Origin of the sequence: Oceanobacillus sp. MO10714A (assembly GCF_037072045.1) — a bacterium.
GTDB lineage: Bacteria > Bacillota > Bacilli > Bacillales > Amphibacillaceae > Oceanobacillus > Oceanobacillus indicireducens.
In genome coordinates this window covers 1-57671 of record NZ_JAXHDC010000015.1, presented here as the reverse complement: position 1 = coordinate 57671, position 57671 = coordinate 1, and the positions used below count along the sequence as shown (strand labels likewise).

58 protein-coding genes and 2 riboswitches (1 of these 60 running past the window's edge) are annotated in these 57671 nt (G+C 39.0%); of the genes, 12 read left to right on the top strand and 46 right to left on the bottom strand.

The window, feature by feature from the left end; all coding sequences use genetic code 11:
• The 6 genes from purL to SPD53_RS10110 form a co-directional block, all read right to left on the bottom strand.
• Positions 1-1472 carry the 5' portion of a phosphoribosylformylglycinamidine synthase subunit PurL gene (purL, locus tag SPD53_RS10135; RefSeq protein WP_336252470.1) on the bottom strand. 745 nt of this gene lie to the left of the window's left edge, so the window shows 1472 of its 2217 coding nt (coding positions 1-1472); its start codon is at positions 1470-1472; its stop codon lies off the left edge, out of view.
• A 29-nt stretch (positions 1473-1501) separates the two neighbouring features.
• Positions 1502-2629 carry a 5-(carboxyamino)imidazole ribonucleotide synthase gene (gene purK, locus SPD53_RS10130; protein ID WP_336252469.1) on the bottom strand — a complete coding sequence of 376 codons (1128 nt, stop codon included), beginning with the start codon at positions 2627-2629 and terminating at the stop codon, positions 1502-1504.
• Entirely contained in the window at positions 2616-3107 is a 492-nt protein-coding gene (purE, locus tag SPD53_RS10125) for a 5-(carboxyamino)imidazole ribonucleotide mutase (RefSeq protein WP_336252468.1), read from the bottom strand. Before purE ends, purK begins: the two co-directional genes overlap by 14 nt.
• A gap of 103 nt (positions 3108-3210) precedes the next feature.
• Positions 3211-3313: riboswitch (purine riboswitch) on the bottom strand.
• 531 nt (positions 3314-3844) lie between these two features.
• On the bottom strand, positions 3845-4438 hold the full coding sequence (locus SPD53_RS10120; RefSeq protein WP_156856881.1) for a DUF2179 domain-containing protein: 594 nt from the start codon (positions 4436-4438) through the stop codon (positions 3845-3847).
• 36 nt (positions 4439-4474) lie between these two features.
• On the bottom strand, positions 4475-4759 hold the full coding sequence (locus tag SPD53_RS10115) for a DUF3219 family protein (RefSeq protein WP_156856882.1): 285 nt from the start codon (positions 4757-4759) through the stop codon (positions 4475-4477).
• Positions 4760-4777: 18 nt separating this feature from the next.
• Complete coding sequence (locus tag SPD53_RS10110; protein ID WP_156856883.1) at positions 4778-5488, bottom strand: MOSC domain-containing protein; 711 nt, start codon at positions 5486-5488, stop codon at positions 4778-4780.
• 87 nt (positions 5489-5575) lie between these two features.
• Here SPD53_RS10110 and msrA point away from each other — a divergent pair, with 87 nt between their 5' ends.
• Complete coding sequence (gene msrA, locus SPD53_RS10105; protein WP_336252467.1) at positions 5576-6112, top strand: peptide-methionine (S)-S-oxide reductase MsrA; 537 nt, start codon at positions 5576-5578, stop codon at positions 6110-6112.
• Positions 6113-6130: 18 nt separating this feature from the next.
• On the opposite strand, the gene SPD53_RS10100 is transcribed toward msrA, so the two are convergent.
• From SPD53_RS10100 to SPD53_RS10080, 5 genes are all read right to left on the bottom strand, one after another.
• Positions 6131-6865: a gamma-glutamyl-gamma-aminobutyrate hydrolase family protein gene (locus SPD53_RS10100; RefSeq protein ID WP_156856913.1), complete on the bottom strand. Its 735-nt coding sequence runs from the start codon at positions 6863-6865 to the stop codon at positions 6131-6133.
• A gap of 313 nt (positions 6866-7178) precedes the next feature.
• Complete coding sequence (locus tag SPD53_RS10095; protein WP_156856885.1) at positions 7179-8483, bottom strand: NCS2 family permease; 1305 nt, start codon at positions 8481-8483, stop codon at positions 7179-7181.
• 175 nt (positions 8484-8658) lie between these two features.
• A riboswitch (purine riboswitch) is annotated at positions 8659-8759 on the bottom strand.
• 150 nt (positions 8760-8909) lie between these two features.
• A complete protein-coding gene (locus SPD53_RS10090; RefSeq protein WP_156856886.1) occupies positions 8910-9848 on the bottom strand; it encodes a glycine betaine ABC transporter substrate-binding protein in 939 nt (312 codons plus the stop codon).
• Positions 9849-10051: 203 nt separating this feature from the next.
• Positions 10052-10846 (bottom strand): ABC transporter ATP-binding protein, encoded by a 795-nt coding sequence (locus SPD53_RS10085; protein WP_156856887.1) that lies wholly within the window; start codon positions 10844-10846, stop codon positions 10052-10054.
• Between the two features lie 229 nt (positions 10847-11075).
• Positions 11076-11966, bottom strand: coding sequence for a LysR family transcriptional regulator (locus SPD53_RS10080; protein WP_156856888.1), 891 nt, complete (start codon positions 11964-11966; stop codon positions 11076-11078).
• 117 nt (positions 11967-12083) lie between these two features.
• Between SPD53_RS10080 and SPD53_RS10075 the strand changes: the two genes are divergently transcribed.
• The 3 genes from SPD53_RS10075 to SPD53_RS10065 all read left to right on the top strand — a co-directional run bounded on the left by SPD53_RS10075 (position 12084) and on the right by SPD53_RS10065 (position 14597).
• Positions 12084-12806: a dihydrofolate reductase family protein gene (locus SPD53_RS10075; protein ID WP_198042643.1), complete on the top strand. Its 723-nt coding sequence runs from the start codon at positions 12084-12086 to the stop codon at positions 12804-12806.
• Between the two features lie 196 nt (positions 12807-13002).
• A complete protein-coding gene (locus SPD53_RS10070) occupies positions 13003-13887 on the top strand; it encodes a fumarylacetoacetate hydrolase family protein (protein ID WP_156856890.1) in 885 nt (294 codons plus the stop codon).
• 8 nt (positions 13888-13895) lie between these two features.
• Complete coding sequence (locus SPD53_RS10065) at positions 13896-14597, top strand: HAD-IA family hydrolase (RefSeq protein ID WP_156856891.1); 702 nt, start codon at positions 13896-13898, stop codon at positions 14595-14597.
• Positions 14598-14842: 245 nt separating this feature from the next.
• On the opposite strand, the gene SPD53_RS10060 is transcribed toward SPD53_RS10065, so the two are convergent.
• A complete protein-coding gene (locus SPD53_RS10060; protein ID WP_156856892.1) occupies positions 14843-15451 on the bottom strand; it encodes a TetR/AcrR family transcriptional regulator in 609 nt (202 codons plus the stop codon).
• A 159-nt stretch (positions 15452-15610) separates the two neighbouring features.
• Between SPD53_RS10060 and SPD53_RS10055 the strand changes: the two genes are divergently transcribed.
• Positions 15611-16324, top strand: coding sequence for an ABC transporter ATP-binding protein (locus SPD53_RS10055; protein ID WP_156856893.1), 714 nt, complete (start codon positions 15611-15613; stop codon positions 16322-16324).
• Positions 16312-17454 (top strand): ABC transporter permease, encoded by a 1143-nt coding sequence (locus SPD53_RS10050; RefSeq protein ID WP_156856894.1) that lies wholly within the window; start codon positions 16312-16314, stop codon positions 17452-17454. Before SPD53_RS10055 ends, SPD53_RS10050 begins: the two co-directional genes overlap by 13 nt.
• A gap of 428 nt (positions 17455-17882) precedes the next feature.
• Here SPD53_RS10050 and SPD53_RS10045 read toward each other — a convergent pair whose 3' ends face one another.
• The 14 genes from SPD53_RS10045 to SPD53_RS09980 all read right to left on the bottom strand — a co-directional run bounded on the left by SPD53_RS10045 (position 17883) and on the right by SPD53_RS09980 (position 31744).
• A complete protein-coding gene (locus tag SPD53_RS10045) occupies positions 17883-18407 on the bottom strand; it encodes a GNAT family N-acetyltransferase (RefSeq protein ID WP_156856895.1) in 525 nt (174 codons plus the stop codon).
• A 170-nt stretch (positions 18408-18577) separates the two neighbouring features.
• Entirely contained in the window at positions 18578-19765 is a 1188-nt protein-coding gene (locus SPD53_RS10040) for a NupC/NupG family nucleoside CNT transporter (RefSeq protein WP_156856896.1), read from the bottom strand.
• A 182-nt stretch (positions 19766-19947) separates the two neighbouring features.
• Entirely contained in the window at positions 19948-20667 is a 720-nt protein-coding gene (locus SPD53_RS10035; protein WP_156856897.1) for a GntR family transcriptional regulator, read from the bottom strand.
• 120 nt (positions 20668-20787) lie between these two features.
• Complete coding sequence (locus tag SPD53_RS10030; protein ID WP_156856898.1) at positions 20788-22083, bottom strand: NCS2 family permease; 1296 nt, start codon at positions 22081-22083, stop codon at positions 20788-20790.
• A gap of 50 nt (positions 22084-22133) precedes the next feature.
• On the bottom strand, positions 22134-22784 hold the full coding sequence (gene deoC, locus SPD53_RS10025) for a deoxyribose-phosphate aldolase (RefSeq protein ID WP_156856899.1): 651 nt from the start codon (positions 22782-22784) through the stop codon (positions 22134-22136).
• 14 nt (positions 22785-22798) lie between these two features.
• Entirely contained in the window at positions 22799-23629 is an 831-nt protein-coding gene (locus SPD53_RS10020) for a purine-nucleoside phosphorylase (protein ID WP_156856900.1), read from the bottom strand.
• 11 nt (positions 23630-23640) lie between these two features.
• Positions 23641-24822: a phosphopentomutase gene (gene deoB / locus SPD53_RS10015; RefSeq protein WP_156856901.1), complete on the bottom strand. Its 1182-nt coding sequence runs from the start codon at positions 24820-24822 to the stop codon at positions 23641-23643.
• A gap of 31 nt (positions 24823-24853) precedes the next feature.
• Positions 24854-26158 carry a pyrimidine-nucleoside phosphorylase gene (locus tag SPD53_RS10010; RefSeq protein ID WP_156856902.1) on the bottom strand — a complete coding sequence of 435 codons (1305 nt, stop codon included), beginning with the start codon at positions 26156-26158 and terminating at the stop codon, positions 24854-24856.
• Between the two features lie 342 nt (positions 26159-26500).
• Positions 26501-26803, bottom strand: a complete 303-nt coding sequence (locus SPD53_RS10005) for a dihydrodipicolinate synthase family protein (RefSeq protein WP_336252475.1) — start codon at positions 26801-26803, stop codon at positions 26501-26503.
• Positions 26749-27324, bottom strand: a complete 576-nt coding sequence (locus tag SPD53_RS10000) for a dihydrodipicolinate synthase family protein (RefSeq protein WP_336252466.1) — start codon at positions 27322-27324, stop codon at positions 26749-26751. Before SPD53_RS10000 ends, SPD53_RS10005 begins: the two co-directional genes overlap by 55 nt.
• Positions 27325-27341: 17 nt before the next feature.
• Entirely contained in the window at positions 27342-28538 is a 1197-nt protein-coding gene (locus SPD53_RS09995; RefSeq protein WP_336252465.1) for a CynX/NimT family MFS transporter, read from the bottom strand.
• Positions 28539-28578: 40 nt separating this feature from the next.
• Positions 28579-29706: a trans-sulfuration enzyme family protein gene (locus SPD53_RS09990; RefSeq protein ID WP_336252464.1), complete on the bottom strand. Its 1128-nt coding sequence runs from the start codon at positions 29704-29706 to the stop codon at positions 28579-28581.
• 578 nt (positions 29707-30284) lie between these two features.
• Positions 30285-30764, bottom strand: coding sequence for a YbaK/EbsC family protein (locus SPD53_RS09985; RefSeq protein WP_336252463.1), 480 nt, complete (start codon positions 30762-30764; stop codon positions 30285-30287).
• Positions 30765-30832: 68 nt separating this feature from the next.
• The gene (locus tag SPD53_RS09980) at positions 30833-31744 is read right to left on the bottom strand and encodes a LysR family transcriptional regulator (protein WP_336252462.1); all 912 of its coding nucleotides are present in this window, start codon (positions 31742-31744) and stop codon (positions 30833-30835) included.
• Positions 31745-31864: 120 nt separating this feature from the next.
• On the opposite strand from SPD53_RS09980, the gene SPD53_RS09975 reads away from it, so the two are divergent.
• Positions 31865-32866: a YeiH family protein gene (locus tag SPD53_RS09975; RefSeq protein WP_336252461.1), complete on the top strand. Its 1002-nt coding sequence runs from the start codon at positions 31865-31867 to the stop codon at positions 32864-32866.
• A 221-nt stretch (positions 32867-33087) separates the two neighbouring features.
• On the opposite strand, the gene SPD53_RS09970 is transcribed toward SPD53_RS09975, so the two are convergent.
• From SPD53_RS09970 to SPD53_RS09940, 7 genes are all read right to left on the bottom strand, one after another.
• Positions 33088-33702 (bottom strand): TlpA family protein disulfide reductase, encoded by a 615-nt coding sequence (locus SPD53_RS09970; RefSeq protein ID WP_336252460.1) that lies wholly within the window; start codon positions 33700-33702, stop codon positions 33088-33090.
• Positions 33703-33720: 18 nt separating this feature from the next.
• Positions 33721-34479 (bottom strand): cytochrome c biogenesis CcdA family protein, encoded by a 759-nt coding sequence (locus SPD53_RS09965; RefSeq protein ID WP_336252459.1) that lies wholly within the window; start codon positions 34477-34479, stop codon positions 33721-33723.
• Positions 34466-35116 (bottom strand): hypothetical protein, encoded by a 651-nt coding sequence (locus SPD53_RS09960; RefSeq protein ID WP_336252458.1) that lies wholly within the window; start codon positions 35114-35116, stop codon positions 34466-34468. Before SPD53_RS09960 ends, SPD53_RS09965 begins: the two co-directional genes overlap by 14 nt.
• A gap of 367 nt (positions 35117-35483) precedes the next feature.
• On the bottom strand, positions 35484-36005 hold the full coding sequence (locus SPD53_RS09955) for a GNAT family N-acetyltransferase (protein WP_336252457.1): 522 nt from the start codon (positions 36003-36005) through the stop codon (positions 35484-35486).
• Positions 36006-36122: 117 nt separating this feature from the next.
• A complete protein-coding gene (locus SPD53_RS09950) occupies positions 36123-36443 on the bottom strand; it encodes a hypothetical protein (RefSeq protein WP_156857351.1) in 321 nt (106 codons plus the stop codon).
• 917 nt (positions 36444-37360) lie between these two features.
• Positions 37361-37876 (bottom strand): GNAT family N-acetyltransferase, encoded by a 516-nt coding sequence (locus SPD53_RS09945; protein ID WP_156857352.1) that lies wholly within the window; start codon positions 37874-37876, stop codon positions 37361-37363.
• 4 nt (positions 37877-37880) lie between these two features.
• On the bottom strand, positions 37881-38861 hold the full coding sequence (locus tag SPD53_RS09940; RefSeq protein WP_336252456.1) for a 2-hydroxyacid dehydrogenase: 981 nt from the start codon (positions 38859-38861) through the stop codon (positions 37881-37883).
• A 464-nt stretch (positions 38862-39325) separates the two neighbouring features.
• Between SPD53_RS09940 and SPD53_RS09935 the strand changes: the two genes are divergently transcribed.
• The 3 genes from SPD53_RS09935 to SPD53_RS09925 are packed head-to-tail and all read left to right on the top strand — an operon-like array spanning position 39326 to position 42118.
• Positions 39326-40099 (top strand): gluconate 2-dehydrogenase subunit 3 family protein, encoded by a 774-nt coding sequence (locus tag SPD53_RS09935; RefSeq protein ID WP_232334452.1) that lies wholly within the window; start codon positions 39326-39328, stop codon positions 40097-40099.
• Between the two features lie 27 nt (positions 40100-40126).
• A complete protein-coding gene (locus SPD53_RS09930) occupies positions 40127-41875 on the top strand; it encodes a GMC family oxidoreductase (RefSeq protein WP_336252455.1) in 1749 nt (582 codons plus the stop codon).
• Between the two features lie 21 nt (positions 41876-41896).
• Positions 41897-42118, top strand: a complete 222-nt coding sequence (locus tag SPD53_RS09925; RefSeq protein WP_336252454.1) for a twin-arginine translocase TatA/TatE family subunit — start codon at positions 41897-41899, stop codon at positions 42116-42118.
• 85 nt (positions 42119-42203) lie between these two features.
• Here the strand turns inward: SPD53_RS09925 and SPD53_RS09920 are convergent, their stop codons facing one another.
• From SPD53_RS09920 to SPD53_RS09890, 7 genes are all read right to left on the bottom strand, one after another.
• Positions 42204-42770, bottom strand: a complete 567-nt coding sequence (locus SPD53_RS09920) for an SCO family protein (RefSeq protein ID WP_336252453.1) — start codon at positions 42768-42770, stop codon at positions 42204-42206.
• Between the two features lie 227 nt (positions 42771-42997).
• Complete coding sequence (locus SPD53_RS09915) at positions 42998-43528, bottom strand: chromate transporter (RefSeq protein WP_336252452.1); 531 nt, start codon at positions 43526-43528, stop codon at positions 42998-43000.
• Positions 43525-44061 (bottom strand): chromate transporter, encoded by a 537-nt coding sequence (locus SPD53_RS09910; RefSeq protein ID WP_188858432.1) that lies wholly within the window; start codon positions 44059-44061, stop codon positions 43525-43527. Before SPD53_RS09910 ends, SPD53_RS09915 begins: the two co-directional genes overlap by 4 nt.
• Before the next feature lie 346 nt (positions 44062-44407).
• Positions 44408-45109: a DUF998 domain-containing protein gene (locus tag SPD53_RS09905; protein WP_188858434.1), complete on the bottom strand. Its 702-nt coding sequence runs from the start codon at positions 45107-45109 to the stop codon at positions 44408-44410.
• Positions 45110-45590: 481 nt separating this feature from the next.
• Positions 45591-46031 (bottom strand): cell wall hydrolase, encoded by a 441-nt coding sequence (locus tag SPD53_RS09900; protein ID WP_188858436.1) that lies wholly within the window; start codon positions 46029-46031, stop codon positions 45591-45593.
• A gap of 259 nt (positions 46032-46290) precedes the next feature.
• Positions 46291-47538, bottom strand: a complete 1248-nt coding sequence (locus SPD53_RS09895) for a CynX/NimT family MFS transporter (protein WP_336252451.1) — start codon at positions 47536-47538, stop codon at positions 46291-46293.
• 4 nt (positions 47539-47542) lie between these two features.
• Positions 47543-48232 carry a FadR/GntR family transcriptional regulator gene (locus SPD53_RS09890; RefSeq protein WP_188858440.1) on the bottom strand — a complete coding sequence of 230 codons (690 nt, stop codon included), beginning with the start codon at positions 48230-48232 and terminating at the stop codon, positions 47543-47545.
• A 625-nt stretch (positions 48233-48857) separates the two neighbouring features.
• Here SPD53_RS09890 and SPD53_RS09885 point away from each other — a divergent pair.
• Complete coding sequence (locus SPD53_RS09885) at positions 48858-50657, top strand: cation:proton antiporter (protein ID WP_336252450.1); 1800 nt, start codon at positions 48858-48860, stop codon at positions 50655-50657.
• Here SPD53_RS09885 and SPD53_RS09880 read toward each other — a convergent pair.
• Positions 50649-50978, bottom strand: coding sequence for a hypothetical protein (locus SPD53_RS09880; RefSeq protein ID WP_336252449.1), 330 nt, complete (start codon positions 50976-50978; stop codon positions 50649-50651). The two genes, SPD53_RS09885 and SPD53_RS09880, sit on opposite strands and share 9 nt — an antisense overlap.
• A gap of 581 nt (positions 50979-51559) precedes the next feature.
• A complete protein-coding gene (locus tag SPD53_RS09875) occupies positions 51560-52081 on the bottom strand; it encodes a hypothetical protein (protein ID WP_442946243.1) in 522 nt (173 codons plus the stop codon).
• A 188-nt stretch (positions 52082-52269) separates the two neighbouring features.
• Here SPD53_RS09875 and SPD53_RS09870 point away from each other — a divergent pair, with 188 nt between their 5' ends.
• Complete coding sequence (locus SPD53_RS09870; RefSeq protein ID WP_442946244.1) at positions 52270-53166, top strand: phosphatidate cytidylyltransferase; 897 nt, start codon at positions 52270-52272, stop codon at positions 53164-53166.
• Between the two features lie 793 nt (positions 53167-53959).
• Here the strand turns inward: SPD53_RS09870 and SPD53_RS09865 are convergent.
• The 4 genes from SPD53_RS09865 to SPD53_RS09850 all read right to left on the bottom strand — a co-directional run bounded on the left by SPD53_RS09865 (position 53960) and on the right by SPD53_RS09850 (position 57358).
• Positions 53960-54262, bottom strand: coding sequence for a Txe/YoeB family addiction module toxin (locus tag SPD53_RS09865; RefSeq protein WP_336252446.1), 303 nt, complete (start codon positions 54260-54262; stop codon positions 53960-53962).
• 44 nt (positions 54263-54306) lie between these two features.
• Entirely contained in the window at positions 54307-55257 is a 951-nt protein-coding gene (locus tag SPD53_RS09860) for a hypothetical protein (RefSeq protein WP_336252445.1), read from the bottom strand.
• 241 nt (positions 55258-55498) lie between these two features.
• Positions 55499-55642, bottom strand: a complete 144-nt coding sequence (locus SPD53_RS09855; RefSeq protein ID WP_336252444.1) for an aspartyl-phosphate phosphatase Spo0E family protein — start codon at positions 55640-55642, stop codon at positions 55499-55501.
• 1017 nt (positions 55643-56659) lie between these two features.
• Entirely contained in the window at positions 56660-57358 is a 699-nt protein-coding gene (locus SPD53_RS09850) for a DUF2306 domain-containing protein (protein WP_336252443.1), read from the bottom strand.
• Positions 57359-57671 lie beyond the last annotated feature (313 nt).

Here is a 57671-nt window from a genome sequence, read left to right as displayed (position 1 = left end):
GCACCAGTACAAACAATGTTCCTGCTTGCTTCAGCGACCGCAATTTGTCCGCCCACATTCGGATCTAAATAGAGATAACGAGAATTACAATCCGTTGTAATCGCAATTGCTTTATCCGTTCCATCAATCTTTACGACTGCTGCATCATGACCAGGTCCAGCAATGGTGTTTCCTTGCGCTTCTGAATCATATTGTTTATACGCCCATTCCTTACTAGCAATTGTCGGCTGCTGTAATAAGGTCCGGAGCATTTCACTATGGTTCAAGTCAGCAGGGATTGTAACTTCCTGTGCTTGTAATGCGCGATAATTATCCGGTTCTTTAGAAGACATCTCATACACAGGTGCATCATCTGTCAGAGCTGCAACTGGTATTTCCGCATAGATTTCACCTTGATGTTTAATTCGGAAAACTTCTTCTTCAAGTACCTCACCGATTGCTACTGCTTCAACACCATGTTTCTCGAAAATGGCTATGATTTCATGCTCCCGACCTTTTTCTACAACTAGCAGCATGCGCTCTTGGGATTCCGATAACATCATTTCGTATGCGTTCATATTTTCTTCCCGCTGCGGGACATGGTCAAGAACAAGTTCTATCCCAGTTCCCGCCTTACTCGCCATTTCACTTGCTGAAGATGTAAGGCCCGCCGCTCCCATATCTTGGATTCCAACGAGTGCATCCAAATGAATGACTTCAAGACAAGCTTCAATCAGTTTCTTACCCATATGCGGGTCACCAATCGCAACAGCTGACTTATGATCTTCTTCTGCTTCCACAATATCGGAGGAGAATGTAGCACCATGGATTCCGTCTCTTCCAGTCTTCCCACCAGCATAAATGACTGTATTACCGACACCAGATGCTACCCCTTTTTGCACGTCTTTATGATTAACGAGCCCAACGACCATCGCATTGACAAGCGGATTCTCTTCATAGCTTTCATCAAATTGAACTTCCCCGCCAACTGTGGGAACTCCAATCGTATTTCCGTAATTTGCAATACCGCGAACTGCTTCGGTGAATAACCATTTCGTCCGGTCTTGATCCAACTTTCCAAAACGAAGGGAATTGAGAGCAGCGATCGGCTTGGCTCCCATCGAAAATACGTCACGTAATATCCCGCCGACTCCTGTAGCCGAACCCTCGAATGGTTCAATGTAAGACGGGCTGTTATGGCTTTCGATCTTAAAGACAACCGCCTGCTCGTCACCAATATCAACAACACCAGCACCTTCACCAGGCCCTTGGAGAACATGTTCGCCTTTTGTCGGGAATTTTTTTAATAATGGTGTCGATGTTTTGTAACTACAATGCTCTGACCACATAACGGAAAAAATTCCAGTTTCCGTATAATTCGGGAGTCGCTGCATTTTTTCTTTTACGAGTTGGAACTCCTCATCCGTTAATCCCATTTCCCGATAGATTTTTCCCGTTTCAATTTGCTCGTTTGTCATTGAATTATTGCTCATTCCTTTTCCCCTCCGTGTTTGGAAATTTGCTACTTGCCGTTTTCATAAACAGCAACTTGGCGCAATACTGCTTGCTCGTCCTTGTCGACAAAAGTGATATGACCCATCTTCCGCTTTTCTTTCACACTAGCTTTACCATATAAATGGCTGTGCCCCAACGAACTCCCTTGCATATGTTCGAGCAATCCTTCGACATGTTCACCGAGCACGTTCACCATCACTGCCGGCTGTAATAATTCGATTTCCTTTAATGGAAGCCCGCAAATAGCGAGGACATGTTGATCGAACTGTGATATGTTACATGCTTCAATGCTGTAATGACCAGAATTGTGCGGTCGGGGTGCCATTTCATTTAAGTAAATGTCATCTCCACTTACAAATATCTCAATCGCAAAGGTTCCGACAATTCCCATCTTCTCCCCGAGTAATTTCGCCGCATGGTACGCTTTCTCTTGGACTGATTTACTGACAGCAGCCGGGACGGTTGTTTTATATAAAATATGGTCGCGATGCTCATTCTCAGAAATCGGGAAATACTCAATCTCACCTGTTGCAGTCCTTGAAAACACGACAGAAATTTCTTTATCAAAAGGAACCCATTCTTCAATGATGCAGTGCTTCTGTTCTTCCGCAAATCGGATTGCTTCTTCTTTATCCGCTTCTGTCTCGATCTTCAGCTGGCCTTTTCCGTCATAACCACCGCTGCATGTTTTAATAACAACAGGTAGTTTCACTGTTTCTAATGCAGCTTTTGCTTCTGCTCCATTTCTTACAATGGAAAAGTCCGGTACTGGGAGACCCAGGTCTTTGATCGTTGTCTTTTCTTTCTCTCTGTTTTGCGTGACTTCAAGCGCGAGGGAACCTTGGGGTAATTTACCAAGGGATTCAATATACGTCGCCGCTTCCAAATCAACATTTTCAAATTCATACGTAATGACATCACTGATTTTTGTCAGTTCTTTGATGGCATTCATGTCATCGTACGCTGCTGTAATTTGTGTGTCCGCCACTTGGGCTGTCGGACAATCTGGTGTCGGGTCCAAGACAGCGATTTTATACCCCATGTATCTCGCTGCGATTGCCATCATCCGACCAAGTTGTCCGCCGCCAATAATCCCAATCGTTTTCGGTGGTAGAATCACTTTATTTGTCTGCAAGAGCTTCCCTCATTTCTGCTACTTTTTCTTTCATTCCATTTCGATAATCTACTAATCTATTCGCTGTTCCTTCATCATAAGTACCGATAATCTGAGCGGCTAAAATTCCTGCATTCGTCGCTCCGGCTTTTCCAATAGCTACAGTCGCAGTCGGTACGCCACCAGGCATTTGCACAATCGATAGTAAGGAATCAAGTCCGTTCAGCGCTCTCGCCTGGACTGGTACGCCGATAACCGGAAGATTGGTTTGCGAGGCTACCATTCCTGGTAAGTGTGCCGCTCCCCCCGCACCAGCGATAATTACTTTTAGTCCGCGCTTCCGGGCATTTTTCGCATATTCAAACATATCATCCGGTGTACGGTGTGCAGAAATTACTTCTTTTTCATACGGAATTTCTAATTCTTCAAGTGCCTTGCACGTATGTTCCATCGTTTCCCAATCAGAGATACTTCCCATGATTACACCTACTAAAGCCATGAAAATCCCTACTTTCCATTAAGATTAAAAAAGTCTATCTAATTCTCCACATATAAGAGAAGATGATAGACTACGAGTAGATAACATTCATCATTATTTTGCATAATGCCCCATCTTCCCTCATAGTCCTTAGATTTACGGTCAAGGGTAGAAACTTCGGAGCCATATTCTCCATGAAATATATGAGGTGTTTTATTCACTTTTTCTGCGTTAAGCATATCAAAACAAGGAAGGAAAATCAACAAAAATCGAACGATAAAATAACTTCACCTATTAACGTTCGGATTTCACTCTTTTTCTGGGACATGGGGTCAGAGCATTTGTCCCACTTTAGTGGTTTGCTCAAATTTGCTGGACTGAAAATGATGGGGGTGTGTAACTCTTATACATCGAAATTTAAAAGTGAGCGAAGGATATGGTTAAACGGCTAAACACCCAGGCTTTATTGGGAATATAACTGGGCTTTATTTTCCCTTTAGCTCATTCTTCTTGCCTTAATGGGAATATAACCGGACTTTATTTTCCCATTCCCTCATTCTTCTTGCTTTATTGGGAATATAACCGGACTTTACTTTCCCATTCGTCCATTCATCTTGCTTTTTAAGGAAAACAACCGAGTTTTAATCTCGCGTAAGCACATTTATAATATTCTAATGGGAAAGCAACCATAATAAAATAAAAAAACACTTTGATATCTGCGACTCCACACATATCAAAGTGTATATAAACTAAATGCCTCAGCCTTCTTCCTCTTTCTCCTTCTCATGTTCTTCCACGAGCTCTTCATGATGCTTTTGAATCTTACTTTTCTTCACTTGTTTCACCCAGAACCCACCATGGATTTGCTTTGGCTCATAAGAGATGATAAATGCTTTCGGATCAATTTCTTGAATGAGTTCATATAAGGAAAGTTCATACTTTCTCGGTGTCAAGATTTGCATCGCTAAGCGGTCCCCTTCCATCCCATAAGCATACCAACTCGTAACACCGAACCCCTTTTCCCTAATCTGTTGGGTGAACTTAATGTCCGGATTGGAGGAGGTTACATTCACAACGATATATCCGAGCGCGAGCTTTTCTTCAATCATGGAACCGACAATTACGCCAAGTCCAAAACCGAGCGCATAAGCAACCAAGTTCTGGATCTCATTCAAATTGTCAAGCACTAACCCTAACCCGATGACATAGATGACAACTTCAAACATACCTACTAAAGCTGCGATATAACGCTTGCCTTTTAATGTAAAAATCATCCGCACTGTAAACATTGATACATAGACGACATTGATTATAAAAATAATTGCCACCATAATTAACGCATTTTCAAGCATCGCCATTCCCCCTCGGAAAACATCTATTCTTTCTTCTTACTTTTCAATTAGTTCCAACTTAAAATCCCCAACCGCATCTTGCACATATAAATCTGTAACGGAAGTCGAATAGTTATGAATCACTGCTTGGAACTCAAGATTTCTTTCCGGCACACGGACTAAAAAATCATTTTTATATAGTTCCGTCGTCACGTCATGATAGTCGTCACTATGAACTTTAAAGTCAAAAGCGATAAATTTTCGTACCTTTCCTTTATCTTCCCTAATTTCCTCTTTAACATTCTGCGCATCTAGTTTCAATTCATTCAGAACAACTTCCATGACTTATCCGCTCCTAACTTATTCTTTATTCGGACCAAATACACGCCGATCAATTCCCGACTCTTGACCGCGCAATCGCTTCCTCAAACGCTTGACCCAATTCTCAGCCAACAATTCACAGGATGCTAGTTCGTCTGCGAGCCGTAAATCATCTTTATAAAAATGCATCACTTCATTCGCTGCTTGAACAGTCCACTGTGGATAAGGGCGCTCCAACAAGTCAATTGGACTATCCGCTTCGACATTACCTTCTTCAAGTACACGGAAATACCAGCCTGTCCTTCCTGTATTCTGAATCTGGAGAGCGAGATCAAGAATCTGAAAACGGCGTGCCGGTCTCCAGCATGGCTGTCGGGGCTGTGAAACCTGAATCACTGCATCACCGACCTTGTACGTATCACCAATACATACACTGAATTCATCCATTTCAAGCACAGCAAAGTTCTCTCCCATACCTCCCATTACCAGATCTTCATGGTCATATTTCTCCTGCCAGTATGTATAATGCTTGATCGGATAGCAAAAAACAGCCTTCTCCATTCCACCGTGATTCTTCTTATCGCCAACTTCATCGCCTATAAAACCAGTTTTACTAAGCCAGACCGGCCCTTTCGTTTCACCTTTAAAAATCCCTGTTTCCCATTGTCTTTCCAATGGATTTTCCGCATTTTCTTTACCTACCCGCTGCACTTTCCCAATAAACAATTTATGTAGATGTGGCTCCTCCATTGTTTCACCTGCTTTTCCATGATATTATTAATTTTATTCTATATGAAAGAATGTTAGAAAGAAACCGAAAGACTTGGAGGTATAGATATGGCTGTAGAAAAAGCAATATTTGCAGGTGGCTGCTTCTGGTGCATGGTAAAGCCGTTTGATACATGGGAAGGCGTTCATAGCGTAATCTCCGGTTATACGGGTGGCCAGGTGGAAAATCCAACCTACGAACAAGTGAAAACAGGGGAAACCGGCCATTACGAAGCAGTTGAAATCACGTTCAACCCTGAGATAATAAGCTATGATACCATTCTTGATTTATATTGGAAGCAAATCGACCCAACTGATGCTGGTGGTCAATTTCATGATCGCGGCAGCCAATACCGGACAGCAATTTTTCATACGACTCCAGAGCAAAAGGAGAAGGCACAACAATCAAAGGAAAAGTTAGCAGAAAGTGGAACTTTTAAGAAACCGATTGTAACAGAAATCCTTCCGGCAACTCGTTTTTACCCGGCGGAAGAATACCATCAAGACTTCTATAAAAAAGAAAAAGAAGTATATGAGAAAGACCGGGCGAAATCTGGGCGAGATGAATTTATCGAAACCCATTGGAATGTTATGACTGAAAATTAAAATGGAGGCTTGGGAAATTCAATCTTCCCAAGCCTTTTTCTTTTCTCTTTTTCCTTCTTCACACGCAGCAACAAATCCACGAAATATCTTTTTCGACACAGGATCTTTCATATGTTCCGGATGCCACTGGACTCCTAATGCAAAACGGTGAACTGTGCTTTCCACAACTTCAACAACGCCATCACGCGCTTTTCCGCTAATGATAAAATGCTTACCAGGCTTACGATTTGCCTGATGATGATAACTATTCACTCGAATCGTTTTCTCCTCGGCCAACCGATAGATCAAAGAACCCTTCATTAATTCGACTGCATGGATTGGTACATAATTGGCAGCCTTTTGACGATGTTGAATCAGCTCACCCTTTAGTTGCCCGTGAATATCCTGATACATATCACCATCAGCTGCAAGATTCAACATTTGCGCCCCCTTACACACTCCAAATACCGGCTTATCTTTCGCTAAAATTTCCCTTGTTATTTTCATTTCAAACGCATCCCGATCTGGGATAAACGGTCCAAGATTCAAATGGGGTTCTTCATTAAAGTAGATCGGATCAATATCATCTCCACCCGTTAGAAACAGTCCGTCAATCCGATCAATTAGTTCACCTATCATATCTGAATTCGTTAAATAAGGCACCACAAGAGGAATTCCCCCTGCTTGTTCGATTGCGAGCATATTATTTTTCGTTATTTTATAATGCTTCTCATTTAATTCCATTCCCGGTACTACCCCAATTAAAGGTCTCACCATCGATCCCTCCCTACCCTATATTGTATCATCTGATACTTTTAATTATTACTTATACAAAAAAAGCCGAACCTAATAGAGGCCCGACTTTTTGCATTGCATAAAAAACGGTAAAGTGAAACTTCATTCAGCGGGGGGTTCCTCCCCTCCCAACTGAATGTTAGTTGAACAGAATCAGGGATTTACGGACTGTATTATCCCCCACCTTGACATTTTGGTTTTCCCTCTTGTTTAGAGGTGGGGGTATTACAGACGTTAATACGTGGCTAAATTCCGCGATACCTAAAATTGCCAGCACCTTCACCTTTGTTCTTTAGCTTAAGAAAATAAAATACAATATAAAGGTAACGAATAATCCGTACATGATCGGGTGGATTTCTTTCGCTTTCCCCTTTACAATCATCGTAATCGGATAAAATATAAAGCCAATCGCAATTCCTGTTGCGATACTATAAGTAAGAGACATCATCAGCACGATAAAGAAGGAAGGAACGGCAACTTCGAAACGATCCCATTCAATATTCTTAAGCTGTGACGCCATCATGACCCCCACAATCACCAACGCTGGAGCCGTAACTGCACTTGTGACAATTGCAAGGAGTGGGGAAAAGAATAAGGCCAACAGGAAAAGTCCTGCTGTTACAACCGATGTAAAACCAGTTCGTCCACCTGCACCAACACCAGCAGTTGACTCCACATAAGATGTCGTTGTTGACGTACCGACAACCGCACCGACAACTGTTGCTGTTGAGTCTGCAAGTAATGCACGACCAGCCCGTGGAAGTTTATTGTCTTTCACAAGACCAGCTTGAGTTGCAACTGCAACTAATGTACCAGCTGTATCAAAGAAATCAACGAATAAGAACGTTAAAATAACAATAAGCATCTCAACGGTGAATATATCACCAAAATTAATGAATGCTTGACCAAACGTAGGGGCTAAGCTCGGTACAGTACCAACAATATCGCCAATCCCTTGTGGAACAGGAATTAATCCAAAGATCATCCCGATAATCGCCGTCAGAATCATCCCGTAAAAAATTCCCGCTTTAACGCCTCTTAAAAGTAAAACAACGGCCACAATCAGACCAAATACTGTCAGCAGCACATTCGGATCCCGTAAATTTCCAAGCCCTACAAGTGTCGCTTCATTTGCAACGACAATTTCTGCACTCGATAAACCGATAAAAGCAATATATAAGCCAATCCCTGCACCTACTGCAAGCTTCAAATTTCCAGGGATTGCATTAATGATAATTTCTCTTAAACCTGATAAAGATAAGAAGATAAAAATAACTCCGGATACAAGAACTCCTGATAGAGCAGTTTCCCAAGGTATTCCGTATTGTAAAACAACGGTATATGCGAAGAATGCGTTCAAGCCCATTCCCGGTGCAAGTGCGACAGGATATTTCCCGAGTACACCCATTGTTAGTGTACCTACTGCAGCGGCTACTGCTGTTGCTGTAAATACCGCACCCTCAGGCATCCCCGCAGCTGAAAGTGTTGCCGGGTTAACAAAAAGAATGTATGCCATTGCTAGAAAGGTAGTCAGCCCTGCAATGGATTCTGTTTTGTAATTTGTGCCGAGCTCTTCAAACTGAAAATACTTTTTCATTCCACTTTTCCTCCTAAAATTGGAAAATGCGTTGCGAACGGAAAATTTTGCTTTGAATTGTCCCCTTACCCTTTTGAGCTTACCCTATTAAAATTGAATACTATAAAAATAAAAAAACGCTCGGATAAGGAGCGTCTACCAAAGCACAAGAGTTGAATAATGATAGCGGAAAAAAGCTTCATTAATCATCCTGCGTAGTCAAACCGTTTACGGTGGTTTGGTAGAGACTTTGGGCCATATTCCCGAAATTATACGCAATTGCATTTAATTATAAACTCATTCTACTCTTCTCGACAATATTTGTCAATAAAACCCGAATGTTATTTAATATTTCGCAATTAACATTCGTATTTGTTGCAATTTGGAGTGAAATCAAAAAAAAGAACCAAGACATTAAATTGCCTGTCTTGGTTCTTCCACTTCCATTTAATTATTAGGATTCAAGTCCTCGATAGAATCAATGTCCATATATTCTGGTACGACTAAACCGATTTTGGCGCCGACTAAGTTTGGCCCCATGTCTACGATATCATCTTGATAAGTTTCATAGAATTCTCTGTGCGTAATTGGTAACCATGCTGCTAATGTAGCATCTGCATCGCCTGTCGCAAGGGATTCAAACACAATAGCAACATCCACTTCTGTTACACTTACGTCAAATCCTTTCTGCTCCATAGCTGCTTTTAACACTCCTGAGGATGCGCGTTCCGAGTCCCATGGTGTGGACACAAGCTCAACTTCAACACCGTCCACATCCTCGACACCTTCTGACCAAGCAGAAACTCTATCTTCATTATCTTCTACCCATTGGGCAGCGATTTGATTGATATCATCACCGGTTTCTTCCGCTTCATACATAATCTCTTCCATATCTTCCACGTTCCATTCAAACTGTTCAATCATCTTGTAAGCTTCCGGTTGTTCTTCTTCAAACCCGCGTCTGCTCATTGAATGAATACTTTCTTCTCCGCCATAAATCTCAAGCGGATCATCCAAATACTTCATATCTGGATGTGCCGCAAACATCCAATGCGGGTTCCAGCCAGTAATAACAATTGGCTCTTCATTCCGGATTGCATTATCGAGCTCCGTCATCATAGCACCAGTGGAAGATAGTTCAACATTCCATCCTTGTAAACTATCATACTCTTCTATCGCAGCCTCTGTCGTAACAGATATTCCTGCTCCTGGTTCGATACCTATAATCGTGTAATCGACCGCCTCACTATAATCTACTTCCCCATTACTGTCTGTACTACCACTATCTGAATCCGTACCTTCTTCTTTGTCACCACATGCTGCAAGCAGCAATGTAATTAAAAGTCCTAAAATCAAACTTGCATACTTAAACTTCTTGAAATCCAAATTTACACCCCTTATGTTAGTTCCGTTTCTCCTATTTAAATTTGTTTACTTCGAGAAACAACGTATAGGTTAAAAGTTTACCCTTTCTAGCCAACATACTCAAACCGCATATTCTCGCATATACGGATGTTTCACGGGATGGTTTTTCTTAAAGACTGTCTCAGACGGTTTATTCATTAAATACTGCCCTTTTACTAAATTACTCAATGTACTTTGATTTTTGGAATGGTTAACCATGGACGCTCATCGTCCCAGCGAACAGTGACAGGAATTTTAAATGTCTCTGATAATAAATCATCCGTAAGCACTTCTTGTTTTCGTCCAGCCGCAACAATTTCACCATCACGGACGAGCAAGACATGAGAAATTGCTTCTACTATTTCTTCAATATGATGGGTGACATAAAGTAAATGACAATCCCGCTTATTAATATCATTCATCAATCCAAGCACTTCTTCCCGCGACAATACATCAAGCCCGGAACATGGCTCGTCTAAAATCAAAATCTCAGGATCAGCCATGAGGGCTCGAGCGATTAACACCCGTCTCTGTTCCCCTTGCGATAAATCTTGATAATGTTTTCCGCTAACGTAGCGTAAACGTAAAGTCGATAGCAACTCATCCGCTTTTTCCCAGTCCTCCTGCTGCACTTCTTCATATAAACCGATGGAAGCAAACTTTCCGCTTACGATAATATTTTCGACTTTTTCCCGGTTCAAGCTCTGGGAAAATTGTCCAAGTGAATTACTGACATAACCGATTCGCTTCCTTAAATCCGGGATATTCGTTTTACCAAATTCATTTCCAAGAACGGAAACCCCTCCCGCTGTCGGATAATTATATCCTGTCACTATATTTAATATCGAGGTCTTCCCCGATCCATTCAATCCTAAAATGCACCAATGTTCCCCCGATTTCACTTCCCAATTGATATTTTTCAAAATCTCTCGCCTGTTCCTCCTCCAGATTACGTCTTGCAAATGGATAATGCTTTCCATTCCTGATCCCTCCTCTATTCCGATAAATTTAATATAATACTCCACATTGTAGGATATTTCTGAAAACAACTCAATAAATATGATGAGCCTAAGCAAGTGTCTAAAAGTATAAATAAGGGGTTGTCTACCATATTTGATTAGACATCCCCTTTTCTCTTCCTTACTTATTTAAAATCTCGTTAATGAGACCCAATTTCTCTTTTGTTAAACGAACACCGCATACACTTCCTCACTTTCTATAAGTTTCAATATTATATCGCAGCTGATCCAAAAATTTCTTCGCCACATTTGAAAACACTTGATGTTTTTTCCAAATAATATTTAAGTTAACTTCTAATTTCGGCTGAAGCGGTCTAAAACAGAGATTGCTATCCCCCGATGTATTAATAAGTTTATCTAAACATAGTGCGTAACCAATATTTTCTTCCACCATCCGGGCAGCATTGTAAAGAAGATTATACGTCCCGGCAATATTAAAATCTTCAATATTTCTCCCCAACCAGCCAGTCATTTCATTACTGACAGCCGTTTGCCGGGATATGATTAATGGCTTACCAATCAAATCATCCGGTTCAATAAACGACTTCAAAGCTAATGGACTATCTTTCCGCATTAAGACACCCCACACATCGGTAGCTGGTAATTTAATATAATCATATTTTTGTTTGTCGACTGGTTCAATCACGATACCGAAATCTAATATTCCACTATCCAATTTACTCGTAATATCATCCGCATTCCCGCTATAGAGATGGAAATGAATCATTGGATAACGTTCCAGTAGTTCTCTCCAAGTCTTTGCGATAAATTGCATTCCCTCGGTCTCTCCCGCACCAATGTAAATATCTCCACTGATTACTTCTGTGGATTGCTTGAAATTGGCTTCTGTCTTATCAACGAGCTCAACAATTTCTTTTGCTTTTCTTAATAAAAACACCCCTTCCTCAGTCAGCGTGATTTTGCGGTTTCCTCTTGTAAATAATACGGTATCTAATTGTTCCTCCAGGTCATTTAATTGTCTAGACAATGTCGGTTGTGATAAGTGCAATGATTTCGCAGCCGCTGAAATATTTTGTTCATTAGCGACTGCAATAAAATAACGCAACACGCGAATTTCCATAATTCTTCTCCCCCATGCTTTAAACGTATAATAGATTATTTGATATAGGCATTAGATATTAACATCATAACATTTTAAAATGGAATGAGAAAAGATCGTACAAGAGGAGGAAGAGAATTGAACAAACCATATATTATTATCCACACGCACACGGCAATTGACGGAAATATTGATGTCATGGATTTAAAAGAATTTGAAGAAGCAAGTCGACAATATCAAGAACTTTCCTTAGACCCAGAGAAACAGCAATTCAATATCCAAGGCTACCTGAACGGTAAAACGTCCACAGAAGACAATATTACCCTTTATAAAAGGCCCAAGCTGGACAAGAACGCGGAACCTGTACCTGATGGTGACTTTGTAGCTGACGCTGAAGCTCCTATGTATTACTTATCGATCGACCCACGCGGAGAATTAGCCTTTGAAAAAAACAATTACGGTTATGGCGGTGTTCCTGCCCACGTTGTCGAAGTCTTAACCGAGGAAGCTTCAAATGCCTATAAAGATTTTCTTAGAAAAAATGAAATTTCTTACATTATCGCTGGTGAAAATGAAATAGATTATGCTGTCATGCTCGATAAGTTCTATAATCTCTTCCAAATCAAACGGATGATGGTTGGCGGAGGCGGAACGATTAATTGGTCCTTCATCCAAAATGGTCTCGTTGATGAAGTGAGCATGATTCTAGCGCCAATCGCAAATGCTGATCCGGAGGGCAATCGTTTCTTTGTTGCAAAGGAGCCATATTCCAGTATTAAACCAACAGCTTTTGAACTCAAATCCGTTAAAGAGCTGGAGCATGGTACGTTATGGATTAGGTATTCGGTGAAAAATGATTGATAGTCAGTAGGAATCAATCGTATAAAATTTGTAAATGATCATGATAAATGAGTTGAGAGCCTATCATTAAATGGCTCACAACTCATTTTTTATCTGTATCATTCATTATAGCCTCTTAAATCCTTACTAAAAATGATACCATATAATTAAGATTGTTTTACAAATACCAAAATAAAAACAAGGGGGAAATATAACAATGAAACTAGGTCATGTAATTAAAAACAACAAACGATTGCTCAGTCTTAAAACCGAAGATGGGCTTTTTAATTTAAGTGAAGCGGCCACGCAACATAACTTGCCACTCCCACAAACGATCGATGAATTAATTCGTTCCGGCAAAGAAGGAGAAGAGCAACTATCCCATGTCATTGCCGCTCTTGAAGCAAGTAAACAATCCTATTCTTTACATGAAAATGATGTTTCCTTCGCCTCTGTTGTTCTCCACCCCGAAAAAATCTTATGTGTCGGATTAAACTACATCCCTCACGCTGAAGAAGCAGATATGGCGATACCAGAATCTCCTGTGCTCTTCAGTAAATTTAATAATGCATTAACCGGGCACAAGCAAACGATTCCCTTACCTGGGTCCGCTAAAAAATATGACTATGAAGCTGAACTTGTTATTGTGATTGGGAGAGAAGCCAGTAACGTTGCTGAAGATGAAGCCCTATCTTATGTATATGGATATAGTGTTGGAAATGATGTATCTGCACGAGACCTGCAAATGAAGACTGGTCAGTGGCTGCTCGGGAAAACACTTGATGGATTTGCTCCAATCGGACCGTACCTCGTTACAAGTGATGCGATTGATCCAGCAAACCTGAACATTGAGTGTAAGATTAATGGCGAGGTTAGGCAATCCAGCAACACGAAACATATGATTTTCAATTGTGCAACGCTTATTAGTTATATTTCCCAATATATGACATTAAAGCCAGGGGATGTGATCTTCTCCGGTACCCCGGAAGGTGTTATTTTAGGGTATACACCAGAAAATCAAACATGGCTGCAAGCTGGAGATGAAATGGAAGTAACGATTGAAAACATTGGAAGATTAACAAATAAACTTGTCGAGAATTAAAGGAGAGAATTCTAATCTACACACTAGCTTTTGATTTAGACGACACACTCTATGACCGGGCACAACCGCTCAAGAAAGCCTTTCGAGAATTTATCCAAGAAGACCGAATCGATTTTTGGAAGTTCCATGAGATATTTCAGATTAATGGTGAGATAGCTTTCGTTAAGGAGAAGAATCAACTTTGGACGTTAGACCAGTCACATATTTTCCGGATCAAAGAAACACTTAAACAATTAGGGTTAGAGATTAACAATGAACAAGCGATTGTGTTTCAAAAAACTTATGAACAGTACCAACAAGAAATCAAAGTCTATCCACTTATTACCGAAATTTTGGATTTTCTAATGAAGAAAGAAATTTTAAGTATTATCATAACGAATGGACCTAAATTCCATCAGCGCAATAAAATAAGAAATCTTGGTTTAGATAAGTATTTTACACCAGAAAAGATTTTCGTTTCCGGGGAAGATGGCATTGCTAAACCAGACAAAGGAATCTTTGAACTAGCGGAAAAGAGATTCCAACTTAATAAAGCAACAACTTGGTATATTGGAGACAGTTATTCGAATGATATTATTGGTGCCAGGGAAGCAGGCTGGAATTCTATTTGGTTTAACCCAAGAAATGAAAAACGAGAGAAAAATATCGCAACGAGCACGGTCTCTTCTACTTCAGAGCTTTTCGAGTGGATTAAAAGAAAGTTTGACTAAAAGACTTAAAAGTTATAAGCTCAATTGTTGACGGACATAAAAATAATCCCTCATGCACTTTAGCTGATAAGTGAGGGATTATTCACCTAAGCTACCTAGCCCCTCTTGCCGGGGTTCAGTTGATTGTTACCGTAAACGTAACAGCATCTACGGTCTTCTTTATCATATGTCTTTCTATAAAACAGCTTGAATATCAACCGTTTAAAGAATCAAATACTACCTTTAATAACTTTTCCCTTCCACTTTTATTTCTCCGTTTTCAATCCCAACACATAAGCAGGCCCTTTCGTCACAACATCAACAACGATTGCTGCAATTTCTTCGGGACTTTCTCTTTCTTCTGAAACAATCCACCAAGTGATAACTCCTAGAATAGCGGAAACAATTAACTGTATCGTAACGTCTACATGTCTGTTCGATTGAATGTCAGAAAACATCTCCCCCAATTGAGGAAGGAATTTTGTTTGTACTAGTCCAATAAAATAATCTTTAATCAATCCTTCACAGTTTGATTGGATCATAACTCGGAAAAAACGTTCGTTGTTCTCCACACTTTTTAAAATATCCATCACAATAGGACGAAATGCCTCTGTATAAACAACACCTTTTCTAATATGCCTGACTGGTGAAAGGTGCTTGAGCATAATCTCATCCAAATTATCCTTCACACATTCTTCAAGTAACTCGTATTTATCAACGTAGTGTAAATAAAAAGTGACGCGGTTAATCATTGCTTCATCCGCTAGTTCTTGAATTGTAATCGCTTGGAAATTCTTTTTTTCCATTAATGTTATGAGCGCTTGATTCAATGACTTTCTCGTTCGCTGTATTCGTAGATCTTGCTTTTTAGTCATGATTTTCACACCTTTATTAAACAAAAAGACTTATTTTGTAAAATAACTGACAAAGTGCCAACTATTGAATATTGAATAGCCTATCAAGTCTGTGCTACTTTAATTATACAACGTTACGTAATATAAACAACAGCTGTAAATTAATTTGGAGGTGGCTATATGATTGATGTAAGGAATGTAAAACAAACTTACGGCAAAAAGGTTATTCTACAAGATGTTACCTTTTCAATGGATAAAGGGGAAATTGTTGGATTGCTTGGACCGAGCGGATCTGGGAAAACAACACTAATCAAAGCATTAATTGGCATGTCGCGACCAACGGAAGGGGAAATCCACGTACTAGGTATTAAACAACCATCGTTAAAACCTATGAAACAGATTGGGTATATGGCTCAATCCGATGCTCTTTATGAAGAGCTGACTGCTAGGGCCAATTTAGCTTACTTTGGAAGACTCTATGGTCTTGGGGGCAAAAATTTAAAAATGCGAATTCAAGAATCTCTTTCCTTTGTTAATCTTGATTCAGAAACCAAGAAGGCTGTACAACATTATTCTGGAGGAATGAAGCGGCGGCTAAGTCTCGCTATTAGTTTGATTCATAACCCTCAGCTTATCTTTTTAGATGAACCAACTGTTGGCATTGACCCCGCATTAAAACGTGTTTTTTGGAATGAATTTCAGCGTTTACGTGATCAGGGCAAAAGTTTCCTAGTCTCGACTCATGTAATGGATGAAGCAGAACGCTGTGACCGACTATTAATTGTTTCTGATGGTAGACTGATTGATGCTGGCACACCTGAAGCATTAAAACAAACATACGGGACGATTGAGGAAGCGTTTTTGAAAGCAGGTGAAAAATTATGCAAATCTTAACTGTTGCCATTCGGGTCATCCAACAGGTGATCAAAGATAAACGTACGCTTCTCTTCTTGCTTTTAGCCCCCGTATTTGTGCTTGGACTTCTATACGTTATCATGGGAAGCTCTAGTGATGAACCGAATATTGGCATCATCGATCTTGAGCAATCATTACAGGATTCACTGGAAGCCGAAGCGCATATTATCGAGTTTCCCTCAGAAGAAGAAGCGTTACAAGCAATGAAAACTCAAGATATCGATGCATATTTTTATATGGAAGCTAACACACCTTATATTGAAATTGAAGGCGGCGACATTACGAAAAAATCACCAGTGATGCAAGCGATTCAAAGCTCCTTACAAACGTTTCAAAAAGAACGTGCGGAGGAATTGAAAGAAGACTTTGAGGTTATGCAAGATGAGTTAACAATTGTACTCAAGAATATGCAACAACAAACTGGTCAATCGATCCCGATTGATTTTCCAAAAGTCGATTTATTAATGGAAGAACCTGAAATCAATTATTTATACCTCGATGAGAATGCTGATTTATTTGATCAAGTCGCACCTGCTTTAATGGGCTTTTTCATTTTTCTATTTGTCTTCCTTATCGCCGGGATTAGTTTTCTCAGGGAACGCACTTCCGGTACGTTGGAACGGACGCTTGCAACCCCATTAAAACGATCATCTATTGTATTCGGTTATTTTTTAGGTTTCTTTTTATTCGTTACGATACAGACTGTAATCATCCAAATTATGATTGTCGATATTCTGCATGTGGATCGACTTGGCAGTTACTGGCTATTGCTATTTATGAATATCATCGTCGCTACCGTCGCATTATCATTAGGTTTATTACTGTCTACTTTTGCACGCACAGAGTTTCAGTTACTCCAATTCATTCCAGTGGCAGTAATACCACAATTCTTTTTCAGTGGAATTTTTGATTTATCGAACGCTCCTGGATGGGTAACGTTCATCAGTAAAATCATGCCGCTTTCCTATGCGACAGATGCTCTGCAAAATGTCATGATTCGCGGATATGACTTTTCCGACATAGCAAATGATTTTATCGTATTAATCGGCTTTACAATTGTATTTATTTTATTGAATATGCTTGTCTTAAAACGGCAGCGAGCGGCCTAGTATGCAGAGAATTTTCCCACTGTTGCACCACTAGTATTTCACCAGGTATGGTCAAAAACACCCCTAAGTTCGAAAAGTCCATTTGAAGAAGGCAGGAAAAAATTAGCTCCTGTTGACATTGCTCGTGCAGTCGTGTATGCAGTAACACAGCCTGATTACGTTATATGTGAATGAAGTTTTAATTAGACCTAATTAACCCAGGAGGCAGCTATAACAAGGGGACTATACGTAGGCCCCTTGTTTATTCTACACATACATTTTATTAGTTGATATGCTCAAACGAGCGATTAAAGATTAAAACGTCTCTATTCACTCCATTAATTTGGAAACGTGTCCGTTACTATTATGAATTACTTGGTTTCACTAATTATACCAGAGGGAAGCTAACTGTTTCTGACTATGAAAGTTATTAATTACATGAAAAGCAATTATTCCAGATGAAGTTCATAAGCTTTCCGCTCCCCTTCCGGACTTGGATCTACAAAGATTCTTCCGCGATATTCAAAGCCAAACTTCTCAATCAACCCTTGTGTCCGTAAATTCTTTTTATGCGTATCGATCCTGAAATTTCGGAATCCTTGACTATAAGCTAATGTGAGCAAGTTGGAAAAGAGATAATTCGCTAGACGCATTCCTCTGAATTCATTAGAAATAGCTAACCGGTGTATCGTTGCATAAGGATGCAAGTCATTATTCCATGAGCCATCATGGATAATCTCATAGTTTGGGTCAGGGTCTGTCAGTAATGCAGCAGTCCCTGCAATTTCACCATTAACAATTAGAAGCTGACCATAGCCTTTTTCAATATCTTGAAGGATTGTTTCCTCGCTCGGATTTCCATTTTGCCATTGCTCACTGCCATCCGCTTTTAGTAACGCTCTTGCATGATCAATAATCGTCATAATATCTGCTAAATCTTGTTCTGTTGCTTTTCTAACAAAAATCGTACCCATCCTTTTACCTCGCTCATTAAAATTTTCATTTTAAGTTAAGAATAAAGGTTGGACAGTTTTTGTCAACAAAATAATTTTAAAAAAAGAAGCCCGAGAAAATAAAAATCAGCTAGAAGTCTCATTTTTTACTAGAGACTTCGAGCTGATTTAGGAAATTCTATCTTATTCAATTATAGGAATAAACCTGCAATCGTTGCAGATAGGATAGAAACAAGAATGGAACCAAATAGGAGTTTCAAACCGAATCTAGAAACGATACTCGCCTTCTCTCCATCAATCCCTTTCACTGTTCCAGCAATAATTCCAATAGAAGAGAAGTTAGCAAAGCTTGTTAGGAAAACGCTGACGATTCCAATTGTTTTCTCAGACATGGTCTCCATCAATGGCTGGAATTCAAGCATTGCAACGAACTCATTCGTTACAATCTTCGTTCCCATAATAGACCCTGCTTCAATAATTTCACTCGGCGCAATCCCCATTAAGAAGGAAAGCGGTGCAAGGATATATCCTAGGATTTGTTGCAATGTTACACCTGCTAGGACTGATTCAATTAACCAGTTGACTAGCTCCAATGATGCAATAAATGCAATCAAGTTAGCCGCAACGATTAATGCAATTTTACCACCGTCGAGTGCACCATTCCCCATCGCTTCAAATACACTCTTTTCTGTGCTGACATCTTGAACATCCACGACGTCCTCTTCTTTCGGCACATTAATTGGAGCAATAATCGATGCAATGATTAAACCACCAAACATGTTTAATGGTAAGGAAACAAGGATATACTCTGCCGGCAAAATCTGGATATAAGCTCCTATAATGGAAGCTGATACCGAACTCATTGCCGAAGCACTAACCATGTATAATCGATTATCTGTCAAGTGGTGAAACTGTGCCTTAATCGCAAGTAAAGCTTCCGATTGTCCAAAGAAGATACTATTTACCCCGTTAAAGGCTTCGATTTTTGGAATGCCGGTAACCTTAGACACCAAGCCTCCAACCCATTTAATAATCGTTGGTAAGATTTTTAAATAGTTTAAAACGGAAAGAAGTGTGGCAAAGAATACAATAAGCAATAGTACGTTAAAGAAGAATACGCCACCCTCTTGGAGTTCAAACCCACCAACAACGAATCCAATTCCTTCTTGTCCAAATTCAATCAGTTTGTTAAATACAGCGGAAATGCCATTAATAATCTTCGCTCCAATTTCTGTCGCGAACATAAACCACGTAATAAGTAGCTGTAAAGCTAGCATAATTCCAATACCTTTAAAATTAATGTTCTTCTTATCATTGGAAAATAGATATGCTAAGCCAAGGATAACGGCAATCCCTACGATACCTAGGATGATATCCATTATTTTTCCTCCTTTATTAGCCGCTTCAACTGAAACAGCTTACATTATATAAGAAATAATTCTAACTATTTCCATTTATCTGCGTATGATTGGACGTCCTACAAGTATAGTGCTGGATTTTGCTTCCAGAGCTTCTGGAAGCGTAAAATATGCTTCGGTTTGAAATGGTTCACTCGCTCAATTTATACTCTTTTCCGCAATACGTTAAATGTTATTTGATCCGAACGGAAATAATTAATCGAATAAAGTACAGGTCGATTCGACTCATCAAAATGAACCTGTCGCAACACAAGAAGCGGCGTATGCTTGTCACAGTTCATGATTTTTGATATTTCGTCGTGATAGGCAATTGTATTGATCTGAGACCTGGCATGGTTAATTACAATCCCAGCTTCACCTAAGGAGTTGAAAATTGATTCTTCTCCCAGTTTATAACCCTTAGGAAGAATACTATCCGGAACTTTATCAATACAATAAACTAAAGGGACTTCATCTGCCGTCCGAACACGTTTCACTAGGAAAACCTGCTCGTCCTCCTCCAATTCCAACTCTTCTATATCATCTCGATGCGGTCCGACAATACCTGTAAATAAGATTTCTGTTCCTGGTTTTTTTCCTTGTCTTTCAATCAATTCAGTAATACTGAATAGTTCTTCAATGCCACCCTGGAATACAGGTACCCGATTTACGAATGTGCCAATCCCATGTTTACGGATAATAATATTTTCTTCTTCTAGTATTCGTAATGCTTCCCGTAATGTGTTCCTTGATACGCCAAGTGCCTTTGCCAAAGCTGTTTCGGATGGCAATTGTTCTCCCGGTTCAAGTTCACCATTGTTTATCTTTTCTCTGATTTGTTCGATAACAATCAAGTAACGCGGTTTTTGATAGTGACTTTTCAATGAGCGCTCTCCTCTCCATTTTCATATTGTATAGCATGGTCAGAACGCTTTCAATAGAAATTTTGATATTAAACCCGGAGAAAAGGATGGATTCTATACTTAGAATCCCCTTTCCTCCAGTTATATCGCTTGTAATACGAAATTAATAAGGAATAACAGGGTAATGATATATAGTGGCATGGATACTTCTTTGCGTTTGCCTACTACAAGTTTTGCTAGTGGGTAAGCAATGAAGCCGAATGCTATTCCATCCGCGATACTGTATGTGAATGGGATCATTATTATGATGATCAGTGCAGGAAAGGCATCTGACAGATCCTTAAAGTTAATGTTTTTAATATTAAGCATCATAAGTCCACCAATTATAATTAAAATTGGCGATATTGCTGTGCTTGGAATTAACTTAATGACTGGAATGAAAAGAGATGCTACAAGAAATAGGAACCCAGTCACAATCGATGTAATTCCTGTCCTGCCACCTGCTGCAATTCCGGCAGCTCCTTCAACCGTAGATACCGTTGGGCTACTACCAAACAATCCGCTTAACATCGCTGATATGGAAACAGAACGGATAGCTGGGGTATATTGTTCATCCCGCTGTGCCTGTTTTAGTTGGCCACTTATCAAACCAATATTTTCAAACACGAGAACCATCGTCAGGGAAAATACTGCAATCCAAAATGTAATGGACATGATCCCATCGAAAGACATCGCATTGAAAACACCCGCATAATCAGCCAAGGATAAGTTAGCTCCTCCAGCTTGGTTAAAATCAATCAGACCAAACATCCAGGCAATCATCGTCCCAACTAAAATGGTGATGAGGAAATGTCCCGGTATGTTACGGAGGAATAATCCAAGCGCTATAATAAATGTAAGGAAAAATGCTAATACTTCAAGGCTCCCGATATCACCAAGCGCAATGATGGAATGTTCCCCACTCACAATAATGTGACTCTTCTCTAAACCAATAAGTGCAAGGAACATCCCTAAACCAACCGTAATGGCCTCTTTTAACGCATTTGGAATCGACTGAGCAAGAATCGTTGCTAATCGTGTAAATGATATGAGGACAAAAATAATCCCCGCTACAAATACAACCGCCAATGCTTCCTGCCAGGTTAGTCCCATGGCATGGACGAACGTATACGTGAACATCGCATTCAATCCCATGCCTGGAACAAGAACCAAGGGCACATTCGCACCGAATCCGACAATGAAACAGCCGACCATCGACGTTATAATTGTTGCCCAGACGGCACCTTCAATCGGCATTCCAGCATCCGAAAGTATCGTCGCATTTACAACAATGATATATACAATTGCAAAGAATGAGATCAATCCTGCTAGGATCTCTTGCTTTACATTTGATCCTTTATCATAAACTCCAGTTATTCGATTTAATTTATCTTTCACACTGTCTACTTCCTTCTATAATTCCCTCGGCCCGCCCAGTCGTTTGATCGTTATTCCGTAACGATTTTAATCCCGGAACTTGCGCCGATTCGACTAGCACCGGCATCGATCATAGCGTGTGCATCTTCCTTACCACGCACACCGCCAGAAGCTTTTACACCAATATCCGGACCAACTGTTTCACGCATAAGTTTCACATCTTCAAGCGTGGCTCCTCCAGTAGAGAACCCAGTTGAAGTCTTCACGTAATCTGCGCCTGCTTTTACAGAAAGTTCGCAAGCTCGAACCTTTTCTTCTTCTGTAAGTAAGCTCGTTTCGATAATTACTTTGACAAGTGCTTTACCTGTCGCGGCATTTACAACCGCACGAATATCATTTTCAACTGCTTCATCGTTTCCAGCTTTCAACTCGCCAATATTAATGACCATATCCACTTCGGTCGCACCATTTGCAATTGCATCCTTTGTTTCAAATGCTTTCGTTTCCGGTGTGTTGGCGCCTAGTGGAAAGCCGATAACGGTACAAACTTCTACGTCTGTTCCTTTTAATTGTTCCGCTGCTTCTTTCACCCAAGTTGGATTTACACATACGGAATAGAAGTTATATTCCTTTGCTTCCTTACATAAAGTTATGATTTGCTCTTTCACTGAATCAGCTTTGAGCAACGTATGGTCAATCATTTTCGCGATATTCTCTGTCATTTTCTCACCTCATCTTATTTATGGGAACTTGGTAAACGGCGTACGATGCCTCTAACTAATTTGAGGAAATCCGCTTTTACTTTTTCTGTCGTTTCCATTACTTCTTCATGGGATAGTGGCTGGTCTAAGATTCCTGCAGCCATATTCGAAATACAGGATATTCCAAGCACTTTCATTCCGCTATGCTTAGCGACGATCACTTCCGGAACGGTAGACATTCCGACCGCATCCCCGCCTACTTGTTGCAGCATCCGAACTTCCGCTGGTGTTTCATAGCTTGGCCCACTATTCCAGACGTAAACACCTTTTTGTACCGGAATTTCTAGGGTTTCAGCAACCTCTTCCATTAGTTCCTGGTATTCACGATCATAGGCAGTTGACATATCCGGGAAACGGACGCCAAGTTCCGCATCATTCGGACCGATTAACGGATTTATTCCGACATTATTGATATGGTCCGTGATCATCATTAAATCTCCTGCTTCAAACGCTGGGTTCACTCCACCAGCCGCATTCGTGACGATTACCTTGTCAATCCCTAGCTGTCTCATCACTCGAACCGGGAAGGTCACTTCATCTAAACCGTAACCTTCATAGAAATGGAAACGCCCTTGCATAGCAAGTACCGTTTTTCCTTCAAGTTCACCAATAACAAGTCTGCCAGCATGCCCTTCCACCGTCGAAACCGGGAAATTGGGTATATCCTCATACGTTATCTGTACCGGATTCTCTATTTCCTCCGCGAGTACGCCAAGACCTGAACCAAGAATAAGACCAATTTCAGGACGTGCTGCCAATTTACCGTTAATAAACGTTGCAGCTGTTTCAATTGCTGTTTTATTCATGTCTCTCCCCCTCACTTTATTTCATTTAAAAAGCTTTGCCCGAACTTCGGACTTGTAACTTGAAAGTTGTCTGCGACCGTCTCGCCAAGATCGGCAAATGTTTTCCGTAACGGTAGTTCTTTTCCTACTGTTATTCCCTTATGATGGACGAGTAATGGAACATATTCTCTCGTATGATCGGTTCCATGATGGACGGGATCATTTCCGTGGTCAGCTGTAATGATGAGTAAATCATCTTCTCTTAACTTCTCAAACACTTCTGGAAGTCTTGCATCATATTCTTCCAGCGCTTCTCCGTAACCTTGAGGATTACGGCGATGACCATACTTCGCGTCAAAGTCAACTAGGTTTAAGAAGCTCAAACCAGTAAAGTCCATATCCATCGTTTCCAGTAATTTATCCATACCATCCATATTAGATACGGTTCTTAGAGATTCTGTTACGCCTTCTCCGTCGAATATATCGGAAATCTTACCAATTGCAATCACGTCATAGTTTGCATCTTTCAATTCGCTCATTACGGTCCGCCCGAATGGTTTCAAAGCATAGTCATGACGATTTGCTGTGCGCTCGAAGCTGCCAGGTTCTCCGATAAACGGACGGGCAATAACACGACCAACCATATACTCCGGATCATTCAATACTTCACGGGCATACTCACAGATTTCATATAATTCCTCAAGCGGAACAATGTCTTCGTGTGCAGCTATTTGTAATACGGAGTCGGCTGATGTATAAACAATTAGCGCACCTGTATCCATATGTTCTTTCCCAAGCTCTTCGATAATCTCCGTTCCCGATGCCGGTTTATTTGCAATCACTTTCCTGCCGGATTTCTCTTCTAATTTTTGAATGACTTCGTCAGGGAATCCGTCCGGGAATGTACGGAACGGCGTATCAATGTAAAGCCCCATGATTTCCCAGTGTCCTGTCATCGTATCTTTTCCAGCAGAAGCTTCCTGCATTTTTGTATAATGTGCAAGTGGTTTTTCTACAGGCCCAATGCCTCTTAACTCGTGAATATTGCCTAGCCCTAATTTCTCCATATTTGGCATATGAAGCCCATCCATATGCTCGGCAATGTGACCAAGAGTATTCGCTCCTACGTCATTATATTTCTCAGCATCCGGTGCCTCACCAATTCCAACAGAATCCATCACAACAACAAATACTCGCTTAAATGTATGACTCATTAATCTTCACTCCTTTAAAAATGTTGTTCTTTTATTCATAAATGACATCATAGATTAGGGGTTTTTTCTCTATCTTTTCTTTGGAAACAGAATAGGATCCATAAATCTTATCGATCACATCTTTTACATCTTCCCGGTTACTATGAATTGTCACAAGCGATTCGCCTTTTTTCACTTCATCACCGATCTTTTTATTCAACACGAGTCCAACTGCTAAATCAATTTCGGATTCCTTCGTTAGACGTCCCGCTCCAAGTAAGCTTGCTGCAATTCCTATTTCATTCGCAATGATTTCTGATACAAAGCCATCTTCTTTTGCTTCCACTTCAAATGTGTAGGAGCTCTTAGGTAGTTTTTCCGGCGCATCGACAATCGATGCATCTCCGCCTTGCGCTGTAATCATTGTTTTGAATGTTTCAATCGCTTTTCCTGAGTTAATTGCTTCCTCAAGCATTTCTTTCGCTTGTTCAATGGAATCTGCTTTCTTACCGAGATAAACCATCCGGCTGCCGAGCTCAAGACAGAGTTCATGTAAATCTTCCGGCCCTTCTCCTCGAAGTGTGTCAATGGCTTCTTTTACTTCAAGCGCATTACCAACTGCAAATCCTAAAGGCTGGTTCATATCCGAGATAACCCCTATCGTTTCTCTTCCAGCTCCATTACCAATTTGTACCATCGCATGGGCTAATTCCTTGGAATCTTCCAATGTCTTCATAAATGCCCCAGAGCCTGTCTTCACATCAAGTACAATTGCATCTGCACCGGAAGCAATTTTCTTACTCATAATCGAACTTGCGATTAAGGGAATCGCATTTACCGTAGCCGTTACATCACGTAAGCTATAAATCTTTTTATCAGCAGGTGTTAAGTTACCACTTTGGCCGACAACTGCGACTTTGTTTTTATTCGTAAGTTCAATGAATGTTTCCGGTTCGATTTCAACTTGAAAGCCTGCAATAGATTCCAGCTTATCAACCGTACCACCTGTATGCCCTAGACCACGGCCGGACATCTTCGGAACAGGAACACCTACAGCGGCTACGAGTGGTGCAAGGATTAATGTTGTTGTATCACCCACCCCGCCAGTAGAGTGCTTATCGACTTTCACACCGTCAATTTCTGATAGATCGACTTGGTCTCCAGATTCAACCATCGCTTTTGTTAAATTTACCCGTTCTTCTGTCGTCATATCCTGGAAATAAACAGCCATTAGGAATGCGGACATTTGATAATCAGGAACTTCACCATTTGTATACCCTTCAATTACAAATTCAATTTCCTCTTTTGTTAATTCCAATCCATCACGTTTCTTCTCAAGAACATCTACCATTCTCATGTGGAAAGCACCTTCCTTTTTATATTATGTTTTACGGTTTCAAATACTTTTATCCAACAAAGCAACTGACTACTTATAGGACGTCCAACAACTACTAATTAGAAAGCCCTTTCAGTCGTTCTACAACCAGTATATGATTGGACGTCCTACAAGTCAACTGTTTTATTATTCAAACATTTCGGTTTGACTGGTGAATGTGAATATAATAATAACGCCATAATAAACAACTGGTTTCTTATACAAAAAAAGGAATTGGAAGCTTTGAGGTAGCTCTCCAATCCCTAATCTAAATTTGTTTATTATTCTACTCCACTTTCTAAAGTATAAAATTTATTCAAGAAACTAGTTTCCTATCGGACTTCTACAAATCCCCACTTGAAAACCTTTCTGATTCAAGATTCTTTTCACATTTACAATTGCATTTCCTTGATAAACCTGCTCTAAAATCATGCCTATTTCCATTATTTCTTGTTCGTTCTCCTGTCGCCCTTCTAACAATCCGCGAAACCAATTATTGATTACTCGTGGCGCTATATTCCCTGCAATAGACGATAATCGGTCATAGCCATAAGATATTTTCTCCTCTAAATCTACCTCTCCGCCTGCATAAAAATAAAATTCATTGCGTCTGAGATGCTTTTTAATCGCTTCAACTTTTTCTTTAGCCCCGCATCCTTAATTCCCAGGACTAATTCAAGCTTGCTCAATTCGAGAATACTATCAACGGAAAGATCGAAACCAGTTCTTTTCGGATTGTTATATAAAATGGTAGGTTTCTTACTTCGTTCCATAATGCTCTTTGCATAGCTGACGGCTTCTTCCTGTGTCGGTAAAATATAGGGCGGAAAGCCAAGCATAACTCCCGCGATTTTTGTCTCTTGAATCCTTTCCGCAAGTTCCTCCGCTTTTTTCTGCCTAACGGAAGAAACACCGAATATGATTTCCATCTCGTTAATGAGTTCTTCTTCCTTTTCTAAGCGGTTAAGGAGTTCCATTTTCTCTTGCAGGTTTAAACTATGCTGTTCTCCGGTTGTTCCTGAAACAAGTACAGACTTTATCCCTTGTTTATAAAGGTTTCGTATATGGTTGATTGTTCCATCTGGGTCCAGTGATTCATCTTCTAAAAAAGCTGTCGGTACGGCAATATGAAACTGTTCTTTCAGCATCCTGTTACCTCCATTTTTTAATTATCGATAACGACATCCCGACCAGCGAGCACTCCCGTTATCACAATTATTATTCCAATCGCAATTAATACGATAATCGGCGCCGTCCAGCTGCCCATTACATCATAAAATCCTCCAAATGCAATTGGTCCCGTTGCCGCGATAAGATAGCCAATCGATTGGGCCATCCCAGATAAATCAGAGGCCTCATAACCATTTCTAGTTCGTAATGTAAAGAACATCATCGATAAGCTATAACCACTGCCACATCCAATCCCAATTAAGATAGCGGAAATGATGAGTATACTAAGATTGCTGCTAAATAACCCCGCTGAACCGAGGATAAAAACAATACCCGTGAACGCTCCTAATAATTTTTGGTTTTTCATTCGGTCGGCGAGCACTGGAATGATAAAGTTTACTGGAATAATGCCTAATAACATCACCGAGATGATCAACCCTGCCTGACTAAGCGAATAACCATGAGACTGTAAAATATCAGGCAGCCAGGTTAGTGGGGTAAAGTACATCAATGATTGAAAACCCATAAAAATTGTTACGTTCCAAGCTGTAGCAGAAGTCCACATTTTTGTTTTTTTCTGTTCGACATTTAAGTCTGGTTGGAGCTGTGGATTTCTTACTTGCGGATACCAAACAATGAGCGCAATTAGGATTAATGCGACCGAGATTCCCAAGGAAACTCTCCAGCCAAATCCTTCAATATTCGATAATGGCACACTAACCCCAGAAGCTAGTGCACCAAATATATTCATAAATATCGTATACAGACCTGTCATTAAGCCGATTTTAAAGGGAAAACGCATTTTTATAAGACCTGGAAGCAATACATTTCCAAAAGCAATCGTAATCCCGATCAGAGCGGTCCCAATAAATAATGTGCTAATTCCATTAGCAGACCGAACAACAACCCCAAGACCTAATATCATCATCGCTAAAAATATCGTCTTTTCCATACCGAACCGGTTTGCGATTTTCGGTACAAATGGGGAAACAAACGCAAATGCCAGTAGCGGTAAAGTTGAGATTGAGCCCATTACCGAACTGCTTACGTCTAAATTATCGCGAATAACCGGCACCAGTGAGCCAATTGATGTGATGGGAACACGTAAGTTAGAAGCAAATAACATAATTCCTGCAACTAATAGAAGGCTGATTGTCTCATTTTTCCTTCTCTGTTCTGTACCTAATACCATTTTATTGCTGCCTCCAAGCTTCCTTTCATGTATCACGAACTTACTCTAACGCCTGTGACAAATCCTCTTTCAAGTCTTCTATATTTTCAATTCCAACAGAAACACGTAATAAATTAGCTGGTGCCATCGTTTTATCTTTTTCAACGGAGGCGCGATGTTCAATGAGACTATGTGTCCCGCCTAGACTTGTTGCACGTGTAAATATTTTTACCTTTGCTGCAACTTCCATTGCTTCTTCCTCGCCGCCTTTTACTTGGAAAGATAACATCCCACCGAATGAACTCATTTGTTTCGCTGCAATCGCATGCCCTGCGTGACTAGCAAGGCCAGGGTAATGGACCGCTTCGACTTTTGGATGAGCCTCAAGAAATTCCGCAAGTTCTAATGCATTTTCACAATGGACCCTCATCCTTGGCGAAAGCGATTGGACACCCCGGAGAGCCAGCCAACAATCAAACGGTGAAGGAACTGCACCTTTTTCATGCTGCCAAGCACGCAAATTTTTCAAATAGATACTATCAGACTTAGCCACAATTGCCCCAAGCATTAAATCACTATGACCTCCAATATATTTCGTCACTGAATGAAGGGAAAAATCAACTCCATATGAAAGTGGACGTTGTAAAGCTGGGGTTGGCCATGTATTATCGACGACTGTATAAGCCTCTGCTTTTTGTGCAATCTTCGTAATTGCTTCGATATCGACTATTTTAACAAGCGGGTTAGATGGTGTCTCCATCCAGACAAGACCCGTCGGCGCATCTTGTATCACCTTTTCCACTTCAGCAAGATTCGTCATATCTGCGATGGCAATATCGAATCTCTTTCCAATATCCGTCTCGGATATAAGTGCACGGATACCGAAATACATATCATCCGGCATCACAACCCGGCGTGGTAAATCTTGCGGCAGTGCCTCGATTATAGAGGAAATCGCTGCCATCCCGGAAGCATAAGTCACACAGTCAAAACCGGATTCAAGCGATGTCAGACACGCTTCCAGTGCTCGACGATTCGGATTATCCCCGCGACCATACATGAAATCATTTGTATACGAGCCATCTGCAGCTCGTTCATATGTAGTAGATAAATGAAGTGGACTCGTCACTGCTCCAGTTAACGGGTCTATTCCTCGTCCAACATGAATTGCCTTTGTTTCAAAACGCATATCATTTCCTCACTTTCAAAACTTTTGTTGTCTATTCATATAATACTATAGTAAATGGTGATATTTTTAAAGTTTCTGTTATTAATTACCTATATCGTTTGTTGGATGAATAAATTTGTCAGTAACCGAACTTCTGCAGACTGAAACACAAAAACACCCCACCAGCTCATGAGGCGGGGTTCATTTTGATTATCCTATGTTCTTTAAGAGTGCCTGGCACTTCCTTATAGTGAAGACTTATTATTAAATAAGTAATCCATCAAACTATTATAAATAGGTACTTGATCCGTGACCAAAAATACCGGTAGCATTGCGATCACAACAATTACCGTAAGATTAGCCAAAAAAAACTTTATCACTCCGTCTCTCAATGTTTTCATACAATTTGCCCCTTTCGGAATTTAGGAATAGTATAACACTATACGTTATGCGAAACAATACCTTTGTTCACATTCCCGTCACAAATCTAATACGTTTATTTTAATATATTCAATTTTCACCCGATTTAATTAAGGTTAAACAGATTTTTCAAAAAAAATGCCCCTACCATTAAATCGGTAAGGACATGTTTTCATGTTTTATCCTTTTATATTTAATACTTCACCATCTGTTAGTTCAATTAATTGGACAGGTGTCATTTGAAACACAGCTTTCGGATGCCCTGCGGCGCCCCATATATCTTCGTATTGAAGTAAATCTTCATCAATGATAACTTTAATCGTCGCATCCTGAATGACTGGTGACACACCGCCTATCGCAAAGCCAGTTTTTTCTTTCACAAATTCCGCATCTGCTTTTCCTAATATTTCACCAATCAACTCACCTAAATGCTTTTCATTAATCCGGTTGGAACCACTGGCTATAACGAGCAATGCGTTGTCGGATTCTTTCAATTTAAAGACAATCGATTTCGCGATTTGCGCAACTTTACACCCCAGTGCCTCAGCGGCTTCCTTTGCGGTTCGCGTGCTATCTGCAAGCTCAATTACTTCATTGTCATATCCCTTCGCAAGCAGAGAATCTTGTACAACTTGCGCGCTTTTCTTTAATTTCCCCATTGTCTGTAATCCCCTCTTTTTATCTTTTATTATAACTAAATATTTGAAAAATATACAGAGGAAAAACTTCACTGCTCATTCTGGAAACTTTTTCTTTGATTTCCATTTCCATTGTCTCGAACAAGATTAAGAAAGACCTCTAAGGCCCTCGTCCGGAATGGAGATTTTGTAATAATCGAGAATTCTCGTAAGAGCGGGAGACCATCGATCCCGATAATTTTTAAATCTCCATATCTCACTTCTTTTTGAATCGCCCACTTGGATAGCAGGCTAATTCCAAGACCGGCCGCTACCGATTCTTTAATCGGCTGGGTACTGCTAAAATGCATGAACCGGCAAGGATTAATTCCATAAATTTGAAAAAGCTTCTCTGTTGCTTCTCTCGTTCCAGATCCCTTTTCCCGGACAATCCATGTTTCATTTTCAAGATCACGATGCGTTAAACCTTCTTTACTACACAGTTTGCTTGTCGGGGAAGCAACAATAAACATTTCATCTTCAGCAAACGGTTCTATATGAACATCTTTCCTGTTAAAATGCCCTTCGACAATGCCTGCATCAAGTTGGTGACCCGCAACTAAATCTGCAATCGTGACCGTATTTCCAATTGTTACAGTCGGTTGAATATCCGGGTAATTCCTCTTTAGCTCAGCGATCATTCGCGGCAGAACATATTCCCCAAAGGTATAGCTCGCTCCAATGGCTAGGGGACCATTAGCTTTATTCGTTAAATCGTCCACTAGGTTCTGCATCGTTGTATATAAACCTAAAATTTCCTTTCCATAATGATAGACAATCTCACCTGCTTTATTTAAATGAACGTATTTGTTCGTCCTTTCCATTAAACGCATGCCGATTTGATCTTCTAATGCACGGATATATTGACTCACAGCAGGTTGTGTCATGTAATGTTCTTCTGCCGCTTTAGAAAAGCTTTTCTTTTCAGCAACGGTTATAAATAGTTGTAAATGTTTATCCATCATCTCGCCTCCTTACCTATTCATTTTTCTTTATTATAACTAATTACTTATGTTAATCATTACTATATTTTATTTTTCTTATGAACTTTTCTTAGCTATGCTAAGAAAAGGAGGGGTTCCATGACGAACAATGCAAAATCATTTCCTTATTGGTTAGCTGGTATCGCATTTACCTTTTTTATTGCTTTACTCGGCTATTTATTGGCACTCGTACCAGGATTTCAGCCCGTTGGCCAATTGGCTTGTGCAATCATTATCGCTGTTCTTTACCGGCAACTATTTGGTTATCCGGAAATATTGCGGGCAGGTATTACATTTTCTACGAAGAAGCTCCTACGTTTCGCTATCATTTTATATGGACTGAAATTAAATATTAATACCATATTCCAAGATGGCATTGGATTGCTCTTGCGTGACGCGATTGTTATAGCCTTTGCAATTGGTCTCATGATGTTGCTAGCGAAAGCGTGGAAAGCAGATCAAAATATTTCATTTTTACTTGGGGTGGGAACTGGGATTTGTGGAGCTGCTGCCATTGCTGCGGTCGCGCCAATAATAAAAACAAAGGAGGAAGACACGGCAATCAGCGTCGGTATTATTGCATTAATGGGAACGATTTTCGCAATTGGATATACATTAATTAAGCCATTATTACCACTCACTGCAATTGATTATGGAATCTGGTCGGGAATCAGCTTACATGAGCTTGCCCATGTTGCAATCGCGGCAGAGCCAGCTGGAGAAGAAGCATTGGCTATGGCACTACTGGCGAAATTGGGTCGAGTATTCCTACTGGTACCGTTCTGCTTTCTTCTTATCTATTTTCTTAAATTCAAACGTAATGGGGAGCGGACACGGGAAAAGATAGAATTCCCTTGGTTCTTGCTCGGATTTATTTTAATGAGTATGTTAGGTAGCTATGTACTCGGTAGCATCTTCCCTGTTCCTGTGAAGCTTTTAGAAGGCGTGAGTACTGCAACAACCTGGATCTTGACAGCAGCCATGGTTGGCCTTGGGTTGAATGTAAGCCTGAGAGATTTACGGACAAAAGCATTAAAACCATTCATTGCAATAGGCATCACTTCTATTTGCCTATCCATTGTTGCCTATTTTATAATTTAGAACTACTAAAAGCCATACAACACAAAAGCTGTATGGCTCCTTCTTCTACTCACCATTTATCCTACCTGAAGCTATTTGATTAGGCATCTTCTAGCGGCAATGTTAACCCGAATGTATTTGTATCTTTCCCTTCCTTCTAACCAATATCTCCATTATGTCGTTCAATAGTTTCTTTTGTTTCAGCCTCTGACACCTCTATATATATTGTAAGGAAAAAACTGTTATTTCATCTTTTCGAACTCCTGTATCATCAATTCATAATTCAAAGCACCCAAGGCTTTATTATGAATCGTACCGTCCGAATTGATCAAATAAGAAGTTGGGATCGGCTGAACGCGATACACCTCCGCAGCAGCATTCCCTTCATCGGTATAAACAGAAAAGGTGAGTCCATAATCATCGATAAACTGATGAACATCATCAAGGCTCGTCTCTGTTTCAATTAAATTAACTGCAATAATTTTTATATCTGTATTCTGATGGAACTTCTCCATATCCGGCATTTCCGCACGGCAAGGCGGGCACCAGGTTCCCCAGAAATTCAGCATGACACGTTCCCCGCGGAAATCAGATAACTGCACCTCTTCCCCGTCCATTGTCTTCAATTTCACGTCAGGTGCCATATCACCGAAATCTAGCCCTTCCTCACCCTCCCCAGCACTCCCATTTACTGCGATATCGCTGGACACACTCGCACCTTCTTCACCGCTTGTTTCTATTTCAGACTCATCCACATCATTCTCCTCTACAGTTGCCGTATCAGAATCTCCGATAAATTCATAGACCGTCCAGCCAAACATGAGAACAAATACAACAATAAGAATTAACTTTTTCATCCCAAAAGCCTCCTAATATTATCCTAGTCTTGATAACCATGTATCATCAACAATATCAAGTAAGAAACCAGTAATTTGCGGCATCAGTCCTAAGAACAATACGAGTCCCATGAGAATCATGACGACCGCACCGACCTTCATAATGATGCCACTATGGCGAACAATCCATCTTGTGGAACCGAGGTAAAAGCTTAAGACAAGAAACGGCAACGAAAAGCCGACAACGTACATCACCGTGTAGAAAATGCCTTGTCCGGGATTGCTAGCTGCTAGTAGTAAAATAGATCCGAAAATCGGTCCAATACATGGCGTCCATCCAGCCGCAAATCCAAGACCTATTAAAAATGTTCCAATGTAATTCGCCCGCTTTTTCGTATATTGAAAACGCCTTTCCTTCATCAAGCTTGGAATTGTAATCCAACCTCCAACAAAGAGCCCCATGAACATGATTAGGATGCCCGCAATCCGCTGAATAAACAACCCTGAATCTCCTATCAGCAATCCCTGCACCCACTGTCCAAACAATGACGCACTTGCTCCAAGGCTAATGAAGACAAGCGATACGGCAATTAGAAAGATTAAAGAATGACTAAGGATTTCTTTTCTGATTTTTGTATTTTTACTTCTTTGTAACTCTTTCACACTGATCCCTGTTATGTAGGACAGGTACGCTGGAAAAATTGGAAGTACACAAGGAGATAAGAATGATAACGCCCCTGCACCAACCGCAAGAAATGTACCCGCAATCAATAGCGTATCTGCTTCAATTCCGCCCACGACGATCCCTCTTTCTTAAAATAATAACGATATTTATTGTAAAAAATAACCAAACAAACCAAGGTGCTATTATATAACCGAACACGGTAACAAATGGTTGTATCGAATAAAGAATGAACACTCCAACAGACCAAACTACCAGTAACATGATGAACAGCAGCTTGTCAGGTAATTGATCATGTACGATGTAATATAAGATAAGAAGCAAGGTGATTAAAATAAAGTATCCAATTGTACCTCCAGTTTGAAGCCAAACGAGGTAAATAAATTCATACAAAAAAGATGCGACTAAAATTACAGGAATAAATGATTTCATAAATGGGACAGCATTTATTTTTCCCCTCTTTACTTTTATAAACAGGATAATCCCACTGATTAGAATAGCGAGATAAAATGCTTTAGAATCACTCGGGTAAGCAAGCACTGCCAAAGGATCTTGGATGAACAGCTTCAGATTCGTTAAAATTTTCCCGATCCAAATAAAGATGACAACATTTATCAACTCTGAAACCATCTGTTCGATATGTATTTTTTTATTGTTTTTAGATAAATCACTCGTTATATAAAAGAAAAGAATACCCCCTGCAAAACTCAGAGCAAATACACCTATAGGTATTAATTTACTTATTAGCGCCAATAGCTTTTCTCCTTTATACCATTGTTCTCTACTTAAGCATACACAACAATTATGAAAGTTCGATGAAAAGATTAAATTATTCGGTGAGTGATGAAGTAAAGTTTGTTTTTAAAAGAAGGTAGATAAGTCAGCGAGTATTTGATGATGCATATAAATTGTCCTTAAGACCCGTTCAGTAAAACATAAGAGCGAAAGAAAAAGCCCGTCTGAAGTTAATTTCCATCTTGGGCTTTAGATATTAGAATGCTCATGTCTTTCTTTTTTTAATAGTTTATGATCTTACTATAATTATATTAATGCTTCTTCAAAAAACAATTTGCACTCGTCTGATTCCGTATAGGCTTTTTTGGCACGAAGCAAATAATGATTATTGCAAGAATAACCGCTCCCATTCTTCTCTTAATATTCCCATTCGGATAGAGTCATAATATCTGCCATTGTAAAACCGACACTTTCTCAGTCTTCCTTCCAAACGCATTCCCAATTTCTCGCCTAACCGCATCATACGCTCGTTCCCGGACCACGTAGCGAAGCCCACTCTAACTAATGGTAAAGTGTTGAACAAATGATCGACCCACGTTTTAAAAAAGATGGTTCCGTATCCGCCATTCCAATAATCGGGGTTATAAATAACAATACCCGTTTCAAGCCAATTTGAAGGCTTATGCTCCCAATAATAGGACACGGTACCGATCAACTCTCCGTTAACAAACAAGCCCCAGCGATTATCCTGGTGTACTAGAGATGATTTCATTTCTTTCAAAAAAGCATCATATGTTACCGCCGCGTGGTCATAATAAGGGGCATCCCATTTTTTCCATTCCGGATTTGACTCTTTATATGCTAATACCCACAAGGCCTTTAAATCTGTTTCATTCAACGACCTCATTTCAAGTTCGTTATTTATTTTTATACTCAATTAATTCACCTATCTCGTTTTATATTTGCTGCTATTTATTAAAAACAGTCGGAGCTTAATCCAGCTTAACCAATGATACTGTTAGCTTTAGCAATCATGATTGTTTGTAGGCAGTTTCCCATTCGTAATCTTCCGTAATAATTTGTGCAACACACTTACACATAAATATAGCGTTATACAAATGACTACTAGAAAAATTATATATTTAAAAAACAAATTCGGCATTTTCCCTGCAACCCAATTTCCACCGTAATATATAATAAATCCCCCTATACAAGCAACAGCAAGATAGGTAAATCCCGTTCCTAGAATTTGAAATTTTGTAAGTTCCTTTAATTTAATTCTGTTTTTATAAATAATATAAGTGACTACCACGATGGATAACACCACAATTAAACTATCTTTCACACTATCCCTCCAGAACTCTGAGCACGATAATATGCATACTAAGCTAGATTATTTTTTTCCTATGTCTTCCTCATCAACTGACAGTAAGGATGGTAAATAAAGTCCTAAGTTTAAAAATAAAATGAAGCCAAGCAATAAAACATAGAGTAGAAGTTTCACGGTTATCCCTCCTCGTATCATTACGAATGTTCGCCCTCAAAAGTTTCACATATGGCTCGTTTGCTGAACGATTTAGAATCTGCTTCTCATTAGGAATTTATTTTCTCTATCACCTTGTCTACATTATCCCATACATATATCAACTCACTCAACGTTTTTCCGGCAAGTTTTATCTGTTTCATTTCAACTAGCTTCGCACCATAATGTTCATAAAAATACCGGGTTTTATTTTATTTTCATTTAAACAGCCTCGTACTCAGGTTTCTTAAGCATCCTTACTAGATAACAGTATACAAAATAGAGCTATTGCTTTACACAATAACTCTGTCTCAGAGAACTTCATTCGTTCTTATGATATACTAAACTCATCAATAAACTGAGCTTCACATGAGGGGTTATGGTAGCACTTGTCGCCTTGTCGATTCGTTTTCGGCGGGAGACTTCCCCAGTTGGGAGGTGTTGCCTATGGCTTTTGAAAGCGTGTTAGCGCTAATGATATCCTTTGGGATGTTAGTAGCGTTCATCATGTCCGAAAGCAATAAGAAATAATCCCTCATGAACTTTAGCAGGTGAGTGAGGGATTATTTCCCGTATCGCTACCTACCCCTCTTGACGGGGTTTCAGTTTATTGTGACCGTAGATGTTACCAGCATCTGCGGTCTTTTTATTATATGTCTTTCTATATAAAGTATACCCTAATTACAGCATGAATATCAACTGTTTCACAAGTTTCTCTATTCTTTTCAGACATAAAAAAATTAATTCAACCCAAGATAATCCCGCTTGAAAATATTCATCAAGACAGCATTATGATAAATTCCATTAACAAAGTACGCTTCTTCCAACGTAGCAACATATTTATAGCCACATTTTTTATAAACATGCACGGCTTTTTCATTAACTTCATCCACATATAAAAATAATTTGTGTAGATTCAACACTTTAAATGCGTAATCAGATGCTAAATTTGTTGCTTTAGCTGCATAACCATTTCCTTGAGCAGCGGGATCAATCATAATCGCATATTCAGCATGACGATGGATAAAATCAATATCAAATAATTGAACAAGACCAAGTGCTTGTTCGCCATTTGTTAAAATAAAGCTGCGCGTATTGCTATCTTGCTGCTCTTTTTCAAATATTTCTTTTAGTCTAGACTTTGAATAATAAGCTTCTTCAAACCAATAGGACATAATTGCGGGATCATTCACTAACTTGTGTAAAAAATTAATATCATCTTCTTCATATGCTCTTAATCTTAGTTGCTCTGCCATTTTCTTACTCCTTCTTCCATACCTCTGGATTTACAAGATTTCCTGGTTTTTCACCGTTCAATCCTGCTCTTAAATTTTCAGCTGCTAATGCTGCCATTTTATTTTCTGTTTCAGCCGTAGCCGATCCAATATGCGGTAATGTCACGACATTTTTCATTTTTAATAACTTGTTATCTGGATTTACTGGTTCTTGTACGTATACATCTAGCCCTGCGGCTGCTATCTCTTTATTTTTCAGTGCTTCGATCAAATCTGCTTCCACAACCGTACTTCCCCGGGATACATTAATAAAAATTGCGGATCGCTTCATTAATTGAAATTCTTTTTTGCCAATCATCCCCCTTGTTTCATCTGTTAGAGGGGTAATAAGGCATATGTAATCAGAATTCCTAAGCAGACTCTCGAGATTCATGTATGTTGCATTAAACCGTTCCTCTGCATCTGGTTTCGGCGTGCGGCTATGATACAGTATATCCATATTAAACCCTAAATGAGCTCGTTGTGCAATAGCTTTACCAATCCGGCCCATCCCGATTATTCCGAGCTTTTTATGATGAACATCTACGCCGAATAATTCTGTGGTAACAGCTTCTTTCCATTTTCCTTGTTTTACATATTGGTCAAGTTCGGGCATTCTTCTGGCGGTTGAAAGCATTAAGCCCATTGCCATATCAGCTACAGTGTCTGTTAATACATCTGGCGTGTTCGTTCCCATGATGTTCCGCTTTGTTAATTCTTCGGTATCTAAATTATTGTAACCGACAGACACGTTACTAATGATTTTTAAATTTGGTGCTTTATCAAGGATGTCACTCTGGCCAGGAAAACCCAGCCCAATAACCCCCTCTGCCTCTTGGAGGAATGATAAGAATTCAGGATTATCATGCGCATCACGTTCTTTAAATATTCGTACATCAAATTCTTCTTGTAATGCGCTAAGTACTGGTTCTTCAATTCGATCATAAACGATTACCTTTTTCTTCATATGCATTCACCCTCCCATTTTACAACTGAAAATAAAAATCTGATTGAACAGGTGTATTTCTTATGCAGAAATACACCTGTTCTTCTACTTTTTCTATTTACTTCACTTACTTTCTTATCTAATTTTATACCATCCTTCTTGATTTGCAAGGAATGAAGTGGAAGGAGGGGTTATAAAGTGAAACTCATTCAGTGGGGGTAAGACCGTTAATACGTGATAAAATAATACTTCATAATTCATTTAAAAAAATTGGTTTAAAACGCTAGATTGCGGGTAGACTGATAACTAAGTAAATAGGACCATTTTTTATTCTAATCTTCCACACATTACACTTGAAGGATTACCCAAATATAAGCAAGTCTTTAGTTTCATTTAGATTGTAGACATTAAAGTTAGAAAAGCGTATAATATTCAACTGTACTGCTTTTTTTAGTACATATATCTAATTTTAAGGAGGGACTATCTTGGCTAATGAAAACTCTAATAATAAAAAAACAATGAACCGCCGGATATTCATGAAAAATGCTGGGATATTTACTGGTGGTGTTGTAGGTGGATCTATCCTTGGGGGAATACTAACGAATCCGTTTCTAAAGGAGGAGTCAGAAACACCGCAAACTACAACAGAATCAGCAAGCGATTTCCAAGAAGCGCGCATGTTTTTTGATCGCTTTGAGGACTTTGTAATTCTGCGAGCAGCAGTAGAGCGTATCTACCCGGAAGATGACAATGGCCCAGGTGCGGTCGCGTTAGGCGTACCATATTTCATTGACAAGCAATTAGCAGGCTCATGGGGAACGAACGCGAAAGAGTATATGCAAAATCCATTTAAGGTCAATGGTGATACTGATGATGATGAAGTGATGCGTTATGAAACACCTCTAAACAGAGGTCAAATCATTATCGAAGGCCTAAGAAAATTGGATGTAGTAAGTGAAGATAAGTTCGATGATAAATTCAGTAACCTTGATGGCGAGCAACAAGACGAGATATTACAACTATTTGATAATGGAGAGGTTGAACTGACTGGTGTAGGTTCACAACATTTCTTTAGTTTACTCCGAAAAATGACAATCGAAGGTGTATTTGCGGATCCTCTCTATGGCGGAAATAAAAACATGGATGGCTGGAGAATGGTAGATTATCCAGGTCCACGTCCAGGCTTCATCGATATTATCGAGGAAGAAGAATTTGTCAAAATGGAACCAATGGGATTGAACGATTACCAACAATCATAAGTTTAAACACAACAGGAGGAAGATTTCATGGCAATAAAACTGGATAAAGTAGACGTAGTTGTAGTTGGTACAGGTTGGTCAGGTGGTATTGTATCCGCCGAGCTTGCCAAAGCTGGCTATAAAGTCGTTGGACTAGAACGAGGAAAAGAAAAAACAGTCAACGATTATCTTGGAAGTAAAGATGAACTCAGATTTACACAGCGTTATGATATGATGCAAGATTTATCAAAAGAAACCATTACTTCTCGTAGTGAAATGGATGAAGAAGCCCAGCCAGTCCGAACACAAGCTGAAATGATGGTTGGTAACGATGTAGGTGGAGGTAGTGCGCACTGGGCAGGCTGTACGTTCCGTAATAATCCATTTGACTTTGAAGTGTATACGAAAACCGTTGAGAAATTCGGTAAAGACAAAATACCAGAAGGAATGACTTTGCAAGACTGGGGCATCACTTATGATGAATTTGAAAAGTACTATGACCGGTTTGAAAAAACAGCTGGAACATCAGGAGAAGAGGATCCACTCGGACCACCCCGTTCGAACCCTTATCCTAACCCGCCACTTAAAAGTTCACCGGCAATCAATTTATTTAAAGAGGCAGCAGAGAATCTCGGGTACCATCCATATATGATTCCTGCAGGTAATATGAGTGAAGCTTATGAAAACCCAGATGGGGAAAAACTGAGCCAGTGCCAATTTTGTTCCTACTGCTCTCACTTCGGGTGTGATTTCGGGGCAAAATCGGATCCTGTCGTTACCGTTATTCCTACAGCACAAAAAACAGGTAACTACGAGCTTCGCCCTCATTCTTATGCCCGTCGTGTGCTACATAATGGTAAAAAGGCTACTGGGATCATGTATGTAGATATGAAAACAGGACTTGAATACGAACAGCCCGCGGATGTAGTTGTTTTAGGTGGATTTACTTTTACAAATACACGCTTACTACTACTTTCCGAAATCGGCAAGCCTTATAATCCAAAAAAACGAGAAGGTGTAATTGGAAGAAACTTTGTCGGCCAATTTAATAATACTTTCCTCGGTGTTCGGGGCTTTTTCAATGACAAGAAATTCAATATGTATGGTGGAGCAGGGGCTCTTGGTGCAACATTAAGAGACTTTACAGTAGAGCATATTGACCCTGAGGGTAAAAACTTCATACATGGTGGACACCCGGAAATTAGACAGTATGGATTGGGTCCAATCCAAAGTCTAGCCGTACCAAGTGATACTCCTAGCTGGGGTGCAGAATTCAAGGACAACTCTGTCAAATATGCAAACAGTATGCTGCATGTTTGGTTTGTACCAGGAGTTATGCCATGGTGGCACAATTATACAGACTTAGATCCGACCTATAAAGATGCATTTGGTGATCCGTTACTACGTATAACAAATAAATTAACAGATCAAGATATTAATATTGCGAAGTACGGTATCGAAGTAACTAGAAAGATCATGGAAGAAATGGGCGCAGATATCATCGATGAAGATGAAGTTCCAGAAGAGTTCGACCATATCTACAGCGGTGGACATTATGCTGGTGGAGTAGCAATGGGTGCCGATCCAGAAACATCTGCCGTTAATAATTACTTGCAAATGTGGGATATGGAAAACCTATTTGTCACAGGTGGATCTGCATTTCCACACTTTTCCGATTATCACCCGACCGGAACAATCGGAGCTTTAGCTTATCGTGCCGCTGAAGGTGTAGAGAAATACCTCAAAAACGGAGGTTTACTCGCTGAAAAGAAAACAAACACACACAAAATGGCATAGACGAAAAGTAGGTGAATTGCTATGGGGATAGCTAACATTGGAATTCCAGGTTTAATTCTTATTGTAGTTCTAGCTTTGATTATTTTCGGTCCAAAAAAACTACCTGAAATCGGCAAGGCGGCCGGAGAAACTCTCTCAGAGTTTAAAAATTCGGCCAATGAATTAGTTAGTGGGGACGAAAAGAAAGATGAAGCTACGGATAATTTAGAAGAACCGGAAGAAGTGTCTAATAAACAATCTTAAGTACTTGCATTAAAAAACACCTTCGAAATGGGTATAATCCATTCGAAGGTGTTTTTCACAGTTTAGGATCGATTGACGTTCCCTTCTATAATACCGTCTTTAAATCGTTAACAAGTAGATCAAGTTCCGCCTCGCTCATGCCATCATATTTTTTTACAATGTTCCCGTCAGGATCAATTAAGTAAAAGTAAATTCCATGTGCCCTTTGTCCCACTACTCCTTCTTCCAACACAGTTTTAAACGTATTCTCCGATATTTCTTGAATCGTTTCAAAATCATAGCCTGTTAAAAAGCTCCACGTTTCTAAATCTGCATCATACCCTTCGGCATATTCTTTCAATACCTCCGGAGTATCGTGTGCTGGATCAACACTAAACGAGACGAATTGGGGGCTCAGACCATCCTCTTTCAATTTCTGTTGGACGGCCGCCATGTTAGCTGTTGTTCTTGGACAAACTATTCGACAATTCGTATACATGAAATTTGCTACCCACCACTCATCTTGAAGATCGTCCAAGTTTAATACTTCCTCATCTTGTGTTATAAATTCAAAATCAACCATCGGTTCAGACATATTTGTTTCTATCTTGTCTCCGCAAGCTGCTAGGAAAACAAGTAATACAAAAAGTAATAAAAATTTCTTGATTTTCATCCTTACCCTTCTTTCGCCAGTTCTGTATATCAACGGTTTCTTAGCTAATATTAGTTTTCGTTGTTCCTAGGATTTTTAAAACTCAGCTCTGAATACTTCCTATTCAATCGTAACAAACTTCGCATCTCTTTACGAATTTAATTGAAACAGAAAAAAAGAAAAAGACGAGAGAAAATGTTAATCTCACGTCTTTTACCTGAAATTCTAACAACATCTCTTATAAGTCATTACCCAATTAACACTGCTCCATAAATAAGTGCTCCTAAAACAACTAACACAGGACTAATCCTAAATCGCTCAAGGGCAAAAAAACTTAAGACAGCAATAATGACAGTATGAAAGATCCCCGATGTCTCATAAGCATTCATGAAAAAGTTAAAGGTCATTACACCTAACAAAACAGCAATTGTCGGGCGAATATATTGTGTCAACCGCTTCACTTTCGGGGAGTCTTTAAATTTTAACAACAAACCAAGCAATGCAATCATTAAAATCATCGAGGGTGCGACAGCTGCAAAGACACCAATAAAAGATCCTAACACACCACCCATTTCAAATCCGATGTAGCCTGAAAGCTTAGTCGCAATAGGACCTGGTAAACCATTCCCTAATGCCACCATTTCACTAAATTCGCTCACCGTAAACCATTCATATTTATGAACCACTTCATGTTCCAATAATGGTATGGTCGCTGGACCCCCACCATATCCTAATATATTCGCGATAAAGTTTGCTTTAAAAATTTCCCAGTATATCAATTCCCATCAACTCGCCTTTCTTTTTTTTCTCTGGAAAGCAATGCGGAAATAATGAGAATCAATATTAAAATGGCCGGATGAATACCGAGCATTTGCATGACGACTAAACTGATAATCGTTAGCATCACAGTCGGCAACCACCCCATCAGTTTCTTGGAAAGCCTGAGAAAATCCCAGGCCAACACACCAATCATCACACCGGCAACAGGAATAACACCTTTGGCCATTCCTTGTACCCATGGACGGTCCTTATAAGTATTTAAAACCGTTAACAATAAGATCATTAAAACTAATGTCGGTAAAATTGTCGCAAGGAGTGCATTCAACATTCCGCGCCACCGATCGATCTTCCAGCCGATATACCCGGCAATTTTCGTATTAATGGGGCCTGGCAATGTATTGGCAAGTGCTAATACATCTGCAAATTCTTCATCTGTCATCCATTCAAATTTCGTAACCACTTCCCTTTGCATCAGTGGAATGGCCGACAATCCACCACCATATCCGAGCATGCCTGCCCGAAAAAAAGCCATAAAAAGATCCCTCTGCCTCACCAAAGTTACCACTATCCTTCTACCTTTTTTAACTTTTCAAGCCATCTAAACATAAAGCCACTCACAAGCATCCGTAGCGAACCATATAACTGAAAATATCACAAATACTTCCTATATGATCGTAACAAATATTGAACATTTTTACGAATAGATGGAGGTTCTAATTTCTAATTACACAGGTGCGAAAGGATAAAATAACAGGGATAATTTTAGCCAGGTTATCCTTCAGGGTGGTAGCTGGAGGACTTTTTTGCGGCAGAAAGTTAATTCATTTACAAGAGAGTGCTGATATGCCTAGCTTTAACACTTAATCCGGATTTTTAATTTATTCCTTTTTCCAAAGTACTATTCCAGTTACAGTCATCCATAACCAGACGGAACCATAGAGAAATCTTTGCAACAGCCCGCCCGGTAGATCATTAAATAGGGGCTGAAAGAATATCAGGATAAGACTGACGGTTGACAGAAACACACAGAAGAAGGTCCATTTTGATAATGTCGGCATAACCGTTTTGATTGCAACCCCGATTAAAATCAAAGCAGGTATTTGAACAAACATTCCCGGTAATGAAGCAAATGTATGAATCAGAAAATTTAAGTCGGCGGGAAAAATACCTGAGATCGCATAACTAAGCCCGAATATGACGAGTAAGACTGTTGCTGCTCTTATACCTCGTTTATTTGGCCAACATTGCTGCAAGAAAATAGCACCGGCAAATGTAACAATTCCGGTAAGCGTAAAAGTCCAATTCATTAACGAATGATAAGGGGAACAAATTTCATAAGTTGCAAGTTCATATGTCCCTGTTCCACAAGAAGTGACACCTAGATCACTCATCGGCTGTCTCAACAAATTATACGGTGCTTCAGCAGCCCGGATAACAATGTATTCCATAAAGAAATATGCACTTAATGATACCCAGGATACCATGCCGATTCTTTTTGTAATTTCATGATACTTTCGTAACAAAAGAGCTGCACTTAAACCGATAACAGTCAACAATCCCATGAATACATATGAAATCATGTTTCATCTCCTTAACATTTGCTTCTTTGTTGAGACGATTATACTGCTTTATTCAGGAGTCGAGAAGCAAAATTTAATTTAATCTTCATCAGCGCTAATTCCAATCCAGAGACAATGCGAAGAAATTCTATTTTTACTTGCACACACGTTATAGCCTCCTTGCTTTCATACTATTACAGATGATTTTTCCTCTTGCTAAAATGAAGAGGAAAACAGCGCTATCCCCTTAGCTCACCTTGGAGTGCCGCTATGGAAATTTCCATTAAAATAGGGAACTCCCTCAACCGAAAGTTCCCCTCGTTATTTCATGGAATAAAAGTACATCAAAACAAAGTTGGCTGCGTTTTGGTATGCTTAGTTTCAAGTTGAATTTTTCCACATGGTTATAGTGAATGAATATTATTGGCTACCAGTACCTTTTTCTTAAAAATTGTGTGTTGGTACTAAACAGCAACAAACTTCAATCAAAGCCCGCAAACTCCTAACCCATATAAACACTATCACATGTTCCAGCCTCTGGTTCATAAAAACAATGCAGTTTGAATTGACCAGTAAAAGGCTGACCGTACCATGTTGGTGGACACGGACCAAATGGATTAAAGTACCACAGAGCAAATTGCGCGGGATGATCCCTCCATGATTCCAAATTCCGTCTTGCTAATCTTTTTTCTTTTTCCCTCGCCCTTTGATAAAATACATTGCCTTTTTGAACCGCTTCAAAAGAGAAATTTCCCCCTTGTACTTGAAATATGACATCTTCAATCGTTCTCAAATCACTAAAATCTAAACAATCTGCTACAGCACGGTTAACAATTACGTTTCCGACATATAGCATTCCTTGAACACCTTCACCTTCAGCTTCTGCTCTCATCATCCTTGCCATTAAATCAACGTCCGCTTCCCGGTAAGCTACTCTCGCCATTTCTTCACCTCCAGGATATAGTATGAAGGAGTATGTATATTATGTTTCTTTTTTAGAAATAAAGTGTCCAGCATTAATTGAAGGGATTCTTAGGAAAGTGTTTTTTACCTTCTTAAGAATCCCTCTATATTTTCTTTTATTAAAGGAACAATATCATTTTTCATTAATAAAGTGATACTTCATTCAGTGGGGGATCCTTACAAGCTCTCTTTGTCCGGCATATCTGATGACTCCAAACATAGGAGCGAGCACCATTTCTTTATTGCTTTACAACTGCTTTAGCTGGGTATAGTTCTATCCCGTCTGTAACTTGTCCTTCTCTCCCTGATGCGATGCCAACAATTAGTAAAACAACAGATAGGAGAATAAGTAAGAAAAGGGGGATTGTCCATCCGCCAGTTATATCTTGCAACGCACCAACTAATACAGGGCCAACTGCCGCTAAAAGATAACCGAAAGACTGCGCCATCCCTGATAATTCTGCTGCTTCTTTTCCATCTTTTGTTCTTAGTGTAAAAAACATCATTGACAAACTAAAAGCACTTCCGCCAGCAATTCCGAGAAGAATGACCCATACTGGAACAAGTGCAGGGCTTCCTTGCAGTAACCCTGCAAAACCAATCATAAATAGTAAGGCTGTTGCCACACTTAAACCAACTTGATTCTTCATTTTCTCTGCAATAACAGGAATAATAAAAGTAAAAGGGATAAGAGCAAACTGCATAAGAAATACCATCCATCCAGCACTGTTTAAATTATAACCGTTTGAATGCAATATATCCGGCAACCATGTGATTAATGTATAGAAAGTTAACGATTGCCCACCCATAAATATTGTAATCTTCCATGCGAGCGGAGAACGCCATAGATTACTTTTTTCTTTCTTCTCTGTTTTCACATTCGTTTTCTGATTCCGCCGCTTGCTGAGCTGCGGTAGCCAAATTAACAAGGATACCATTGTCAAGGCTCCCCATACCCCAAGCGCACCTTGCCATCCAAAGTTACCGATTGAAGCAATGGGAACACTAAGACCGGAACCGAGTGCGCCGAAAATGTTCATAAATATAGCATATATACCAGTCATCAGACCTATTTTAAGCGGAAAATTCATCTTCACAATTCCCGGAATGAGCACATTCCCAATTGCAATAGCTAGCCCTATGAAAAGTGTACCAGTAAATAAAAAGCCGATTCCTGAAAGTGATCGAATTATAATACCAATTATGAGTACGACGAGCGATAACATAATTGTCCATTCCATACCGATACGGTTTGCTATTTTCGGAGCAAATGGAGATATAAGTGCAAATGCAAGTAAAGGTAATGTCGTAATAAACCCAGCGAGGGCATTACTTATAGCTAGGTCATCTCGTATAAAAGAGATAAGCGCTCCAACAGAAGTTAAAGGAACCCTTAAATTGGCGCCAACTAAAATCACGCCAATTAGTAACAACCAACTATTTTTTGTACTGTTGTTTAAGGTAGATGATATTCCATCATTATTCATTTAGTTAATCCTCCATCAATTTCATTATATTCTCTCTCAGTATTTTCATATAATCTTCCATATATGATGCTGCTTCCACCTTATCCTGGTTACGGATAGCCCTAAATAACTCAAGATGAAGTTCTTCTTCATACTTAAAAGGAGCGTCCATCGCCATTAAATCCTGAACAAAAGAATATACAATTTCCACCATCGGTTCGTATAAATCAATCAGTAACTGATTAGCTGAAGCCTGTACAATCGTCTGATGAAAGCGAATGTCTGAGGCAATAAATTGTTCATAGTCACCGTTTTCAGCTGCCTCGCGACTAGATTGAATACATGCTTCAAGCGTTGATAAATCGGTTGCGGTTCTATGTTCAGCAGCCAATTGTGCCGCTTGTTTTTCTAACGCCAAGCGTACATCAAGTGTTTCGAGTAAAGCAGATCTTTTTATGTAGCGTTTCAGCGTTGCACCAAGAGGATTGGCAGAGCGAACAATCGTCCCACTACCTTGTTTCGTTTCTAGTAACCCGGCATGAACGAGGGCACGGATTGCTTCCCTAAGTGTATTACGACTGACATCAAACAAATTCATCAGTTCCATCTCAGGTGGAATCTTTTCTCCAACTGGCCAATGTCCAGACTCAATTAATTGCTCTATTTGTGAAGCAACCTGTTCAACTAAATACATGCGGTTCGTTTTATGAATCATAGTATTCTCCTTTTAAAAGTTGTAGGATGATTGGCATATTGTATATGTTAACATGTGGGAGTGCCTTGTCAATAGAATCGATTCAGCTTCACCTGAGTCGTTTATGGAAAGTGAAGAAATGAATGGCAAAAATAATTCATCATCAATTGTTTCTGATATTTGAGCAATATGTTGATTTTGAAACATACTTTTTTCTTGAACTGGGAAGAGGAACAATGATAAGCAAAGACATGGAAAGGGTATTCGAATGAACTTAAAAGAAAAGCAGTTGAATTTTTATCTAAATGGTGAAGGTAATTGGAGAACAACTTGTAAGAGTTTTATATCTTATCCCTATCTGTTTTAGATAGGTGGATAAACCTATACTAGTGGAGAGAAGACAAAATCAAATAGTAAGGAAAAGGTATCCCCGTCCCAACTACTTTTTGAATTACTCGTCAAAGCTTGAAGTAAAAGGAAGCAATTAATTGATACTTATATCTTGCATCTTAATTGAGCAACATAGTTATGATGTGCTAATTTATTTTGAACCTCTCAAATTTAAAATTTTGCACTGGATATAGAAGCGTGCGAAATTTATATGCTTTATGTCTTAACCTAAATCTAAAGAATCGGAGAATGATATATGGGAAATATTGTTTTAATTAGTATCACAGTTATCATTGTCGTTGGTATTTCCTCACAATGGCTAGCTTGGAGGATTCAATGGCCATCCATTGTCATCATGTCAATTGCCGGTTTATTGCTGGGACCTGTATTTGGCCTGTTTAATCCACAAGAAGCTTTGGGAAGCCTGTACAGTCCATTGATCTCGCTCTCGGTCGCGATCATTTTATTTGAAGGCAGCTCGAGTCTTGATATTCGGGAAATCAAAGGCGTATCCAAATCCGTCTTTCGGATTGTCACAATAGGTGCATTCATCGCCTGGATTGGTGGAGCAATTGCTGCACATTTTATAGCCGGCTTGAGTCTTGAAATTTCATTCATAATCGGTGGTCTATTTATCGTAACAGGGCCAACTGTTATTCTTCCTTTGCTAAGAAACGCAAAGTTAAAACCGCGTACGGCAGCGGTACTAAAATGGGAAGGTATTATTGTAGATCCCTTTGGTCCGCTACTTGCACTATTTGCTTATGAAATCATCAAAGTATTAACGACTGATAGCCTGCACGCAAATTATATATTGAATTTCCTTTTGAGTGCAGTTATTGCTATTATTCTCGGTTATGTAATCGGAATGGTTGTTAGTTTTATGATTTACAAAGGATTATTCCCGGAATATTTAAAGTCCCCTATTATCATTTCCTTTGTACTGCTTTGCTTCACCTTGGCAGAAGTTGTGATGCATGAAACAGGTATGCTCGCAGTAACGGTAATGGGATTAACTATAGGTCGTACGAAACATTATATATCATCGATCGGGCAAGACGTGAGCCACTTTGTGGAAAATGTTTCTGTTTTATTAACGTCAACCATTTTTATTTTACTTACCGCTTCTTTAACACGTGAAACCATTGCCGAAATGTTTACATGGCCAATTATCGGGTTCGTTCTTGTGATGTTATTTGTCGTACGCCCTTTATCCATCTGGCTTTCCACTGCCGGCACAGAGCTTTCCAATGCTGAAAAAGTCCTGATTGGCTGGATAGCGCCACGAGGAATTGTCGCACTATCTGTTTCCGGATATTTTGCGACCATTCTCTTGAATGATGGTTATGAAGGTGCTGCAATGCTTACAGCCCTAACCTTTGCACTTGTATTTATTACGGTTTGCGCACATGGTTTTTCCCTCAGACCAATCGCTAAGGCTCTTGGGCTCGCTAACGACGCTGCACCCGGTATTCTTTTAGTTGGGGCCAATAGTTTTTCAATTGCACTCGCGGATTATTTACAGAAGATAAATATACCTGTGTTAATTAGTGATTCTTCGGCCACACTGCTTCAACCTGCCGTGAAAAAGAAAATTCCTGTTTACCACGGTCAAATTCTTGCAGAGCACAGCGAATACGAGGTAGACCTGACACCATATGAAACCATCCTTTGCTTAACTGGAGATGCTGCATTTAATGTGCTAGTCAGCCAAACCTATGCACCAAAATTCGGACATAATCACACCTTTACGCTTACCAGCGAGAGCTATAAGCAGCAGGATTCGAAAAAAATTCCTTTTGCAGGGAAGGCTAACCTTTTATTTCGTGAAGATGCTGTATTCACTGAACTAAATAAGAAAATCAATACGGGATATAAAATACAAGCATTGCCAATGAACCACCAAGATAAAATAGATTTAGATTTGCTTCCTGAGGACGCTATTCCGCTGTTAATCAGAAAGAAGAATACCATTCAGCTGATTACGCTTAGAAGCGAAATAATGCTTGATGAAGGAGATCAACTCGTCGTTTTACAAAAAGGTAAGTCAGAATAACAGAAAACCACCACTTATTCTTCTTTTATAGAACAAGTGGTGGTTTCCTAATTCATTGCCCTCTACTTTCTTTGCAGAGGTGATTATTTTATAATCCCGTCCGTTGTATAGTAAACCATCGCCTTTAAATTGAACAATCTTTAAACGGTTGTTATGTTTGATGAAAATACTTTTATATTCTGAATGCCCTTTTTCATCTTCAAATAAAATGATACGGTTTCCTTTGTTATCCGTTTCAACAACGCCTTGATAAGCATCTAAATCAATATACTCTGCTTTCGTATCAAACTCTGGAAACTCTTCCAAATCACCATTATTCATTACTGTATCATTTGTATATTCAGCATCAGAATCATCTTCAAGGTTTTCTTCAGGGTCAACGATAGATACATCTTGATCCTGTTGTTCAAGTTCATCCGTGTTGTTACTTGGACAACCTGCTACTAATATAATACCAAGAAGAATGGCAAGTCCTTTTTCAAAAAATCCTTCTTTCCTATTTGTTTAAAAGCGCACTTTAATACCTTACATTATTCAGGAAGAAATGACAGCAAAAGTGTTTGGTTGGTTTAAGATCTTGGAATCGTATCCACTGCTACAGTGAATTACTGGTTACACTAATTATACTAGGGTATAGCTTACTGATTCGGACTGCGAAAGTAGAATAATACCATAAGTTTTAACGGAATACCGAATGATTATCTTTAACAGACAAATGCATGGTTATTGGATGCTTTAATCGATTTGCGGATACCTGTTACACGGAAAAATCATTTACAGACGATACCAAAAGCTGGCAAAAGAATCTGCCAGCCTTTTAAAAACTTAAACTATTACTGTTTTTTACGAATAACATACAAAATAATCTCCACCGGGAACTACAACGGTGCGTATGACTATCATTACCCATAGTTTGGCTCAAGATAGTTTGCTAATTTCCCTTCATACAATAATTCTAAACGGTCACTTTTCCTAAAATCCTCTGGGGTGACCATCGTCGAAAGTTTATTCCAAAGGTGGATCCCAGAACGATCCAGAATATCTGCTACAAACTGCGAACAAAAGTAGGAATTACTGAATTCAATTGGTTCCTTTAGAGAAACCCCTATGACACCAAGAATATTATAATGAAACTTGTTATGATTTTTGATAAACACGTCCAATATCCGCTTCATTTTTTCCTTCTCACGTTCAGACACCTCTAATCGATATATGACACAAGTAGTTTCTGGATATCTGCTGTACGTGCCAGTATGAATGTCCTCTTTCACAAAACCGCCATTTAATGGGTTTTTTGGATTTCTGCGACCAAAACTGTACATCGCTTTTAACTCCTCGTCAAAAGCAAGCGATACATGATTATAGGGAGCTTTTGTATAAGCTTTTATCATCGTTGTAAATAAGGTTCCTGTATCAGATAACATGATGTAAACATATTGTTTTTCTTCCAAATCATTCACCTAAATTCTCAATCAAATAAGTTATTTTGACATCAACAACATAATGAACAAAATCTCACTTCACCTTTATATTATAACGTATTTGCAGTACAATGAATAAATGATATTTTACGAGATATTGAGGTGATATTACCGTGCAGAATACAGTCTGGCTGCTATTAATTGTTTTTTCCATTATTGCATTAGCAACAATTAGTTTTTTTATCGTGAAAAAGTTGCAGCCTGAAAAAGATTTCTCTGTTATTCAATACCGTGTTAACACATGGTGGGGAATGTTTGTTATCTTTTGTTTTGCTACATTATTCAACACAACTGTTTCATTGATTGCAGTTATGATTCTATCAGCAGTTACCTTGAAAGAATACTTCTCGATGATAAAAACGAGAAAATCTGACAGACGAATATTCTTATGGTCCTATCTAATGATTCCACTGCATTTTTATTGGATTTATATCGGTTGGTATGGCATGTTTATTGTATTCATCCCTATATATGTCTTCTTATTTTTGCCACTTCCGAGAATTATTGGCAAAGGTACGGTCGGTTTTCTGAAGTCTGTCAGCTTTACCCAATGGGGACTTATGTTAATGGTATTCGGTTTAAGTCATATTGCTTACTTTCCAATTGCAACTCCAGTATACGGCGGTAATTTAGTGTTGTATCTGATTACTTTGACACAGCTTAATGATGTCATCCAATACCTAGCTACTATGTATATCGGCAAACGAAAAATTGTTCCCACCGCAAATGCCTATATCTCATGGGAAGGGTTCATCGCAGGCTTAATCATAACTACTTGTATCTCTTATTTGATTTTTCCATACTTGACTCCGCTGACACCTATATTTGGTATTATTTCAGGTGTACTCATTAGTGTTGCAGGCTTTATTGGAAGTTTAACGTTTTCTGTATTAAAAAGAGATTTGCTGATAGATGATCAGGAGAAATGGGAGAAATTAAAAGGTCGTTATTTGAGCCGTATTGATAGTCTTACTTATACAGCTCCAATATTTTTCCATGTGATTCGGTATTTTTTCGATTTTATGTAGAATATAATGCGGCAAAAGGAAATAGAATCGAGGGGCAGCGCCAGATATGTATCTGCCCTTTTTCACTAAGTTGGCAATTTGCTTTATCTGTGCTTTAATCATTTAATATGGAAATGCTGTTTAACTGGATACAACTTGAATTAATCTTGTAAGCTCGGAAAAATCCATTTTCTCAAAAGGAGCGTTAAAGGCTTATTGCATGAACGAATTCCAATCTAGTTTATTCGAATGATTAAAGCACCTCTTATTGCACGAACAAACTAAAATCTTGCTCATTCGAGAGATAAAAACCACTTAATTGCACGAACGAACTCTAAGTTTTGCTTATTCGAGGGATTAAAACTATTTAAAGCCTGGTCGGTATTCTCCATTCCTTAATAAAATCATAAAGCGAATCCAAGTGAAAATGAACAATAATATGCCAAACGAAAATAACAAGATGCTAATCGTGATTAACGTACTTTCCTCGAACCAAAAACACGGTTTCATACCTAATATAAATAAAGGACTTAAGAGAAAAAATAAACCAAAGATGACTTGAGATACCAAAATGGAAATAAAATATTGCAATTTAAAATATAAGATCTTTATAGGGTAAGATTGTATTTGATGTTGACATTAAGTATAAAAGATATAGTAAAAATGCTAGAATAAATTCGGATATAAGCAAAGCCCCAGCAATTGTTTGTGGACTTTGTCACTCATTAAAAAAGAGCATGAACATTTGACGTTTCCGCTCTTTTTTTAGTTCTTTATAATCCTTTTTCGTAATTTGACCATACTGACAAAACAGTTACTTTTTTTGTTCTTCATCAACACTATAGACCAGTCTATGCTGAATATTCAAACGTCTGGAATAATAAGGCATACCGACTAATTTTTCATAAGGTGGTGGATTTTGAAAAGGATTTTCTTTAATCACTTCAATTAGTTCATCAAATTTTTCATGAAGATTTGCCCCTTTTAGTTTGGGTAAATCTTTTTTCTTGCATTTGTTGGATTGAAACTTAACATGACAATCCCCCCTTTCTTTTATAATTGATTCACTCCAAATTATAACGTACGCTATTGTGTACGTTAAGTTATGATTACCCATTTTTATATGGCTGTATTTTTTATGTCCCCAGTAACTGGCAATTATTATAATCTACTCAATTCATCCATCATTGCCCGGCGATTGCTGTAGATAGAACGCCACTCGTTCACGATACACGATACTTTCTGCTTTCCTTCAGGATACTTTTGCATTCTCCTTAAAATGTCAACAATCTCTTGATATCTTTTCCGGTTGGAAGTATGACTTGCCATACCTTGCACAACTGATTCATATTTTTTCAAAAGTTCTTGGGGATATAACTTTTTTAAACTTTTTTCATATGCTTGTAATGTATAGAGATTTGGAGATTCTAATACTATTTTCAGTAAGCGGTCATATAACTCTTCTGATTCATACAAGTCTGCAACACCTGAATATGGAGAAATCTTTTCAAAAATAACTTCCCTTTGTTTCTCCCACTCTTCTTCCGAATAAAGCACCTTTAACTCATTGAAAATATCCATATTGCCCCTTTGATATTCCAGCATTAAAGACCATAACTCTCTTTCATAACCCTGATTGTTTCCCGTCTGCTTATAGATATTTTTTAACTCCAAACTATAATTTCTTACGAGTCCGGGTGAATCTCTATCGACTTTTTTCCCCTCTTCAAGCAGGTAAATTGCTTTATCGTACGCTTTTCTATTCATATGACGTTCAATGAGGTATTTCCTAACTGGACTAAATTCTTGATGCCTTTCACAATATGCATCAATTGCGGAGTCTGCTGCATTTTGTTCTTCCATAATAGCTATATGTCTGATCGCCCATTTTCCAGCAGCATATCCTATTGACCAGGAATCTTCTTCTTGTTTAAATTTACGCACCTGTTCATCAGTAAATGCAAGCTTCTCTGCAAGAAATGCTTCTTCATTAAAATTTTCAAAGAGCGTCTCCTCTAGATATTCTTCCATATAATCAATAACAGATCCGTTTAAATGCTCCATAAACCATTGGAACATCTTTTTCTTTAACAGCTCACCACTATGAGACAATATGTTTAAATCATGAGTTTCTTTTGATTGCAGATAATGTAAGAGTTATAGTCTTGAATACAAATTCCCCAATAACTTTGACATTTAATTACCTTAACAAGTTTTCAGAAACAGGATAAAGCTTGCCTTAACAACGTTTACAAATAATTAAGTAAAAGTATTGAACGATATATACCTAAAAAAAATCAGTTACATGAAATCCAGAATAGCCAAAAATATTGCATGAGTCTTTTATGTAAAGTTATTTCTTTTGTGTCAATCTCATATATTCGTTAATCAACTTATCCAATTCTTGGCTAATCTGAATGGTTAACGGATTATTCATACCCTTTTCTTCACTGATCCTAATCAATTTTATTTTTAATGCTTCAATTTTTTTACTCAATTCCGTTTTTGATCCCAAAGCTTTTTTAACTCCTGTTCCTGATCTAGAATAAACACACAAACTATAGACTATTATTGTGCATCACTTATTGCAACAAAAATGTACCTAAAAGATTTTGTGATTACATCCATCCGATTGACCCATGTGTGCCATCTTTTTGGTCCACTGCGGACATGGATTTAACCCAATCAAGACATCGCTGTCACAACTTCCTATATAATAAATTTGCAACATGTGTGCAAATTTATTATATAGAGGCTTTTTTGTAATTAATTATCGTGAAATTTTAAGGCTTCATGCGCAAGAGATCACACAAAGTGGGATAGCATTAGGCATTAGGGAGTGGTCAAAGTGGACAAAAAATCTATTGTTATGTCTTCAGGGGAAAAATAATTACTCCATAAAAAGGGATTTAATTAAAGTTATATCTATATGTGTTGTGGGCTCACTTCTTGTAATGGCAATTCCTTTTTTCTTTAGGATTTTTAGTTGAGAATTGTTTAATAATCGGAGGCGATTGTAGAAAAAAGGGCATTTGTATTAAGCCAGCTGTATAAGTGATGCCCTTTTATTGCCTTACCTTTTCATCTCTTTTCCACATTATCACATTATTTTCCGGTTACTTTATTTTTTTAACAGAAAAAAAGTAAAAAATACCACCAACCATCCAAAACGGTTCCCAAAAAAGCAGTCTCCACAATACTGCATATATTCTAAATCAAAATCCAATATATGAAACAGACTTAATGTTATAGTGGTGAAATTAAGGAAGCCATAAAAGAACAGGGTAATCCCCACTATTTTAGTCACATAAAAAAGGATGCTGCTTATTATTGGTTTCTTCCATTGAAGAAGTAGCAATGATAATAATAGCAAGCCAAATAACTTCATTATACCCGTGAGCCATAAAATGATGACAATTCATCCCTTATTTTTAAATAGAGTCTTGAAAAATTGTACCGATTTTCATAGAAAAAAGTTTGGATACATTGAATTAGGAATACTATTTTCACACGATTAAGATACAGAACGTTTTCCATCCATTTTATTTGTATAGTAGGTAGTAAATCCAATAATAAGCGGAACAAAAACAAGGATCGGGATGACCCATACAATCAAACTTACGGATTCAACCTGAAGGAGTCTCGGCGCGCCAAATACAGTAAATGCAGTAACGGTAGCAATACAGCATGTTAACATACCTATAATATGTTCTACTATCCAATGCGATCTTCTAGTCGGAGCTGACAACCAGTATTGTAGTTGAGCTCCTCCCAAAAACACACCTACAATAGGGAAAAACTTTAATAATGGAAAATCAATTTTCCAGCCATATATGCTAATCGCAATACCAGAGACAAGTAATAGCGCCGGCAGCAATAGATCAATCACTTTTCTATGTCCGATTCTGCGTGTTTTATATCGAAGGACTCGTAAGCCATACCACACTGCCCCACCACTTAAAATAGCAATGAAAATAAGAAACCAAGAAAATGGAACATCCTCTGCATTAAATGATGAATCCCATGCAAGACGATAAATTCCCATATATAATGCTGAAACGGCTACAATGCTCATGGCAACCACATATATCCAGCCACTGCGTCGATGAATCTTACTACCTTTTCTCGTAACGATTGGAATCCAAAACACGAATAATGCCAAGAATCCCCCGATAATATGAGACCACCGAGCAGCTATAAAAATTAATTCCACAAGTCTCTCCCCCTTGCACCGTAGTTTTTTCAAATCTAAACGGTTTCAATTTGTGATAAGAACTTTCCCCCATTTTGTAGATGTTCTTCATTTTCTTTAATGAAATCTTATTCAGAACGAAGAGGCAGTATCATTTAAAAAAATTCATGCTCCCCATTGCTCTCCAGAATTGCTTTATTTGTTTTAGTGTATCATAATCTATGCCAGAAATATGTTAGGTTTATAATAATTTTTCCAATAGAAAGATAAAATCACGAAATCGTTCACTTTCTACTTACTCCGATTGGTCTCTCACCAACTTGCTGGGCGCGCA

Coding starts and splice junctions, on each gene's coding strand:
- purE (WP_336252468.1), bottom strand. CDS start 3,107: ATGGCTTTAGTAGGTGTAATCATGGGAAGTATCTCTGATTGGGAAACG.
- SPD53_RS10120 (WP_156856881.1), bottom strand. CDS start 4,438: ATGCTTGAAAATGCGTTAATTATGGTGGCAATTATTTTTATAATCAAT.
- SPD53_RS10115 (WP_156856882.1), bottom strand. CDS start 4,759: ATGGAAGTTGTTCTGAATGAATTGAAACTAGATGCGCAGAATGTTAAA.
- SPD53_RS10110 (WP_156856883.1), bottom strand. CDS start 5,488: ATGGAGGAGCCACATCTACATAAATTGTTTATTGGGAAAGTGCAGCGG.
- msrA (WP_336252467.1), top strand. CDS start 5,576: ATGGCTGTAGAAAAAGCAATATTTGCAGGTGGCTGCTTCTGGTGCATG.
- SPD53_RS10095 (WP_156856885.1), bottom strand. CDS start 8,483: ATGAAAAAGTATTTTCAGTTTGAAGAGCTCGGCACAAATTACAAAACA.
- SPD53_RS10085 (WP_156856887.1), bottom strand. CDS start 10,846: ATGGAAAGCATTATCCATTTGCAAGACGTAATCTGGAGGAGGAACAGG.
- SPD53_RS10080 (WP_156856888.1), bottom strand. CDS start 11,966: ATGGAAATTCGCGTGTTGCGTTATTTTATTGCAGTCGCTAATGAACAA.
- SPD53_RS10070 (WP_156856890.1), top strand. CDS start 13,003: ATGAAACTAGGTCATGTAATTAAAAACAACAAACGATTGCTCAGTCTT.
- SPD53_RS10060 (WP_156856892.1), bottom strand. CDS start 15,451: ATGACTAAAAAGCAAGATCTACGAATACAGCGAACGAGAAAGTCATTG.
- SPD53_RS10055 (WP_156856893.1), top strand. CDS start 15,611: ATGATTGATGTAAGGAATGTAAAACAAACTTACGGCAAAAAGGTTATT.
- SPD53_RS10050 (WP_156856894.1), top strand. CDS start 16,312: ATGCAAATCTTAACTGTTGCCATTCGGGTCATCCAACAGGTGATCAAA.
- SPD53_RS10045 (WP_156856895.1), bottom strand. CDS start 18,407: ATGGGTACGATTTTTGTTAGAAAAGCAACAGAACAAGATTTAGCAGAT.
- SPD53_RS10040 (WP_156856896.1), bottom strand. CDS start 19,765: ATGGATATCATCCTAGGTATCGTAGGGATTGCCGTTATCCTTGGCTTA.
- deoC (WP_156856899.1), bottom strand. CDS start 22,784: ATGACAGAGAATATCGCGAAAATGATTGACCATACGTTGCTCAAAGCT.
- SPD53_RS10020 (WP_156856900.1), bottom strand. CDS start 23,629: ATGAATAAAACAGCAATTGAAACAGCTGCAACGTTTATTAACGGTAAA.
- deoB (WP_156856901.1), bottom strand. CDS start 24,822: ATGAGTCATACATTTAAGCGAGTATTTGTTGTTGTGATGGATTCTGTT.
- SPD53_RS10010 (WP_156856902.1), bottom strand. CDS start 26,158: ATGAGAATGGTAGATGTTCTTGAGAAGAAACGTGATGGATTGGAATTA.
- SPD53_RS10000 (WP_336252466.1), bottom strand. CDS start 27,324: ATGCTGAAAGAACAGTTTCATATTGCCGTACCGACAGCTTTTTTAGAA.
- SPD53_RS09995 (WP_336252465.1), bottom strand. CDS start 28,538: ATGGTATTAGGTACAGAACAGAGAAGGAAAAATGAGACAATCAGCCTT.
- SPD53_RS09990 (WP_336252464.1), bottom strand. CDS start 29,706: ATGCGTTTTGAAACAAAGGCAATTCATGTTGGACGAGGAATAGACCCG.
- SPD53_RS09985 (WP_336252463.1), bottom strand. CDS start 30,764: ATGGGGAAATTAAAGAAAAGCGCGCAAGTTGTACAAGATTCTCTGCTT.
- SPD53_RS09980 (WP_336252462.1), bottom strand. CDS start 31,744: ATGGATAAACATTTACAACTATTTATAACCGTTGCTGAAAAGAAAAGC.
- SPD53_RS09975 (WP_336252461.1), top strand. CDS start 31,865: ATGACGAACAATGCAAAATCATTTCCTTATTGGTTAGCTGGTATCGCA.
- SPD53_RS09970 (WP_336252460.1), bottom strand. CDS start 33,702: ATGAAAAAGTTAATTCTTATTGTTGTATTTGTTCTCATGTTTGGCTGG.
- SPD53_RS09955 (WP_336252457.1), bottom strand. CDS start 36,005: ATGAGGTCGTTGAATGAAACAGATTTAAAGGCCTTGTGGGTATTAGCA.
- SPD53_RS09945 (WP_156857352.1), bottom strand. CDS start 37,876: ATGGCAGAGCAACTAAGATTAAGAGCATATGAAGAAGATGATATTAAT.
- SPD53_RS09940 (WP_336252456.1), bottom strand. CDS start 38,861: ATGAAGAAAAAGGTAATCGTTTATGATCGAATTGAAGAACCAGTACTT.
- SPD53_RS09930 (WP_336252455.1), top strand. CDS start 40,127: ATGGCAATAAAACTGGATAAAGTAGACGTAGTTGTAGTTGGTACAGGT.
- SPD53_RS09925 (WP_336252454.1), top strand. CDS start 41,897: ATGGGGATAGCTAACATTGGAATTCCAGGTTTAATTCTTATTGTAGTT.
- SPD53_RS09920 (WP_336252453.1), bottom strand. CDS start 42,770: ATGAAAATCAAGAAATTTTTATTACTTTTTGTATTACTTGTTTTCCTA.
- SPD53_RS09910 (WP_188858432.1), bottom strand. CDS start 44,061: ATGGCTTTTTTTCGGGCAGGCATGCTCGGATATGGTGGTGGATTGTCG.
- SPD53_RS09905 (WP_188858434.1), bottom strand. CDS start 45,109: ATGATTTCATATGTATTCATGGGATTGTTGACTGTTATCGGTTTAAGT.
- SPD53_RS09900 (WP_188858436.1), bottom strand. CDS start 46,031: ATGGCGAGAGTAGCTTACCGGGAAGCGGACGTTGATTTAATGGCAAGG.
- SPD53_RS09895 (WP_336252451.1), bottom strand. CDS start 47,538: ATGAATAATGATGGAATATCATCTACCTTAAACAACAGTACAAAAAAT.
- SPD53_RS09890 (WP_188858440.1), bottom strand. CDS start 48,232: ATGATTCATAAAACGAACCGCATGTATTTAGTTGAACAGGTTGCTTCA.
- SPD53_RS09885 (WP_336252450.1), top strand. CDS start 48,858: ATGGGAAATATTGTTTTAATTAGTATCACAGTTATCATTGTCGTTGGT.
- SPD53_RS09880 (WP_336252449.1), bottom strand. CDS start 50,978: ATGAATAATGGTGATTTGGAAGAGTTTCCAGAGTTTGATACGAAAGCA.
- SPD53_RS09875 (WP_442946243.1), bottom strand. CDS start 52,081: ATGTTATCTGATACAGGAACCTTATTTACAACGATGATAAAAGCTTAT.
- SPD53_RS09865 (WP_336252446.1), bottom strand. CDS start 54,262: ATGGGTAATCATAACTTAACGTACACAATAGCGTACGTTATAATTTGG.